Annotated in this window: 52 protein-coding genes and 3 tRNA genes (1 of these 55 only partly in view); 24 read left to right on the forward strand and 31 right to left on the reverse strand. The window is 49.7% G+C overall.

Features of this window, described 5'->3' with window-relative positions; translation table 11 throughout:
• Positions 1 to 59: 59 nt before the first annotated feature.
• The gene (locus IMCC21906_RS11010) at positions 60 to 1,346 is read right to left on the reverse strand and encodes an MFS transporter (RefSeq protein WP_052763500.1); all 1,287 of its coding nucleotides are present in this window, start codon (positions 1,344 to 1,346) and stop codon (positions 60 to 62) included.
• A gap of 147 nt (positions 1,347 to 1,493) precedes the next feature.
• Between IMCC21906_RS11010 and IMCC21906_RS11015 the strand changes: the two genes are divergently transcribed.
• Positions 1,494 to 3,035 carry an AbgT family transporter gene (locus IMCC21906_RS11015; protein ID WP_047012209.1) on the forward strand — a complete coding sequence of 514 codons (1,542 nt, stop codon included), beginning with the start codon at positions 1,494 to 1,496 and terminating at the stop codon, positions 3,033 to 3,035.
• A 58-nt stretch (positions 3,036 to 3,093) separates the two neighbouring features.
• On the opposite strand, the gene phoU is transcribed toward IMCC21906_RS11015, so the two are convergent.
• The 10 genes from phoU to IMCC21906_RS11065 form a co-directional block, all read right to left on the reverse strand.
• A complete protein-coding gene (gene phoU / locus IMCC21906_RS11020) occupies positions 3,094 to 3,810 on the reverse strand; it encodes a phosphate signaling complex protein PhoU (RefSeq protein WP_047012210.1) in 717 nt (238 codons plus the stop codon).
• 41 nt (positions 3,811 to 3,851) lie between these two features.
• The gene (gene pstB, locus IMCC21906_RS11025; protein WP_197086000.1) at positions 3,852 to 4,652 is read right to left on the reverse strand and encodes a phosphate ABC transporter ATP-binding protein PstB; all 801 of its coding nucleotides are present in this window, start codon (positions 4,650 to 4,652) and stop codon (positions 3,852 to 3,854) included.
• Between the two features lie 65 nt (positions 4,653 to 4,717).
• Positions 4,718 to 6,418 carry a phosphate ABC transporter permease PstA gene (pstA, locus tag IMCC21906_RS11030; RefSeq protein ID WP_047012211.1) on the reverse strand — a complete coding sequence of 567 codons (1,701 nt, stop codon included), beginning with the start codon at positions 6,416 to 6,418 and terminating at the stop codon, positions 4,718 to 4,720.
• A gap of 22 nt (positions 6,419 to 6,440) precedes the next feature.
• Positions 6,441 to 8,675 (reverse strand): ABC transporter permease subunit, encoded by a 2,235-nt coding sequence (locus IMCC21906_RS11035; RefSeq protein WP_047012212.1) that lies wholly within the window; start codon positions 8,673 to 8,675, stop codon positions 6,441 to 6,443.
• 167 nt (positions 8,676 to 8,842) lie between these two features.
• Positions 8,843 to 9,811: a PstS family phosphate ABC transporter substrate-binding protein gene (locus tag IMCC21906_RS11040; RefSeq protein WP_047012213.1), complete on the reverse strand. Its 969-nt coding sequence runs from the start codon at positions 9,809 to 9,811 to the stop codon at positions 8,843 to 8,845.
• 97 nt (positions 9,812 to 9,908) lie between these two features.
• Positions 9,909 to 11,201 carry a phosphate regulon sensor histidine kinase PhoR gene (phoR, locus tag IMCC21906_RS11045; protein ID WP_047013360.1) on the reverse strand — a complete coding sequence of 431 codons (1,293 nt, stop codon included), beginning with the start codon at positions 11,199 to 11,201 and terminating at the stop codon, positions 9,909 to 9,911.
• 7 nt (positions 11,202 to 11,208) lie between these two features.
• A complete protein-coding gene (gene phoB, locus IMCC21906_RS11050; RefSeq protein WP_047012214.1) occupies positions 11,209 to 11,916 on the reverse strand; it encodes a phosphate regulon transcriptional regulator PhoB in 708 nt (235 codons plus the stop codon).
• A 90-nt stretch (positions 11,917 to 12,006) separates the two neighbouring features.
• Positions 12,007 to 12,861, reverse strand: a complete 855-nt coding sequence (purU, locus tag IMCC21906_RS11055; RefSeq protein ID WP_047012215.1) for a formyltetrahydrofolate deformylase — start codon at positions 12,859 to 12,861, stop codon at positions 12,007 to 12,009.
• Between the two features lie 14 nt (positions 12,862 to 12,875).
• Positions 12,876 to 13,724 carry an SPFH domain-containing protein gene (locus IMCC21906_RS11060; RefSeq protein WP_047012216.1) on the reverse strand — a complete coding sequence of 283 codons (849 nt, stop codon included), beginning with the start codon at positions 13,722 to 13,724 and terminating at the stop codon, positions 12,876 to 12,878.
• Positions 13,725 to 13,749: 25 nt separating this feature from the next.
• The gene (locus tag IMCC21906_RS11065) at positions 13,750 to 14,211 is read right to left on the reverse strand and encodes an NfeD family protein (RefSeq protein ID WP_047012217.1); all 462 of its coding nucleotides are present in this window, start codon (positions 14,209 to 14,211) and stop codon (positions 13,750 to 13,752) included.
• Between the two features lie 165 nt (positions 14,212 to 14,376).
• On the opposite strand from IMCC21906_RS11065, the gene IMCC21906_RS11070 reads away from it, so the two are divergent.
• The 3 genes from IMCC21906_RS11070 to IMCC21906_RS11080 all read left to right on the forward strand — a co-directional run bounded on the left by IMCC21906_RS11070 (position 14,377) and on the right by IMCC21906_RS11080 (position 17,759).
• Positions 14,377 to 16,548 (forward strand): YgiQ family radical SAM protein, encoded by a 2,172-nt coding sequence (locus tag IMCC21906_RS11070; protein ID WP_047013361.1) that lies wholly within the window; start codon positions 14,377 to 14,379, stop codon positions 16,546 to 16,548.
• Positions 16,549 to 16,748: 200 nt separating this feature from the next.
• Complete coding sequence (locus IMCC21906_RS11075; RefSeq protein WP_047012218.1) at positions 16,749 to 16,955, forward strand: cold-shock protein; 207 nt, start codon at positions 16,749 to 16,751, stop codon at positions 16,953 to 16,955.
• A gap of 273 nt (positions 16,956 to 17,228) precedes the next feature.
• Entirely contained in the window at positions 17,229 to 17,759 is a 531-nt protein-coding gene (locus tag IMCC21906_RS11080; RefSeq protein WP_052763501.1) for an acyloxyacyl hydrolase, read from the forward strand.
• 121 nt (positions 17,760 to 17,880) lie between these two features.
• Here the strand turns inward: IMCC21906_RS11080 and rlmKL are convergent, their stop codons facing one another.
• On the reverse strand, positions 17,881 to 20,049 hold the full coding sequence (gene rlmKL / locus IMCC21906_RS11085) for a bifunctional 23S rRNA (guanine(2069)-N(7))-methyltransferase RlmK/23S rRNA (guanine(2445)-N(2))-methyltransferase RlmL (RefSeq protein ID WP_047012219.1): 2,169 nt from the start codon (positions 20,047 to 20,049) through the stop codon (positions 17,881 to 17,883).
• A gap of 444 nt (positions 20,050 to 20,493) precedes the next feature.
• On the opposite strand from rlmKL, the gene rmf reads away from it, so the two are divergent.
• On the forward strand, positions 20,494 to 20,697 hold the full coding sequence (rmf, locus tag IMCC21906_RS11090) for a ribosome modulation factor (RefSeq protein ID WP_047012220.1): 204 nt from the start codon (positions 20,494 to 20,496) through the stop codon (positions 20,695 to 20,697).
• Between the two features lie 81 nt (positions 20,698 to 20,778).
• On the opposite strand, the gene rluB is transcribed toward rmf, so the two are convergent.
• The 5 genes from rluB to IMCC21906_RS11115 all read right to left on the reverse strand — a co-directional run bounded on the left by rluB (position 20,779) and on the right by IMCC21906_RS11115 (position 24,840).
• The gene (rluB, locus tag IMCC21906_RS11095; protein ID WP_047012221.1) at positions 20,779 to 21,585 is read right to left on the reverse strand and encodes a 23S rRNA pseudouridine(2605) synthase RluB; all 807 of its coding nucleotides are present in this window, start codon (positions 21,583 to 21,585) and stop codon (positions 20,779 to 20,781) included.
• The gene (scpB, locus tag IMCC21906_RS17190) at positions 21,582 to 22,364 is read right to left on the reverse strand and encodes an SMC-Scp complex subunit ScpB (protein ID WP_082117453.1); all 783 of its coding nucleotides are present in this window, start codon (positions 22,362 to 22,364) and stop codon (positions 21,582 to 21,584) included. The genes rluB and scpB overlap by 4 nt, the downstream gene beginning before the upstream one ends.
• A 2-nt stretch (positions 22,365 to 22,366) precedes the next feature.
• The gene (locus IMCC21906_RS11105; protein WP_231580257.1) at positions 22,367 to 23,287 is read right to left on the reverse strand and encodes a ScpA family protein; all 921 of its coding nucleotides are present in this window, start codon (positions 23,285 to 23,287) and stop codon (positions 22,367 to 22,369) included.
• A gap of 68 nt (positions 23,288 to 23,355) precedes the next feature.
• Positions 23,356 to 23,979, reverse strand: a complete 624-nt coding sequence (locus tag IMCC21906_RS11110; RefSeq protein ID WP_047012223.1) for an L-threonylcarbamoyladenylate synthase — start codon at positions 23,977 to 23,979, stop codon at positions 23,356 to 23,358.
• A gap of 36 nt (positions 23,980 to 24,015) precedes the next feature.
• Entirely contained in the window at positions 24,016 to 24,840 is an 825-nt protein-coding gene (locus tag IMCC21906_RS11115) for a PHP domain-containing protein (RefSeq protein ID WP_047012224.1), read from the reverse strand.
• Positions 24,841 to 24,943: 103 nt separating this feature from the next.
• On the opposite strand from IMCC21906_RS11115, the gene IMCC21906_RS11120 reads away from it, so the two are divergent.
• The 5 genes from IMCC21906_RS11120 to IMCC21906_RS11140 all read left to right on the forward strand — a co-directional run bounded on the left by IMCC21906_RS11120 (position 24,944) and on the right by IMCC21906_RS11140 (position 28,072).
• Positions 24,944 to 25,645: a VC0807 family protein gene (locus tag IMCC21906_RS11120; RefSeq protein WP_047012225.1), complete on the forward strand. Its 702-nt coding sequence runs from the start codon at positions 24,944 to 24,946 to the stop codon at positions 25,643 to 25,645.
• Between the two features lie 19 nt (positions 25,646 to 25,664).
• Entirely contained in the window at positions 25,665 to 25,964 is a 300-nt protein-coding gene (locus IMCC21906_RS11125) for a YciI family protein (RefSeq protein ID WP_047012226.1), read from the forward strand.
• Between the two features lie 85 nt (positions 25,965 to 26,049).
• Positions 26,050 to 26,715 (forward strand): TIGR04211 family SH3 domain-containing protein, encoded by a 666-nt coding sequence (locus tag IMCC21906_RS11130; RefSeq protein WP_052763502.1) that lies wholly within the window; start codon positions 26,050 to 26,052, stop codon positions 26,713 to 26,715.
• Between the two features lie 2 nt (positions 26,716 to 26,717).
• Positions 26,718 to 27,293, forward strand: a complete 576-nt coding sequence (locus IMCC21906_RS11135; RefSeq protein ID WP_082117454.1) for a peptidylprolyl isomerase — start codon at positions 26,718 to 26,720, stop codon at positions 27,291 to 27,293.
• Between the two features lie 17 nt (positions 27,294 to 27,310).
• Complete coding sequence (locus IMCC21906_RS11140; RefSeq protein WP_047012227.1) at positions 27,311 to 28,072, forward strand: pyridoxine 5'-phosphate synthase; 762 nt, start codon at positions 27,311 to 27,313, stop codon at positions 28,070 to 28,072.
• Between the two features lie 187 nt (positions 28,073 to 28,259).
• Here the strand turns inward: IMCC21906_RS11140 and IMCC21906_RS11145 are convergent, their stop codons facing one another.
• The 5 genes from IMCC21906_RS11145 to IMCC21906_RS11165 all read right to left on the reverse strand — a co-directional run bounded on the left by IMCC21906_RS11145 (position 28,260) and on the right by IMCC21906_RS11165 (position 32,562).
• Complete coding sequence (locus tag IMCC21906_RS11145) at positions 28,260 to 29,981, reverse strand: hypothetical protein (RefSeq protein ID WP_047012228.1); 1,722 nt, start codon at positions 29,979 to 29,981, stop codon at positions 28,260 to 28,262.
• A gap of 97 nt (positions 29,982 to 30,078) precedes the next feature.
• Positions 30,079 to 31,908: an OmpA family protein gene (locus IMCC21906_RS17195; RefSeq protein WP_052763503.1), complete on the reverse strand. Its 1,830-nt coding sequence runs from the start codon at positions 31,906 to 31,908 to the stop codon at positions 30,079 to 30,081.
• A gap of 369 nt (positions 31,909 to 32,277) precedes the next feature.
• Positions 32,278 to 32,353 (reverse strand) — tRNA-His (locus tag IMCC21906_RS11155).
• Between the two features lie 28 nt (positions 32,354 to 32,381).
• Positions 32,382 to 32,458 (reverse strand) — tRNA-Arg (locus IMCC21906_RS11160).
• A gap of 27 nt (positions 32,459 to 32,485) precedes the next feature.
• A tRNA-Pro gene (locus IMCC21906_RS11165) sits at positions 32,486 to 32,562 on the reverse strand.
• Positions 32,563 to 32,729: 167 nt separating this feature from the next.
• On the opposite strand from IMCC21906_RS11165, the gene folD reads away from it, so the two are divergent.
• Genes folD through IMCC21906_RS11180 form a run of 3 tightly spaced genes read left to right on the forward strand, consistent with a single transcriptional unit; the run spans position 32,730 to position 34,608 of the window.
• Positions 32,730 to 33,575 carry a bifunctional methylenetetrahydrofolate dehydrogenase/methenyltetrahydrofolate cyclohydrolase FolD gene (gene folD / locus IMCC21906_RS11170; RefSeq protein WP_047012229.1) on the forward strand — a complete coding sequence of 282 codons (846 nt, stop codon included), beginning with the start codon at positions 32,730 to 32,732 and terminating at the stop codon, positions 33,573 to 33,575.
• A 42-nt stretch (positions 33,576 to 33,617) separates the two neighbouring features.
• The gene (locus tag IMCC21906_RS11175; protein ID WP_052763504.1) at positions 33,618 to 34,277 is read left to right on the forward strand and encodes a lysophospholipid acyltransferase family protein; all 660 of its coding nucleotides are present in this window, start codon (positions 33,618 to 33,620) and stop codon (positions 34,275 to 34,277) included.
• Positions 34,267 to 34,608 carry a VanZ family protein gene (locus IMCC21906_RS11180; protein WP_047012230.1) on the forward strand — a complete coding sequence of 114 codons (342 nt, stop codon included), beginning with the start codon at positions 34,267 to 34,269 and terminating at the stop codon, positions 34,606 to 34,608. The genes IMCC21906_RS11175 and IMCC21906_RS11180 overlap by 11 nt, the downstream gene beginning before the upstream one ends.
• Positions 34,609 to 34,702: 94 nt before the next feature.
• Here IMCC21906_RS11180 and cysS read toward each other — a convergent pair whose 3' ends face one another.
• Both cysS and IMCC21906_RS11190 read right to left on the reverse strand, forming a co-directional pair.
• On the reverse strand, positions 34,703 to 36,112 hold the full coding sequence (gene cysS / locus IMCC21906_RS11185) for a cysteine--tRNA ligase (RefSeq protein ID WP_047012231.1): 1,410 nt from the start codon (positions 36,110 to 36,112) through the stop codon (positions 34,703 to 34,705).
• Positions 36,113 to 36,206: 94 nt separating this feature from the next.
• Entirely contained in the window at positions 36,207 to 37,889 is a 1,683-nt protein-coding gene (locus tag IMCC21906_RS11190; RefSeq protein WP_047012232.1) for a glutamine--tRNA ligase/YqeY domain fusion protein, read from the reverse strand.
• Between the two features lie 183 nt (positions 37,890 to 38,072).
• Between IMCC21906_RS11190 and IMCC21906_RS11195 the strand changes: the two genes are divergently transcribed.
• The 7 genes from IMCC21906_RS11195 to IMCC21906_RS11225 all read left to right on the forward strand — a co-directional run bounded on the left by IMCC21906_RS11195 (position 38,073) and on the right by IMCC21906_RS11225 (position 44,870).
• On the forward strand, positions 38,073 to 38,567 hold the full coding sequence (locus IMCC21906_RS11195; RefSeq protein ID WP_047012233.1) for a peptidylprolyl isomerase: 495 nt from the start codon (positions 38,073 to 38,075) through the stop codon (positions 38,565 to 38,567).
• Positions 38,567 to 39,295 (forward strand): UDP-2,3-diacylglucosamine diphosphatase, encoded by a 729-nt coding sequence (locus IMCC21906_RS11200; RefSeq protein ID WP_047012234.1) that lies wholly within the window; start codon positions 38,567 to 38,569, stop codon positions 39,293 to 39,295. Before IMCC21906_RS11195 ends, IMCC21906_RS11200 begins: the two co-directional genes overlap by 1 nt.
• Before the next feature lie 397 nt (positions 39,296 to 39,692).
• On the forward strand, positions 39,693 to 41,057 hold the full coding sequence (locus IMCC21906_RS11205; RefSeq protein WP_047012235.1) for a CmpA/NrtA family ABC transporter substrate-binding protein: 1,365 nt from the start codon (positions 39,693 to 39,695) through the stop codon (positions 41,055 to 41,057).
• Positions 41,058 to 41,099: 42 nt separating this feature from the next.
• Positions 41,100 to 42,119, forward strand: a complete 1,020-nt coding sequence (locus IMCC21906_RS11210; protein WP_047012236.1) for an ABC transporter permease — start codon at positions 41,100 to 41,102, stop codon at positions 42,117 to 42,119.
• 9 nt (positions 42,120 to 42,128) lie between these two features.
• Entirely contained in the window at positions 42,129 to 42,980 is an 852-nt protein-coding gene (locus tag IMCC21906_RS11215; protein ID WP_047012237.1) for an ABC transporter ATP-binding protein, read from the forward strand.
• A gap of 10 nt (positions 42,981 to 42,990) precedes the next feature.
• Positions 42,991 to 44,292, forward strand: coding sequence for a CmpA/NrtA family ABC transporter substrate-binding protein (locus IMCC21906_RS11220; protein WP_047012238.1), 1,302 nt, complete (start codon positions 42,991 to 42,993; stop codon positions 44,290 to 44,292).
• Between the two features lie 14 nt (positions 44,293 to 44,306).
• Positions 44,307 to 44,870, forward strand: coding sequence for an ANTAR domain-containing response regulator (locus IMCC21906_RS11225; RefSeq protein ID WP_156166033.1), 564 nt, complete (start codon positions 44,307 to 44,309; stop codon positions 44,868 to 44,870).
• Positions 44,871 to 44,946: 76 nt separating this feature from the next.
• Here the strand turns inward: IMCC21906_RS11225 and IMCC21906_RS11230 are convergent, their stop codons facing one another.
• The 3 genes from IMCC21906_RS11230 to IMCC21906_RS11240 all read right to left on the reverse strand — a co-directional run bounded on the left by IMCC21906_RS11230 (position 44,947) and on the right by IMCC21906_RS11240 (position 46,735).
• Positions 44,947 to 45,330 (reverse strand): hypothetical protein, encoded by a 384-nt coding sequence (locus tag IMCC21906_RS11230; protein ID WP_047012240.1) that lies wholly within the window; start codon positions 45,328 to 45,330, stop codon positions 44,947 to 44,949.
• A gap of 262 nt (positions 45,331 to 45,592) precedes the next feature.
• Entirely contained in the window at positions 45,593 to 46,204 is a 612-nt protein-coding gene (locus IMCC21906_RS11235) for a tRNA-(ms[2]io[6]A)-hydroxylase (RefSeq protein WP_047012241.1), read from the reverse strand.
• 63 nt (positions 46,205 to 46,267) lie between these two features.
• Positions 46,268 to 46,735, reverse strand: a complete 468-nt coding sequence (locus IMCC21906_RS11240) for a DUF1289 domain-containing protein (RefSeq protein ID WP_082117457.1) — start codon at positions 46,733 to 46,735, stop codon at positions 46,268 to 46,270.
• Positions 46,736 to 46,988: 253 nt separating this feature from the next.
• Here IMCC21906_RS11240 and acnB point away from each other — a divergent pair, with 253 nt between their 5' ends.
• Complete coding sequence (gene acnB / locus IMCC21906_RS11245; protein WP_047012242.1) at positions 46,989 to 49,616, forward strand: bifunctional aconitate hydratase 2/2-methylisocitrate dehydratase; 2,628 nt, start codon at positions 46,989 to 46,991, stop codon at positions 49,614 to 49,616.
• Positions 49,617 to 49,734: 118 nt separating this feature from the next.
• Here acnB and IMCC21906_RS11250 read toward each other — a convergent pair whose 3' ends face one another.
• The gene (locus IMCC21906_RS11250) at positions 49,735 to 50,091 is read right to left on the reverse strand and encodes a YibL family ribosome-associated protein (RefSeq protein ID WP_047012243.1); all 357 of its coding nucleotides are present in this window, start codon (positions 50,089 to 50,091) and stop codon (positions 49,735 to 49,737) included.
• Positions 50,092 to 50,376: 285 nt separating this feature from the next.
• Here IMCC21906_RS11250 and IMCC21906_RS11255 point away from each other — a divergent pair, with 285 nt between their 5' ends.
• Together IMCC21906_RS11255 and IMCC21906_RS11260 are read left to right on the forward strand one after the other, a co-directional pair.
• On the forward strand, positions 50,377 to 50,658 hold the full coding sequence (locus tag IMCC21906_RS11255; RefSeq protein WP_047012244.1) for a YebG family protein: 282 nt from the start codon (positions 50,377 to 50,379) through the stop codon (positions 50,656 to 50,658).
• A 321-nt stretch (positions 50,659 to 50,979) separates the two neighbouring features.
• Positions 50,980 to 52,020 (forward strand): IS110 family transposase, encoded by a 1,041-nt coding sequence (locus IMCC21906_RS11260; RefSeq protein WP_047012245.1) that lies wholly within the window; start codon positions 50,980 to 50,982, stop codon positions 52,018 to 52,020.
• A 363-nt stretch (positions 52,021 to 52,383) separates the two neighbouring features.
• Here the strand turns inward: IMCC21906_RS11260 and IMCC21906_RS11265 are convergent, their stop codons facing one another.
• The 3 genes from IMCC21906_RS11265 to IMCC21906_RS11275 form a co-directional block, all read right to left on the reverse strand.
• Complete coding sequence (locus IMCC21906_RS11265; RefSeq protein ID WP_156166034.1) at positions 52,384 to 52,725, reverse strand: hypothetical protein; 342 nt, start codon at positions 52,723 to 52,725, stop codon at positions 52,384 to 52,386.
• Between the two features lie 374 nt (positions 52,726 to 53,099).
• Positions 53,100 to 56,186 carry an efflux RND transporter permease subunit gene (locus IMCC21906_RS11270; protein ID WP_047012247.1) on the reverse strand — a complete coding sequence of 1,029 codons (3,087 nt, stop codon included), beginning with the start codon at positions 56,184 to 56,186 and terminating at the stop codon, positions 53,100 to 53,102.
• On the reverse strand, positions 56,167 to 57,360 hold the full coding sequence (locus tag IMCC21906_RS11275) for an efflux RND transporter periplasmic adaptor subunit (RefSeq protein ID WP_047012248.1): 1,194 nt from the start codon (positions 57,358 to 57,360) through the stop codon (positions 56,167 to 56,169). Before IMCC21906_RS11275 ends, IMCC21906_RS11270 begins: the two co-directional genes overlap by 20 nt.
• Before the next feature lie 110 nt (positions 57,361 to 57,470).
• Here IMCC21906_RS11275 and IMCC21906_RS11280 point away from each other — a divergent pair, with 110 nt between their 5' ends.
• Positions 57,471 to 57,671: the 5' end (the start) of a TetR/AcrR family transcriptional regulator gene (locus IMCC21906_RS11280; protein WP_047012249.1), read on the forward strand. It continues 429 nt past the right edge of the window; the window shows 201 of its 630 coding nt (coding positions 1–201); the start codon lies at positions 57,471 to 57,473; its stop codon lies beyond the right edge, outside the window.

The raw sequence follows: 57,671 nt of genomic DNA on the forward strand, positions 1-57,671 counted from the left end.
TGGATAAAACTGTTACAACTTGCCGAGAGTCGCTGGCCTCGGTCGGTAAGCATTTCTGCTTATTTTTTAATCACCGCTGATGGCACAAGACTTGGGTGCCCCGCCCGCCAATGCATAAATAGCGTCGCCATCATCACCACGATAAGCAATGCCGCCGCCCAATAAGGATAACTTGGCGAAATGCTGTAGAGCGCGCCACCTAACAAGGGGCCAAAAACAAAGCCCAAGCCAATAATAGAACCCAACATTCCCGCTAGCTCTCCCTGCTCCTCAGCCCTTACAACCAAGGTAGCACAAGCTGTAAAAGAAGGTCCGGTCAGCCCCATACCAAAACCGAACAAGGCCATTCCACCCAGTAACATTACGAGGTTATCGGCGTTGGCCAGCACAAGATACGACAACAAGCTAAAAGGCATTCCGGCAAACAGCAGTGTTACCGGTGCCCCGCCAAAGCGTTGAACAACACCGAGCTGGGCAAAAATCATCATGGCGGAAGAGACAACCATCGCAACAGAAAACAACTGGGCAGAACGAACACCATCGACCGAGAGAGTATCCTGAAAATAAAATCCCAGCGTTTGTTGAATCATCGCAATTAAGCTAAACAACACAAAGCCAACAAAAATAAATAAGCGATAGCGAGCGTCAAAATAGGACATTCGCCGGGGACGAGTGTCGGCAGCAGGCTGAGGAGGAATAGAAGGTAGCCACAACCATACTAAAATCGCAGCAGCAGTCGCCAGTACAGCTTGAATAAACAAGGGGGCAAGAAAGCTCACACTGACAAACCAAGCCAACACCGGCCCAAACATTACCCCAAGTTGATTAGCCGCCTGCAGCTTGCCCATGCCTTGAGTTCGCCCAGATACCGTTGTGATATCCACCATATACGCCGCGGCGCCCGGATGGGTGCCCGACATTACCATGGCGTGAAAGCCGCGACTGATCACCAGTAGAAAATACAGTGCGACGCCACTCAAGATCCCAGCCAGACCAAGATACGAGGCAAAATTGAATACCATAGAGCCCAGTGCATAGCCAAGCAGCCCGGTAATAATGATGGGCTTTCTGCCTACCCGATCACTTAAACGCCCCCAAAACGGGGCCGCAAAGAAAAAAACCACTGCCGCCAACGCCGACAAGGAGGTGATGGTTAATTCTTTGGGGGCCAAGGTGATATCAAGGATCGGTAACTGAAAAACCAGCTTATCCAGCGCCAGCTCACGGCCCAACATGGGGATGATGGCAAACACCACCGTTTGTCCCATCCCCACCGCCATCATTGCCAGGTACAAGGCAAAAAACACTTTTGCTGGGGGCTTATCTTTTGTGTGGGAAATGCTCACCGGAATACTCTAATTAATAGTGGGAGGTGCGAAGTTGCAATATATTTGGGGCTTGTAACTTAAGGCACCAGCTCCCCTCCAGGGCAACGCTGCCCAGGCTGGGATTGAAGCGGTATGATACAGGATTGCGACAATTGGAGCCGAGTGATGAATGAAGCCGGAAAAACCAAGCCCATCAGTCAACGGTGGCTGGACAATATCGAGCGGCTGGGAAACCGACTGCCCAACCCGGTACTTTTATTTATTATTTTCTGTGCTGTAGTCATCCTTGCCTCATCGCTGGTAAGTGGTGCGGGTATCAATGCCAGTCATCCTCTAACAGGGGAAACTCTCGCGGCTCGATCATTACTCAGTGCGGACGGGCTGCGCTGGATGCTGACTAACGCGGTGAGTAATTTCACCCAATTCGCCCCGGTCGGCCCCGTTATTGTTGCCATTATGGGTATCGCCATCGCCGAACACTCTGGCTTGTTAGCTAAAGTATTACATGCTTTAACATTGCGGGCTCATCCACGCCTGCTCAGTGCCGTAGTGGTCTTTGCCGGGGTACTATCCAGCATTGGTTTTGACGCGGGTTACGTGGTGTTGGTGCCCTTGGCTGCGCTGATTTTTAAAGCGGCGGGACGATCTCCGTTGGCAGGTATAGCGGCGGCTTTTGCCGGGGTATCTGGTGGTTACAGTGCGAATTTATTACTTGGACCCGTGGACGCGGTACTGGCAGGCATATCCAGCGAAGCCATTGCGCTGTTGTCACCCGAGCATGAAGTGCTGACCAGCAGCAACTACTACTTTATTATTGTCTCTACTCTGTTTGTTACCGTCATTGGTGCGCTGGTCAATGACTATCTTGTTGAACCTAGACTTCCGCGCCCCACGCCTCAATCTGACGCTGACGTCGATATTAACAAGACAGGCGAATTGCCAACAGGAGCTGACGAACAACAATCTCAGCGACGCCCCTTGTTCTGGGTAAGTGTTTATAGTGTGGTGTTTGCACTGCTGATGCTGTGGACGGTATTACCCGCACAGGGTTTACTCCGCAACCCCGACCCCAATGGCCTTGTCGCGCTACCGTTATTAAAAACCTTAGTGGTATGGATAGCCCTCTATGCCGGTGGTGCCGGCATTGTATTTGGTTATAGCAGCGGTAAATATCGCAGCAGCAACGACTGGGTAGCGGGTATGGAAAGCGGTATTGCTACCCTGACCGGCTATTTAGTCTTAATGTTTTTTGCCGCGCAATTTGTTAATTATTTTTCTTGGTCGGGCTTGGGCGCATTGGCCGCCATATCCGGTGCAGACTGGTTAAGCAGCTTGGCACTGTCCAAAACCAGCTTACTACTGTTGTTTATTCTCACCAGCGCAGCCATCAATTTATTAATTGGCAGCGCCTCCGCAAAATGGGCAGTGATGGCACCAGTATTTGTGCCCATGCTTGCCCTACTTGGACTGACGCCCGAAGCAACGCAAATGGCCTACCGGATTGGCGATTCGAGTACCAATATCATTACCCCATTAATGCCTTACTTCGGGGTTATAGTCGCGTTCATGCAAAGCCATGACAAAGAAGCGGGAATGGGCACCTTAATGTCGATGATGCTGCCTTATTCCATCTGCTTTCTATTTGCCTGGAGTGGACTGTTATTATTTTGGCTGGGGGTTGGCTTGCCTTTGGGACCGGGAGGTTGACCAGCGCTCGTGCTGGGTGTCAGCACGCTGCCTGACACCCTGAACCGGAACCAAAAAGTTATTCCTGAACAGTCGCTGTCATTTCATCAATATCGGCATGGCGAACATTTTCACCCTTCACCAGATAAATGACATGCTCGGCAATATTTCTTGCGTGATCGCCGATGCGCTCCAAAGACCGCAATGCCCACATGACTTGTAAGACCGAGGAAATAGTGCGGGGATCTTCCATCATATAGGTCACCAAGCTACGCATGGCGGTGCCATATTCTAAATCGACGGCATTATCTTCTTCGGCGACTTGCAGGGCCAGTTCACTGTCAAAGCGGGCAAAGGCATCCAGCGCACTGTGCACCATACCAGCAACGTGGTCACCAATATGACGAATTTCCAATACGCTGCGGGGTAGACCACCCAACTCACTGAGCTTGATTGAGCTTTCTGCCACTTTCTTGGCTTCATCGCCCATTCGCTCTAAGTCGCTTAAAATTTTGCTGATGGACAAGACCAATCGCAAATCACTGGCGGCGGGCTGCCGGCGCGCCAATATAATGGTGCACTCTTCGTCTATAGAAACTTCTAATGCGTTGACCAGTCTGTCGCCTTTGCTGACTTCATCAGCCAAACCCGAATCTTGGTTCATAAAAGCGGTGGTGGCGTCGGCGACTTGTTTCTCAACCAAACCGCCCATTTCCAGCATACGGGTTTTTACTTCGTCCAGCTCGGCATTAAACTGCTGAGAGATATGATGCGCATGTAAATCTTTTTCTTTCATTGTCGGCTACCCCTTATATCTGCCCTTGATGCCTGTTCGAATTAACCGTAGCGACCAGTAATATAGTCTTCAGTTTGTTTATTATCGGGGTTGGTAAACAGCGTTTCTGTGTTATCAAACTCAATAAGCTTGCCCATGTACATAAAAGCAGTGTAGTCAGAAACCCGAGCTGCCTGCTGCATATTATGCGTGACAATAACAATGGTGTATTTGTCTTTTAATTCGTAAATTAGTTCTTCTATTTTCAGCGTTGAAATAGGATCAAGTGCCGAAGCGGGCTCATCCAACAACAGCACTTCTGGCTCAACAGCAATGGTTCTGGCAATAACCAAACGCTGTTGCTGACCACCAGACATACCCAGTGCATTGTCGTTAAGACGATCTTTTACTTCATCCCACAGCGCCGCACCACGTAAGGAGCGCTCGACGACTTCGTCAAGCACCCGCTTTTTGTTGATGCCCTGAATACGCAGACCGTAGGCCACATTCTCATAAATAGATTTGGGAAAGGGGTTCGGTTTTTGAAACACCATGCCCACATGCCGACGCAGCGTTGACACATCGACACCTTTCTCATAAATATTACTGCCATCCAGTCGAATAGCCCCCTCAATTCGGCAGCCATCCACCAGATCATTCATACGGTTAAAGCTGCGCAACAAGGTCGATTTACCACAACCGCTGGGACCGATAAATGCGGTCACTTTTTTTCGGGGAATCAGCATATTAACGTCGAAGAGGGCTTGCTTCTCGCCGTAATAGAGGTCGAGATTTTCTACCGTCAACGCAATATCTTCTTGCTGAATATTATTTTCGTTACGAGTTCGCCCCAGCGACTCCATGTCTATGGCGTGGGATTTAGTCATAGTCTTGTCCGTTGTCATATTTGCAGCCATCATCAACCGCCTTACATTTCCAGCGACTTGTATTTTTCACGCAAGCGATTGCGCAACCCAACGGCACTCAAATTTAACAAGGCGATAATAATCACCAATAACAGTGCTGTCGCATATACCAGCGGCCGTGCCGCTTCTACATTCGGGCTTTGAAAGCCCACATCATAAATATGAAAACCCAAATGCATAAACTTTTGATCTAAATGCACAAAGGGAAAGTTACCATCTACCGGCAACGACGGTGCCAACTTCACCACCCCCACCAGCATCAACGGCGCCACTTCCCCCGCGGCTCTCGCCACCGCAAGAATCAAGCCTGTCATCATTGCCGGGCTGGCCATTGGCAAGACCACTCGCCACAAGGTTTCTGCCTTGGTCGCGCCTAATGCCAAACTGCCTTCTCGCAAATTAAGCGGAATACGAGACAAGCCCTCTTCTGTGGCCACAATCACCACCGGCAAGGTTAACAACGCCAATGTCACCGACGCCCATAGCAGCCCTGGCGTACCAAACGTTGGCGCAGGGAGTGCTTCCGGGAAAAAGGCTTTGTCCATTTCTGCACCTAAAAAGTAGATGAAGAACCCGAGACCAAACACCCCATAAACAATAGACGGGACCCCCGCCAAATTGTTAACCGCAATTCGAACGATCCGGGTCATTAACCCCTGTTTAGCGTATTCACGCAAATAAACCGCCGCAATAACACCAAAGGGAGTCACCAGCACCGACATAATCAGCACCATAATAACCGTGCCAAAAATAGCCGGGAAAATTCCCCCTTCGGTATTGGCTTCTCGAGGCTCTTCGCTGAGAAACGCCCAAAACTGTTGGCAATACACCACCAGCTTTTCTAGCAAACCCATGCTGTTCGGTTTATGGGCTTTAACTACCGTCGAGAAATTCATGACCACTTGTTTGCCGTCACTGGTCTCGGCAGTAAAACTGTCTCGCCGCCACTGCTGATATAAGTCTTGCAGCTGGTTTTGCAAAACGCTGTACTCAGCATCCAGCTCAGCTCGACTGGCCGCGATATCGGCCATTTCTCGTTGCCTGTCGACGGCTGACAGTGAGGTATCTAAGGCCAAGCCCCGCTCTTTCAGGCGCAGACGTTCAATTGCAAAATTGATGGAGCCGATCTCTTTCTTTTCAATCGTTTCTATTTGCTCATGAAGCTCGCTAGCCCGCTCTGCCCGCTCTTGAAACAACTGCCATAACGCCTCGGGAGAATGGGCCTCAAGATTCTGGCCGCTCTCTTTTACATTGCGCAAATAACCATAAAAGTTACCCCACTCCCGACGCTCGATAACAACAACATCGACAGGGTATGTCACCTCTTCTAAATAGTCACTGAGCACCCATTTAAAGTCGACCCCGGTGACATCCCGGTTGCCTTGTTTTAACAGTGCACGATCAATAAAGGCATTGTCATCTGGCAACGAGTAACCCGCGCTGAGGAGCTGTTCAATAGGTACCGACTCTGTTTCAACATGCTCGGCAATGATGGCAGACGCGGTTTCACCCGGCGGCGCGTAGCTAGCTTCCATCACCTGCGAGGGCCAAAAGTGGCCAAAGCCTCTCACGGTTAATAAAAATAACAGACCAATAACTGCCAATGTGCTCACGGTGACGGCGGCGGCATTGACCCAGATCATCGGCTCGCCGCCTTTGCACCAGTCAATAAAACCGTCTTTTTTCTGACCCTGAAGTTCCATGCTGCTTTATCCCCAAAGCCTGTTAAAGATTACCGTAGCGCATGCGTAGTCGCTGGCGCACAATTTCGGCAAAGGTATTCACAACAAACGTGAACATAAACAGCACAAATGCAGCCAAAAACAACACTCTAAAATGCGTACTGTCTACTTCTGTCTCGCCGATTTCTACCGCAATATTTGCCGCAAGAGTACGCATACCTTCAAAGATGTTGGCATCCATAATCGGCGTATTACCGGTGGCCATTAACACAATCATGGTTTCACCCACAGCCCGGCCCATGCCTATCATTAAACCGGAGAAAATACCCGGACTGGCCGTAGGCAACACGACGCCAACCATACTTTGCCAAGGCGTTGCCCCCAGCGCTAACGAACCATAGCTAAGGTGTTTGGGTACGGAAAAAATTGCATCTTCCGCAATAGAAAAAATAGTAGGAATAACCGCAAAGCCCATGGCGATACCCACGACCAAGGCATTGCGTTGATCAAAAGAAATACCAATATCATTGGTAAGCCAGCGACGCATATCGCCATCAAAAAAGGCGCGTTCCATGGGCGCACTCATTTGCACACAGACGATAACCAGCAAAATAATAACCGGGACTAATAACACGGGGTGCCAGCCGTCCGGGACATTTTTACGGAAGTCGTTAGGTAATTTCGACCACAGCCACGCAAAAGCTAAAATCCCTATCGGCATCATTAACAAAATAGCAAAGACGCCAGGCATATTTTTTTCGATAAATGGCGCCAACCACAGCCCAGCCAAAAAGCCCAAAATAACGGTGGGCAAGGCCTCCATTAATTCAATTACCGGTTTTACCTTGCGGCGCAAAGCAGGTGCCATGAAATACGCCGTGTAAATCGCCCCGCAAATCGCCAAGGGCGCAGCAATTAACATGGCATAAAATGCGGCCTTCAAGGTGCCAAAAGCCAACGGTGCAAAGCTGTATTTCGGTTCAAAATCATTACTGGCTGAAGACGACTGCCACACATAATCGGGTTCTGGATAGCTTTCGTACCAGACCTTTTCCCACAGAGCTGCCCAAGATAATTCAGGGTGCTCGTTGTGAAGCAGATAGTTATAAAGCTGTCCCGAGTCGGACTCTATTAACAAACGGTTTGCCCTGGGCGAAATCGCCATGGCGGTAATCTGTGAAATTTCCAGTTGCTTATCTAACAAGCGGCGATGTGCCGTGGAATGAAAAATGTCTAGATCGCCGTTTTCACCAACCGTCAGAAACCCCTTGCGACGATGTTCGGCCACAATGGCCGCAACACCTTTTTGAGCGCTGCGCTCAAAGCCTCTAATTTTCTGTAGCCGATAGCCACTGTTCGACTCATCACTACGAGTGACAAACCACTGAGACAACTCACCGTCATCCCCGGCCACTAATAATGAAATACCCCCCAACAAAAAGCGGACTTCGCTTAAATTACCACGCTCAAAAAGATGGCCCTTGTCAGCAATGATCAGCTTGCGCAGATCAATCAAATTGTACTCACCGCTGTCGCTAAACACATAAAGCCAGTGTTGGTTAGGGCCAATCAACAAGCTTGTTGCCAACATATTTAATGCGGGAAGTTCTACACGCTCTTCAACCAGCGTCACTTCTTCTGTTAAAAAATCTTCTTCTTTAGTCCAACGTTTAGCAAGAAGTTTGCCATCGGCAATACCGGCGACCATTAAAGCATCGTCTGCATCACGCAAAGCCAGTGCGGTTAATGGAGCGCCATCCGTAATTTGCCGAGCTTGCTCACCATAGGGAAACCGCAATACAGGAGTGATGAGTCGCTCATTATTAGGATAGCTCACACGGTAATCATGCTTGGCGATCACCGCCTCACCACTACTAAGCCCCAGCGCAAAGACCCGGCTCTCGTCTGACTCCAAAGCAAAGCTGCTTACAGAAGCATCGTTTAATGGTAGTTGCTGAGATTGGAGGTCGTCACCTGTGGCAACGTCGAAAAATTCGGCCAAGCCCTGATTATCGACTCTAAGCCCGACCTCAGCCTGCTCTTCCATCGCTAAAAATAGCGGTGCAGCAGACGAACTCAATGAATAGTCCCCTACTTTTTCGATAGAAGCCGACTTAAATAGTGGCAGAATTTCGTAAAGCAGATAGAAAAATATCAGCAAAATTGCGAACAACACGGCCACGCCACCACCGGTGATAGTTGCCGTTGCTGCGCGGTCTTTAAATTGTCGCCAGCGACGGAAAGTCGAGGCTGTTTGTCTCACTTCTGCTGAACTCATGGGAAGTCGCCCTGATACAAAACGTAGCGGTAATTAGATAGCAATAGTGTCTAACTGGTGGGTTGCATTAACGTGACAGGGTAAATCCACCGCTAAGACAACTAAATTGTTTAATACGCAAAAGCCGCTACGATAATAGGGTCGCAGCGGCCTTTAATTAAACTATCTTACATTTCTAGTAGTTTATAAATGCGCTCTACTACTTTAGCTGGCAGAGGCACGTAGCCATCTTTTACCACCACTTCTTGCCCTTGTTTGGAAAGAACCAGTTTAAAAAACTCGCGCTCCAACGGCGCCAGTGGTTTATTCGGTGCCTTGTTTACATAAACATAAAGGAAGCGAGATAAGGGATAAGTGCCGTTAGTGGCATTTTCGGAACTTGCCTCAACAAAACCGCTTTTGTCGTCTTTTGCCAGCGGGACAGGACGAACGCTCGGCGTTTGATAACCTACACCCGAATAGCCCACGCCATTAATAGAGGTAGAAACCGATTGAACAACTGAGGCCGAGCCCGGCTGTTCGTTAACGCCATTTTTAAAATCGCCTTTACACAGCGCTTCTTTTTTAAAGTAGCCATACGTCCCAGACACAGAGTTACGACCAAAGATCTGAATATCGCGGCCCTGCCATGGTCCCGTCATACCCACTTGTCCCCACGCTTTAACATCGTCGGGCGCACCACATTTACGAGTGCTGGAGAAAATCGCGTCTATTTGCGCAATGGTTAAACCTTCAATGGGGTTATCTTTGTGGACAAATACCGCCAGCGCATCAATCGCCACCGGCACCGCAGTGGGTTTATAGCCGTATTTTGATTCGAAGGACTCAAGTTCTTTATCCTTCATTTTACGGCTCATGGGCCCCAGGTTTGAGGTGCCTTCAGTCAGTGCTGGTGGTGCCGTAGAGGAGCCCGCTGCTTGAATTTGGACATTAACGTTGGGGTAAGCGCGCTTAAAATCTTCGGCCCACAAGGTCATCAGGTTAGCGAGGGTATCCGAACCAACACTAGAAAGATTACCGGATACGCCAGAAGCTTTTTCGTAAACGTGTAGATCTTTATCTACCTCCGCACCCGCAGAGGCGATACTTGCGCCGATGGCTAGGACTGCTGCTACCAAACTTTGCTTGATTTTCACGTACGACTCCTCAGTGCAGTTAGGGTTTACAGCTGGCACTCTATAGAGGCAATGTGACAGTAATGTTACAAAATGATGAACCACAGAAAAATGATTATTATTCTTTTACCAACAAGGACTTAGGAAATACACAAGTAAAGCGGCTACCTACGGATATGACACTATGAATACGCAATTCGGCACGGTGGCGTATCAAAACATGTTTTACAATCGCCAGACCAAGGCCGGTGCCACCGGTATCAATCGAGCGACTTTCTTCCACTCTATAAAACCGTTCTGTTAACCGGGGAATGTATTGGGGCTCTATGCCAATCCCCGAGTCTTCCACCTCAAAAAAGCCGTTTTGCGCGTCCTGGTACCAACGGAGAGTAATGCGATCGCCATCTTCAGTATAGCGAGCTGCATTCACGGCCAGATTAGAAAACGCACTGCGCAGTTCTGCATAGCTGCCTTTTAAATGCACCGCTTCATCGCACTCAATCGTCACAATGCGATCACCTTTTGCCGCCGCCGCCAGTTCTTCGGCAATCATTTCCATCAATGAACGCAGCTTTATGGTTTCTTGCTCTGCAGCAGCGGGCAAGGTTTCGAGACGAGAAAGCAGCATCAAATCCTGAATCAGATTATGCATACGCTTAGACTGCTGAAGCATTTGCTTAATCGCCCTGTCCCAGCGAGGATTCTCACCGCCATGCTCGGCAAAGGTTTCCAGGTAGCCATTAATGACGGTTAACGGCGTGCGTAACTCATGGGAGACATTGGCAACAAAGTCTTTACGCATTTTTTCAAGACGATGAGTGCGGGTAACATCTCTGGCAAAAAGCAGGCGGTTACCTTGACCAAAATAACTCACACTCACGCTGAGATGGATATGACCGTTTACCGGGGAATACATTTCCAACGGGGCTTTAAAGTCATTCGCCTCAAAGTAGCGTAAGAAGACCGGGGTACGAAGAAGATTTACCAATTGCCGGCCGATATCCTCCTCTTGTCGTAATCCCAGCAAATCCAAAGCAGCGAGATTACACCACTCAATATTACCAGCGGCATCCAGCATCACTACCGCATCAGACATCGAGGCAAAGGACGAACGCAAATAATCGATCATTGCTATCAAACGGCTATTGTCTTGCCGCGACTGCTTGTGCAGATCGTAAATATTATCTAAAACTTGGCCCCACATCCCTATCGCCTCCGGCGGCTCACTATCAACACTGGTTTGCAGCCAATCGCTAAGCTTTTGCAACTGTCGAAGCAGCCAACCACAGGTAATTATTGTTGCAATAAAAAGCGGCCAAATGCCGACATCTAAGAATGCGCTCAGCAGAGCAACAGCTGCCAAAGGCAAGCAGACTTTAAGAAGCTCAGTCTTCCAGCTGTAGTTCTGCATTAACACGTTATGCGCTTATACCCGTTGCAGAAAATCGATAGCCTGTACCCCGCACCGTCTGTATTAGCTGACCAAAATCACGGGTATCGGTGAACAACGCTTTGCGTAGACGACGAATATGGACGTCAACCGTGCGCTCCTCCACATAAACATTGGTACCCCACACCTGGTCCAAAAGTTGACCACGGCTGTAGGCCCGTTCTTGGTGGGTCATAAAAAACTTAAGCAGCTTAAATTCAGTAGGTCCCATGTCGAGGGGCGACTGATTGGCAAATACGCGATGACTGGCCGGATCGAGTTTCAAGCCTTTGATTTCAATGCTCTCTTCATCGTTTTGGCCACCACTGCGGCGTAGCACAGCTTTGATACGAGCCATCAATTCTCGGGACGAAAAAGGCTTGGTGATGTAGTCATCTGCACCCACGTCCAAACCTTGAACGCGATTATCTTCATCGTCTTTAGCCGTGAGCATAATCACCAATAAGTTTTTGGTTAACTCTTCTCGGCGCAGACGTCGTAACAATTCCAAACCACTGGTTACCGGCATCATCCAATCCAGCAGTACCAGATCAGGACGCTGATCAACAATGATCCCGTGGGCATCTTGGGCATTACCGGCTTCTAAGCAGTCATAACCCGCCAATTCCAACCCGACTCGAATCATTTCTCGGATAGCGGCTTCGTCGTCGACGATTAATATTGTTTTCTCACTCATCAGTTAAACCCTTGCTGACGATTTCGATGACTGCATTAAAACGATTAATGATGACATTTTTGTTACGGCGCCTTGTATTTACAGGGCTTCTCAATCAAAAACGACGGTTTTATTTCCATGAACCACAACACGGCTCTCTAAATGGTTTCGCAACGCTCTGGCCAGCACCGCTTTTTCGACATCTTTACCCAATCGCACCATATCATCTTTGCTATGGCGGTGATTCACACGAATGACATCTTGCTCAATGATGGGACCTTCATCGAGGGTTTCTGTCACATAATGGCTGGTCGCGCCAATAAGCTTCACCCCCCGATCAAATGCCTTTTGATAGGGATTGGCACCAATAAATGAAGGAAGAAAACTATGATGGATATTAATCATGTTACCGGGGAAAGCCGCACAAAACTCCGGTGGGATAATCTGCATATATCGGGCGAGCACCACACAATCGGCCTTGGCGTCCAAGGTCAGCTGCATAATCTGCCGATGGGCTTCAGCCTTAGTTTCTGGGCTAATGGGCACGTACTTAAAAGGAATACCATGCCACTCCACCATGCTGCGCAAATTTTCATGATTGCTGATGACACAGGGAATATCGCACTCTAACTCACCGCTATGCCAGCGATGTAAAATATCGGCAATACAATGGGAGGCATGACTGGCCAAAATCACCACTCGGCGCCTCACCTTAGAATCTACCAATTGCCATTGCATATCATAAGAATCAGCAATTTTTTTAAAGCCGTCGCAAAATGCCTCCACGCCAGAGGTTAACGACGCGGCACGAATCTCGTTGCGCATAAAAAACCAATTACTTTCAGCATCCGCATGGTAATTGGCTTCGGTTAGCCAGCCACCCTGGTCCGCCACATACTGGCTAACCCGGGCGACAATACCGACCCGGTCAGGGCAACTGATGACCAGTCTTAAGGTGTGTTCCATAACAAATTTTGATCCTAGGTCTTATTCAACATGCCTCGCAGCGCTTGCGGCAAATCTGCGGGCAACACTAAGGTTTTGGTATTGTTTGAGCTAGCTAACTCAATAAGCGCATCGGCATATTTTTCACCCAGCAAATAGAGCGCGGGAAGCTCTTCACCTTTTACCGCCTGTGACACGACCTCAATGGCCGCACCGCTGGCTTTAGCTAACACAACTTGTGCTTGGGCATCGCGACGGGAGGCCTCGAGCCGACCTTCGGCTTCTAAAATGGCAGCTTGTTTTTCGCCCTCGGCCTTGGTGACTGCCGCCCGACGCTGGCGCTCAGCGGCGGCTTGTTCTTCCATAGCTCGCTGCATGGTATCAGAGGGGCTGATGTCCTGAATTTCCACTGTTTTAAGGGTAATCCCCCAGTCGGAAATATCGTCCGAAATCGCCGCTTTAAGTTTAGCTTTTATCTGATCTCGGGAGGATAAGGCGGAATCCAACGACATTTCACCCACAATCGAACGCAAGGTGGTCTGCACCAAATTCTGAATAGCAATAATATAATCTTCAACCCCGTATACCGCCTTCTCTGGGGACACAATATTGATATACGCCACCGCATTAGCAATGATGACGGCATTGTCTTCGGTAATAACTTCCTGAGAGGGAATATCCAACACAATGTCTTTGGTAGTTATTTTGTAAGCGACCTTATCGATATAAGGAATAATAAAATTCAGGCCCGGTGTTAATGTGCTGTGATACTTACCCAAACGCTGCACAATGTGTTTACTGCCTTGAGGAACGGTGCAAACCCCCATTGCCACGGTGACAATAATCATCACCACCAAGGCACCCGTTATTGCCAGACCTTCCATATCTTAAGTCTCTAAATGAATGAACTTACTCAGCGTGTTTAACAATCAGCTTATTACCCGACAAGTCCTCTACTAGTAGCTTATCACCTACCTCAATGGGGTCATTGCAAATAAAGGCCCATTCTTCGCTGCCCAACATCGGCACAGAAAACCGCATAATGCCATGACCAAACTTGCTACCTTTATTAATCACCATACCCTGTTGACCCACCACCTGCTCTCGGGCCATACCAGCGAGGCTTTTATTCTTCATTTTGGGATGCACATATTTAAACCAAATAAACAGATCCAACGCTGATAACAGCCCCCAGAGTAGCAACTGCCAAACAAAATCCAACGGCACCACCGCGATAACCAAACCAACAGCAACCGCACTGGCGCCAAACCACAACATCACAAAACTGGGCACAAAGATTTCGCTAGAGACCAAAAGCAGCCCTAGTACCATCCAGTGCCAATACGCGATATGCGCGTTTAACCAAGCCATCTAACACTCCCGCAGTACATCTGCCGCAAAAGAATAGCTTATGCCGCCACGGAGTGCACCCACGGCAAATACGCAGAACCAATAAATACCCACGAGGACTCTGCAGTAGGACGGGGGATGCTGTACAATACGCAATTGCCATTTCGCACTCTCCATCAGGTCGCCATGTCTACCAACCCGTCTGCTAATTCGTCCCCCACCCCGCTTTATAGCTATCGTCGCTATTGGGCAGAATGCTTCGGTGAGGCAAAATTTCTTCCCACCAGTAGAGAAGAAATGGACGCATTGGGCTGGGATAGCTGCGATGTTATTGTTGTGACTGGCGACGCCTATGTTGACCACCCCAGCTTTGGCATGGCGGTGATTGGTCGCGTACTGGAGGCCCAGGGCTTTCGAGTTGGCATTATCGCCCAACCGGACTGGCAGTCCGCTGACCCGTTTAAAATCCTCGGTAAACCGAATCTGTTTTTTGGCGTTGCCGCTGGCAACATGGATTCGATGATCAATCGCTACACCGCAGATCGCCGACTCAGGCACGACGATGCTTACTCACCGGACAACCAAGGTGGCCAACGGCCAGACCGGGCTGTAATTGTTTACTCCCAACGCTGCCGCGAAGCCTATAAAGATGTACCCATTGTGATTGGCTCCATTGAAGCCAGTCTCAGACGCATTGCTCACTACGATTACTGGAGCGACAAAGTCCGCCGTTCTATTTTATTAGACGCCCGCGCGGACATTCTTTTATACGGCAATGCCGAACGAGCTATTGTCGATGTTGCTCACCGCCTGTCACGGGGCGAGCAAGTTGCTGATATTCAAGATTTACGGGGCACGGCTTTTGTTCGCAAAGCCCCACCAGCAGGCTGGACAGTGATCAACTCCAGCACCGTGGATACGCCTGGACCGGTAGAACCGATAACCAGTCCCTATGTCGATACCACCGCTACGCCAGAATGTGACAAATCCCAGCAAGAGGCCGCCGCAGAAACAGACGTCCAAACAGTTCGCATTCTTGACCCGCGAAATGCTCGCAAACATAACAGCCCACCAGAAACCACCGTCATTCGCCTGCCCGACTACGAGACAGTTAAATCTGACCCGGTGAGCTACGCCCATGCGGCCCGGGTGCTGCATTTGGAAACCAACCCCGGCAATGCCCGAGCACTTATCCAACGTCACGGCGATCAAGAGGTCTGGCTAAATCCACCACCGATCCCGCTTACCACTGACGAATTGGACTGGGTGTTTGAACTGCCCTACCAGCGTAAGCCCCATCCTCGTTATGGCCAGGCCAAAATCCCCGCCTACGATATGATTCGCTTCTCGGTGAACATCATGCGCGGCTGTTTTGGCGGCTGTAGCTTTTGCTCAATTACCGAGCATGAAGGCCGTATTATCCAAAGCCGCTCAGAAGAGTCCATCGTTAAAGAAGTAGAAAAAATCCGCGATCAAACCCCGGCGTTTACTGGTGTGATCTCAGACCTGGGTGGCCCCACCGCCAATATGTGGCGACTGACCTGCAAGAGCAAAGAGATTGAGGAAAACTGTCGACGCTTATCCTGTGTATATCCCGGCATCTGTAAGAACCTCGACACCGACCAAAGCCCCTTAATCGGTTTATACCGAAAAGTCAGAGAGCTGGACGGCGTTAAAAAAGTTTTGATAGCCTCAGGACTGCGATACGACTTAGCGGTAGAAACCCCTGAATATGTCAAAGAGCTGGTGACTCACCATGTGGGAGGCTATTTAAAAATTGCCCCCGAGCACTCAGAAAATAGCCCGCTATCTAAAATGATGAAACCCGGCATGGGCAGCTATGACCGCTTTAAAGCCATGTTCGAAAAATTCTCCAAGCAGGCTGGCAAAGAGCAATACCTGATCCCCTATTTTATCGCTGCCCATCCCGGCACTCGCGATGAAGACATGATGAACCTGGCCTTATGGCTAAAGCAAAATGGCTTTAGAGCCGATCAAGTACAGGCTTTTTATCCCTCGCCAATGGCCAACGCCACTGCGATGTATTACTCGGGGAAAAACCCACTCCGTAAAGTCACCCGCAATAGCGAAGACGTCTTTAGCGCCAAAGGGCTAAAACAACGGCGTCTACATAAAGCCTACCTGCGCTACCACGACCCTGAAGGCTGGCCATCACTACGGGAATCCCTATTAAAAATGGGTCGTAGAGACCTTATCGGCTATGGCAAAAAGCATTTAGTGCCACCAAAACAACCGGTCAACTGGACACCCAAAAAGGGCGCACCCAAAAACAAACCCGGCAATGGTCGTCGTCTGTTAACCCAGCACACAGGTCTACCACCTCGCAAAACGCAATAAAAAGTTCATATTTTAGCGAGGAAAAGGCTTTATATGCCGCTGGCGAGTGTGTATATAATTAAGCCGCTGGCAAATAGATGCAGCTTGGTTTTATGTAAAAGCACCACGAAGTCGTTTTAAGTACCTCGTTCTGTTTCATAAGTACCCTGCCTATCTCTGCTCATGCAATTCAAGGTATAAACCATAACGAGGTTATCAACATGGCTAAAAGCACTGGCAAAGTTAAGTGGTTCAACGAGACAAAAGGATTCGGTTTTATTGAGCAGGATTCTGGTCCAGACGTGTTTGTTCATTTCAGCGCCATCAGCGGCAGTGGTTTTAAAACACTGGCAGAAGGCCAAGCTGTAGAATTTGAAGTACAAACAGGACAAAAAGGCCCACAAGCCGCCGACGTCACCGTTCTGTAACCTGTAAGCACCCCGTCCAACTCTGGGAGTCACGCGATTTGTCGACTCCCATATTTTTCATTACGTCAAAGCAAACGCGCTCACCCTTCTAGCTCGTCTACTGCCTTTTTATTTATCTGCGCCAACTGTCCTTCTTTTTCTTCTCCCTATAAATTTGCCTCCGCTGCAAATCGCAATGGCACAACACTTCCAGACAAATAGGCAAAACTTTTTCGAGACTGATAAGAAAATTGCATTATCATAACGCCTATCTTTATTTCATAGACCCTTTATATGAATCGGCTATTGCTCGTCACACTCCTCTCGTTACTGTGTAGCTTGGCCCACTCGGCAGAGTACAACAAACATGAATGGCGACTAGGGCTACTAGCGCATAATAAAGGACCCATTGCCAGCGAGACTGAAGACGGCCCTGATATCAATATTGCGTATCATTACTTAATGAAAGCATATTCATGGGGTGGCGCCTTCGCGCATGGCGGTGCAGTTATTAACCTTGCCGACGGCACCAGCTACGTTTACACCGGCTTAAATACCCAGATTCCCTTCGGCGAGTCACCATTTTTCTTTGAAGTAGGCGGCGGCTTTGCAATACATGATGGTGACTTAGAAAAGAAATCCAAAGAACGAAGAGAAATGGGCTCGCGGGTACTGTTTCATTTCGAAAGCAGTTTTGGCTATAACTTTAACAATGGTATGTCGCTAAGCTTCTTCTTTGACCATATTTCTAATGGCAGCATTTTAAATGACGACGACAATAAAGGCTTAGATACTTACGGCTTAAGACTGGGCTATAGCTACTAAGATCTATAGCTACTAAGATCTATAGCTACTAAGATTGATAGCGACCAAGATCCAAGCAATCAAGCTAAATGAATAGGGCCTGGGTTATTACCAGCTAGTTAACAGGCCCTAAATACATTCATTACGCTTTATGGCGTATAAACCAGCAAAAGTGAATCGCTTTGCTGCGCCCTTTAAAGTCTTCATCTAAAGACCAGCGACAACGGTCTTCAATATCAAATTGTTCGTTCAAGTCAGCATCTAAAACGAAGTCGCGTTTATTGGTGGAAAATATCAATACGCCTTCTTTATCCAGACGCGCCATACTCGCCGCAATTAAATCCGCGTGATCACGTTGGGTATCTAACACCCCTTCCATTCGTTTTGAATTAGAGAATGTTGGCGGGTCCAGCAAAATCAGATCGTACTGTTCTTTGCAGTTGGCCAACCACTGCACACAATCGCCCTGCTCTGTGCGATGCCTGGCATCACTCAAACCATTCAAGGCCAAATTATTTTTGGCCCACTGTAAATACGTGTGGGACATATCTACAGAGGTTGTGTGTTTTGCGCCCCCGACACCGGCTTGAACACTGGCCACGGCGGTATAGCAAAATAAGTTTAAGAAGCGCTTTCCCTTTGCCATTTTGGCAATTTCCAAACGCACAGGCCGATGGTCCAAAAATAACCCGGTATCTAAAAAGTCCTTTAAATTGATCAATACCGTCGCCGCGCCTTCTTTTACCTCTAGATACTGATTCTCTTGTTCACGGCGTTGATATTGTTTTGTGCCCTTTTGCCGCCGCCGTTCTTTAATCGCGATTTGTCGTTCATCACAGTCAAATACTTCGGCGCAAGCCTGTACCACATCCCGCAACCGGCGCTGGGTATCTTCTTCCGGTATTGACGCCGGTGCTGCGTATTCAGAGATATGAATATTGCCCTGGTAGTCATCAATAGCCACTGCGTATTCCGGCATATCGGCGTCATAAACCCGGTAGCAATGCACCTCATTTTTGCGTTTCCACTTCGCCATGCGCTTAATATTTTTTCGCAGCCGATTGGCAAACATTTGACCACCGGGGCTCAATGCCGGTCTTGCTCGGCTTATCTCACCCGGCGCTGAATGTTGATCAACAAAGGAATCCGATTGAATATCAAACAACAATAGCTTGGAGGCAATTTCACCATTTAAAAATTGATACTGACGGCCACTTTTAATACCCATGCGCTTGCCCAACTCTGGGTTGCCGGTAAAAACGGCGCCCCGCCAACCGACAAAATCTCGCTTCATAGCGCTGCCCAAGCTGCGATAAAGGTGGCTTAACTCCGCCTCATCACCCAAGCGTTCGCCATAGGGCGGATTACAAATAAGCAGTCCCTCAGGGGCATCGGTATTCGGCAGGCTTAAGCTTGCCAACTCCTGCCGAACAACCGTGGCATATGAATTCAAACCCGCCCTGGCAATATTCTGCCGAGCAATCGCCGCCGTTTTGCCGTTGGCATCAAAACCCAAAATCGGTGGAAACTGCCGTGTTAACGCCAGGTCTCGTTCTACGCATGCTTGCTCTATAAGCGCGAGCCACTGGGAGGCATCGTGCTTTAACCACCCTTCAAACCCCCAGTATTTTCGGTCTAGACCTGGCGCTATCCCCATTGCCATCATCGCCCCCTCAATCAAGAAGGTACCGGAGCCGCACATAGGGTCTAATAGCGCACCGCCACGACTGGCAATACCCGGCCAATCGGCGCGAAGCAATAACGCGGCGGCAAGATTCTCCTTTAGCGGTGCCATGCCACCGTCAAGACGGTAACCCCGTCGATGTAAGCTATCGCCACTGAGATCGATAGCGACAGTAACTTCACCTTTTCTCAGCCGGATATTTAACTTCAGGTCCGGGGATTGTTTAACAATAGAAGGGCGATCCAGGCCCGCTTCCAGAAAACGGTCAACGACAGCGTCCTTACAGCGCAGAGCACCAAAATGACTATTGCGTATCGCGCCGCTGCGGCCACTGAAATCCACCAGTAGGCTTGCGCCTGCTGCCAGGTGCTCAGTCCAGTTCACCGCTTTTACGCCTTCATACAAGGTATTATCATCAGGAGCCGTGAAACGCGACAACACCAGCAACAGTCGATTGGCTAAGCGAGACCACAGACAAAACCGATACGCATTTTCCAAACTGCCCTGCAATATCACTGCACCCACAGTTTCTTTTTCAAACTGCATCCCCAGCTGACGGGCTTCTTCTTGTAACAAGCCTTCCAGGCCTTTTGGGCATGTCGCTTGAAACGTAAATACTTCTTTCATGAATTCTCAATACCTTGGGCAATGCGCCGCGATGCTACAAATCGATCACTAAGTTACAAACTGAGCGCGTTGCCGCGCGTTCAAAAAGACTGTTTTGTATCATAAGCAATTATTTGAAAATGACCTTTAAACAGGGTCCGTAAAAAATACCTATACACTAAAGAAAAATTCTTTTACTTACAGAACCTTAACGCTATATATAAAAGCCATCTAAAGGGGCGGCGTTTTATAAGAATTTGGTCCTCGACGACCATTGTTAAAATTTGATTACATAAGGATTCGTTTCTCTGGCAACCCCTGCTGGCGAAACTGATAAGGCCCAAGGAGCAGTAATACAAGGAGCCATGGTACAAGAAGCAATTGCTTAAACAGTAACTCCAGAAAACAATGGTACGAGCTTTTCGAAAGCAACACGTTGAAAAAAATACCGGAGGCATTTGCCCTATGAAAAGACAGAAACGCGATATGACCGAGCGCGCTTACCAACGTGGTTACACCGCAGGCATATCTGGCAGAACCAAAGAATGTTGCCCCCACAATCAGGATCAACTCAAACAAGAGTGGATAACTGGCTGGCGCGAAGGTCGCAACGATCATTGGGATGGACTCAGTACTGCTGCTGCATTGCAAAAACAAGCGTTTCACTAGCCCCATCGTACACTAGGAGAAAGACCCCTAAATGGGGTCTTTTTTTTGCTTGTTTTTTGGCTATCTTTTACGGCAAATGCATTAGCGCTTTCTACTGTCGTGACGACGTGTTTTAGTCGCCACAGGCGTTTCCAAAACAGGCATCTCCATATTGGCCATGCCATAAATATCGCTAATTTCCTGGGTATTTAGCTCAGTCCACTGACCAACCTTGACCTTGGACGGAATAAACACCGAACCGTAACGCACCCGTTTGAGGCGATTCACCTGCAAGCCCTGAGACTCCCAAAGCCTGCGTACCTCACGGTTACGACCTTCCATAATCACCACGTAATACCAGTGATTGATGCCCTCACCACCGCCATCGACAACGTCGGTGAACTTTGCCACACCATCGTCCAGCTGCACACCATCGACCAAGCTCTGAAGATTTTCTTCTGTGGCATTCCCCATCACCCGACAGAGATACTCACGCTCAATCACGGTAGAAGGATGCATAAGCTTATTTGCCAACTCACCGTCGGTCGTAAACAACAGCAAGCCTGTAGTATTAAAATCTAAACGGCCCACACAGACCCAGCGCTCACCTTGCAGCGCGGGTAGACGATCAAACACTGAGCGGCGACCTTCCGGGTCTTTGCGGCTACAAATCTCGCCTTCTGGCTTGTTGTATAACAACACTCTGGGCATAGCCGATTTAGCAGCTGCAGCTTTCACCGGTTTGCCATCTACCTTAATCTTGGCTTCGCTGGTCACTCTATCGCCTAAGGTGGCGGTTTTACCGTTGACGCTAACCCGGCCATCGGAGATAACACGCTCCATTTCTCTTCGTGATCCTAGCCCGGCCCGCGCAAGAACTTTTTGAAGTTTTTCATCCGCGAGACTCATGAACGCTCCTGATCGACGGGGAAAGAAGTAATTTCTGTATCTGTATCTGTATCTGTATCTGTATCTGTATCTGTATCTAGTTCGGCTTCGGCTTCGGCTTCGGCTTCGGCTTCGGCTTCGGCTTCGGCTTCGGCTTCGGCTTCGGCTTGATAATTGTCATCATCTACATCGGCACTGTCTTCAACAATAGACACGCCTTCTGTCTTCAGCTGATCTCCACCGCCGCCCAGTTCAAGCTCGCCATTAAGGGAGTCTAAATCTGCCAACTCGGCCAAGCTGGGTAACTCGTCCAGATTGCGAAGATCAAAATAATCGAGAAACTGTCGGGTGGTCGCGTACATTGCCGGTCTGCCGGGTACATCTTTATGGCCGACGACTCTTACCCACTCCCGCTCCAACATCGTTTTAATGATATGGGAGCTGACAGCCACGCCGCGAATATCTTCAATATCACCGCGAGTAATGGGCTGGCGATAGGCAATCAAGGCCAAGGTTTCTAGCATCGCTCGTGAATAGCGCTGCGGACGCTCGTCCCAAAGCCTGCCCACCCAAGGCGCCAAGTCTTTGGCCACCTGAAAACGGTAACCACTGGCCACCAAACTCAAATTATAACCACGGCCTTCACAGGCTTGCTCTATCTCAGTCAGTGCGTCACGAATTTCCGTGGCAGCGGGACGCGTCTCTTCGTCAAATAGAGCTGCCAACTGGGCAATGGTCAGCGGTTTACCCGCAGCCATTAAGGCCCCTTCTATCACGCGTTTTAGTAAATCTGCTTCCATGTTTATGTTGCCTTGGCCTTTACATGAATCGGGGCAAAAGGTTCGGACTGAACGATCTCAATAAGAGATTCTTTAATCAGCTCCATGACAGCGAGAAAGGTCACCACCACACCCAAACGTCCCTCTTCAGCTCGAAATAACATAACAAATGGGGTAAAGCTGTCGCTGCGCAATCGCGCTAACACTTCCGACATTCGCTCCCGGGTAGACAATTTTTCTCGTTCGACCTGATGGTGAATGTAAAGATCGGCACGATTAAGCACCTCACTCAGGGCATACAACAATTCTTTTAAATCGACATCTGGCTCAGTACGTGCCTTTTCCATTTCTGGCGGCGCCACTTCGGCAAGATGAATTTCCCGGCCCACCCGGGGTAATTGGTCTATATTCTCGGCTGCCTGTTTAAAGCGCTCGTACTCTTGCAGGCGTCGAATCAGTAGCGCCCGCGGATCTTCTTCTTCGTCCAAGTCATCTGAGGACCGGGGCAGCAGCATACGAGATTTAATTTCCGCCAACATGGCGGCCATCAACAAGTATTCTGATGCCAATTCAAACTGCATCGCGCTCATCATATTCACGTATTGCATGTACTGCTCAGTAATCGCAGACACGTCAATTTCAAGAATATCGAGGTTCTGCCGCTTGATTAAATACAGCAGCAGGTCCAACGGCCCTTCAAAAGCCTCCAAAAAGACTTCCAAAGCCTCGGGGGGAATATACAAATCTTTGGGGATTTCAGTAACTGGCTTGCCCTGCACCACCGCAAAAGGCATTTCGCTCTGGCTAGGCTGCTGACGAAGCGCTTGCAGCCGGACAATTTCGATACCCGCCTCAGGCACAGCCACAGGCTGCAGCGGTGCCGCCACCGATAGCATCGGTTCCTCTGCTAGCTGGTCTTGTTGACTGTGTTCTTCGTCTTGCACGTTTATCTTGATTCCCGCTGGGTGTCACAAAGCGGCAATTATACGGCTATCCGTGCCAGTGGTTACAGTCATTCTGCAAATTCACTGAAGTCACCCAAACCCTGACGGGTAACAACGGGGACCTCATCCACCAAATCCACTACCGTTGTAGCTTCTAAGCCGCAATAACCGCCATCAATCACCAGGTCCAACTGGTGACCTATGGTATCGCGGATATCGTAGGGATCAGTCATTGGCAACTCGTCACCGGGCAAAATCAGCGTCACACTCATTAATGGCTCACCCAGCTCTGCCAGTAAATCCAGGCAAATTTGATTATTGGGCACCCGCAAACCCACGCTTTTACGCTTGGGGTGATGCAATCGTTTAGGCACTTCTGGGGTGGCTTTAAGAATAAAGGTAAACGGTCCAGGCAGACAGGTTTTCAGAATTCGAAAAGCCGAATTATCCACCCGAGCATAGCTCCCCAACTCAGAAAGATCGCTGCACATCAGCGTAAAGTTGTGCTTGTCGTCCAGTTTACGAATACTGCGAATACGCTCCAGTGCCCGCTTGTCGCCCAAATGACAACCAAGGGCATAGGCTGAATCCGTCGGATACGCCACCACACCACCATTTCGAATAATATCAGCAGCTTGCTTAATTAAGCGCGGCTGAGGGTTTTCTGGGTGAATTTGGAAGAATTGACTCAAAATCGTTCCTCAATAAACAGATTACGTAGCAACATGTCAATTTGACCAGCGCTGCCATACAGGCTGACAGTCACCTAAATTGCTCATATTACAGCCCACATCTAACCATGTGGTGGGGTTGTGAAAATCGCTGCCCATAGAGGCTTCAAAACCATATTCTTTGCACAGCTGGCGCAAATACCGCAACTCCACCAAAGGTGGCTTGCCATTGCTGATTTCCAGGCCTTGACCACCAGCCGCTTTAAATGCGTCCAGCATGCGTCGCAGCTTGGCATTCGTCATTTTGTATTGGGTGGGGTGAGCCACCACCGCAACACCACCCGCCTCAGTAATCCAGGCAACGACCTCGCTCATTTCCGGCCAGACCGCTTTGACATCACCCACCTTCCCGGAGCCAAGGTATTTATCGAAAGCCGCATTCATCGAGCTCACATACCCTGCCTCGACCATGTATTTAGCAAAGTCAGGACGTCCAATAGCCCGCCCTTTAGCCAAGCGGCTAGCGCCCTCAAACACGCCTTTAATCCCCAACTTTTCCAGCTTTTGCGCAATCACTTCGGCCCGCTGTCCGCGACGAAGACGCTGGGTTTCTAATTCTTTAATCAAATTTGCCTGGGAGAGGTCAATGCCTAAACCCAGCACATGGATATTTACCCCAGACCAGGTACAAGACAGCTCGATCCCCGGCACAATGGCAATGCCGTCCGTGGCCTCAACGGGTAAATCCGCGTAGGCACCCACCGTGTCGTGATCCGTGATGGAGAGTAATTCAACGCCCCGAGCCTTCGCCCGCGCAATTAAATCTACCGGCGACAAGCCACCATCGGAGGCGGTGGTATGGGTATGTAAATCAACGACCATCGCCAAGCCCTCCTGAGGCTAGTGATAAAAATTCAAAATGGGTATAGTGGGCCACATTCAAGCAACGCCCCACTGCATCTCGATAAACTATTAAGGGACAAACATGCCGGAACAGGCACCCAAGGAACAACGCCACAGCGTTGTCACCAATCTGTTGTTCAATATTGTCATTCCAACACTAATACTGACAAAGCTCAGCAGTGCACAATATTTAGGCCCCCACTATAGTATCGTGATTGCACTGGCATTCCCAATTGCCTTCGGTATTTATGACTTTGCCAAAATGGGCAAAGCCAACCTATTTTCTATTCTTGGCTTTGTTAGTATTTTGCTTACAGGCGGCATCAGCCTGCTAGAGCTAGACGCTAAATACATCGCCATTAAAGAAGCCGCTATACCCGGGTTAATTGGTATTGCGGTATTGGTCTCTCAATACACCCGCTTCCCGTTAATACGCAAATTGATGCTTAACGAAGAGTTTATCGATTTAGAACGGGTAAATACGGCCCTGGCCCTGCGCCAGACCCAATCAGAATTTGACCAAGCTCTTGTCAAATCGACCTACCTTGTTGCGATGTCGTTCTTTCTGTCTTCAGCACTCAATTACGGGCTGGCAAAATATATACTGATTAGCCCGCCCGGCACCGAGGCCTATAGCGCCGAGCTTGGCAAAATGACGGGGCTGAGTTTTCCTGTCATCGCCCTGCCCTGCACCCTGTTTATGATGGGCGCGCTGCTTTACCTCGTTAATCGAATCAAAAAACTGACCGGGCTAGAAATGGACGAAGTTTTCCGCGTCAAATAGCACTTACTCAGGAGCGATTATGCTTTACGCCATTATTAGCGAAGACGTCAAAAACAGCTTGGAAAAACGCTTGGCCGCGCGAGATGCTCATATCGCGAGATTAAAAGACCTGGCAGCTGATGGCCGCTTGGTCTTGGCTGGCCCCCACCCTGCAATTGACAGCGAAGATCCGGGTGAAGCAGGCTTTACCGGCAGCTTAGTGGTCGCCGAGTTTGCCAGCCTGGAAGACGCCCAAAAATGGGCCGACGCCGACCCCTATATTGCCGCCGGGGTTTACCAACAAGTGAAAGTAAAACCCTATAAACGGGTTCTGCCCTGATTACCGCAAAATTGAACTGTTATCACAACTGCTTTATTCTTTATGTTTTAACAACTTAGCCATACAAATTAACGTGGATATTCCAGTGAAAAAACAACTGCTCGCCTGCCTGCTGCTAATGATATCAGCCACTTACGCCATTGCTGAGACTCGTTATATTAGCGACAAAGTGTACGTTCCCCTACGCTCCGGCGACAGCTCAAAACACCGCATAGTCCACCGAGGGCTGCCCAGTGGCGAAAGCGTAGAGTTATTGGGGTCCAATAGTGACAGCGGCTACTCCCATGTTCGCACCGGTGGCGGCATAGAAGGCTGGCTCCCCTCCCACTACCTTGTCCGCACACCTGTTGCACGCACCTTGCTAGAACGCGCCAACGCCAAAGTAGAAGAACTGAATGCCGCGAATCAGGCGCTAAAAGCCAAGCTGCAAAACACCGGCGAACAAAGCTCTGAGGTTAAATCCGAACTGGAAACTGTCGCCAATGAAAACAGCGCTTTATCAGAAGAGCTTGAAGAATTAAAACGCGTTTCTGCCAATGCCATCAAACTGGATGAAGACAACCGCCAACTTTTAAAATCCAATCAGGCATTAAGCAGTGAGGTAGACGTTTTAAAAACAGATAACGCCAGACTACGAGAAAATGAAGAAAACGAGTTTTTTCTCAATGGTGCCTTCGCTGTACTGATTGGCGTTATGATCACCCTTATTATTCCGCGAATGATGCCTAAAAAGCGTTCAGAATGGGTATAACTATGAAAATGATCCCCCGTCTAATTTCAGCGTTTCTTATCTGTTTTTCGATCTCGGCGTGGGCGCAAGCCGCAGAGAACAGTGTTGTGGTGCTACATACCAGCGAAGGCGACATCACTATTAAGCTCTATGACAAAAAATCTCCCATTACCGTCGCTAACTTTTTAAAATACGCCAACAGCGGTTTTTATGAAGGCACTATTTTTCATCGCGTCATCAAACGCTTTGCCATTCAAGGTGGCGGCTTTGACAAAGACCTTCAAGAAAAACCCAACGGCGAATCCATTGTTAACGAAGCCAAAGAGTCGGGCATTCGCAACAACCGCTGGACCGTGGCCATGGCCCGCACCGACGATCCCAATAGCGCCCGCAGCCAATTCTTTATCAACATGCGCATGAACCTGGATTTAGATGCCCGGGCTGGCAAGGATGGTTACGCGGTATTTGGTGAAGTAACAGACGGGCAGCATATCGCCAGAAAAATTGCCAATACCAAGACCCACTCTTATGGCGGTTTCGACGACTTGCCCATTGAGCCTATTTTTATTAATTCAGTTACCGTTACCCCCGCTAAATAGCTTAAGGAATTTCATCGGTGACTGCGCTCAGCATTAATCTCAATAAAATCGCATTAATCCGCAACTCCAGGGATACGGAATACCCCAGCGTGCCGCTGCACGCCGCAAAATGTATTGCTGCTGGCGTCCACGGCATCACCGTACATCCCAGGCCAGACCAGCGTCATATTCGTGCCGACGACTGTTATGAGTTAGCGGCCATGCTAGGTGATACAGAATTCAATATTGAGGGCAATCCTTTTGCTGCGCCGATGAAAAGTAATCGTCAAAGCGTGAGTGATTATCCAGGCTTTATGGAGATTATTCGTCAAACTCGGCCCGCCCAATGCACGCTGGTGCCCGACAGCAATCAACAACTGACCTCAGATCACGGCTTTGATTTACGTAAGGACGGCGATCGATTACTGCCCATCATTGAAGAACTGAGAGCCATGCGGGTTCGGGTCAGCTTGTTTATGGACCCCGATCCAGAGCAAATTTGTTTAGCCAAAGACATCGGTGCCGACCGAATTGAGCTTTACACTGGCCCCTATGCCGAAGCTTTCGGAAAGGGAGACCAGGACCACGTACTGGAACAATTTAAAACAGCCAGCGACTGTGCTGCCGAGATCAATTTGGGATTAAACGCGGGTCACGACCTTAACCTGCATAACCTTCACTTGTTTAAACGCACTATGACATCATTGTTAGAAGTGTCTATTGGCCATGCCTTTACCGTTGATGCAATCGAATTAGGCTTGAACAAGGCCATAAACGCTTACCTGGACTGCCTCAAATAAGCATTCACCCCTTTTTCACCCTTTTCTCTCTGCCCCCCGTTTTCCCGAATACTTCTTTTTCAACCCCCTTTTCTCAAGCTCAAAAAAAAACGCTGTAGAGAGTTATCTCCACAGCGTTTTTGACACAATATTTCTAAAAATGGCTTGAATGTCTATTGGTTAAATAAACCAGCCCTAACAACAAACCTTAAAAGACTTTCTTCAACGTAATATAGAAATCTGCTTCAAGACGATCCAGGTCATCACTATCATTAAAGCCGTCGTCAGCAATCTTGCGGGCGGCGACAGCATCCAAGGTAAAGTCGTAGTCGAACTCTGCTCGCATCCGCACACCAGCATCAGCAATGCTGCGCTCATCGCCCAGGTCACCCGATACATTCTCGTACCAAGCAGCACCGTATTCAGCAAAGGCTGAGGTTGTGATTTTTGCAAAGTTCAACGGAAAACTGTACTCATAATTGACTAAGCCGTGATAACCACTGTCACCCACAAGTACACCAGGTAAATAAGCGCTAATAGAGCTCATACCACCCAATACCCATTGCTGTTGCTGTGGCACTTGTTCGTCAGCAAATTGCGCCGAAAAGTTGGCATTGATAGAACTAGACGCTGTTAATGGCAGCTTCATTGCCAGCTTCGGTTTAAGCAAAATAAATTCTGCCGTGCGAGCTGCAGGCGCCACTTCCGGCACCGGGGTTGTCGTACTGTTGGCGACAAACTCATCGTAGGTCCCTAACGTACCACTATCGCCAGTTACACCGGCTTTAACAGAAAACTGACCAGACCAGCGCAAAAGACTCTCATTGAGCGCCTTAGCGCCAAAGTATTTTACGCCCACTTCAACTACGCCGTATTTTTCATCTTGAATCGGATCAAGCGTATCCACTTCAATTTGCGAGTCGATATATTCAATGCTCTGAAAGAGATTAAATCGGTAATCTAAGTCCCCCGCGAGAACTTGCTCACCTGATAAAACAATGGCGTTAATATCTGCCTCAAGATCAACCTGTTGAATAGCTGCGCCACCGCCGCCTCCACCAAGAAGACTGGACAACAAACCACCCAGCACCTCGTCAAGTTCTCCCAGCACAGGAACATTAGTTAGCCCGCCACCACTGCCCCCAGTAGCAAGCGCAAACGATCCTAGATCCTGAGAATACTCCACATGGCTGGCAGAAATGCCGTACAAGCCCGAGGCAAACGGACGATCCATGCTAAGTTGAACCCGGTGGTAATCTTCACCGCCTCTAGACTCACCCAAATCGGTAAACGCTGTTTGGTAAGCAACCGCAGCATTAGTGCCATTTTTAAAGTTGTGACTGAGTGCGGCATCGCCAAAATAGCGCCCCACAAAACGGCTGCCCTCATTGCCCAGCTTTAAAATCACATCAGTGGCATCGTGGTCTTCAACTGGCTCAGGATCAAATATCAACGCCACATTCGCAGGGTTTTCTGGATCAACGTCAAAACGCGCAGAGTAATTAACACCCGCGCGCTCACTTCGTACATTCGCCATTACCCGCGCGCGTTCATAATCTGCGCGGGTAAGATCGTCATCACCCTCCAGGCCGGTAAAATATTCGGCAATACCTTCCCCTTGCACATTGGTAACGCTGCCTTGAATCGCATGAACATGCACTACATTCACATCGGGGGCATATTGCATCGATACCAACAAATGACCTTTACGAATAGTCATCGCATTCATCAGAATAATGGCTTGGGAGGGTGTTTTGGCAGCAGCAAAAATCTTCGCCAACTCCTCATCATTTAAATGATGATCACCGCTTACACGAACTTCGTAGCCGTTCACAATCCCAACATAAGGCGAAGAACCAGCAACATACTGTTCAATTCTATTTAACTGCGTTAGCTGAGGCGGTATCGCTGGAGGTAAATCAATAGCCATAAAATAGTCCTTTAATAAATAGATTCCACAGAGACGGGGATCGGGGCCAGCTCTTACTGACCCTCACTCTCATAACAATGGGACACAAGCCTTTAAGCTATCGGCCAGCCTCGTTAACTTCCTTAACATCCATAAAATCATCAGCTTTCAAAATATTAAGCTCAACCCGACGGTTTTCGGCACGCCCTTCCGGGTTGTCACTACCATCGCTATTCTCATTAGGCGCTACAGGCACATTTTCACCAAAGCCACGAAACACCAGTCGCTCACTTTTAATACCCGCAGCAATCAGGTAATCGTAGACCGTGCCCGCCCTGCGGTACGAGAGTTTGTCATTGTATTCAAAGCTGCCTTTAGCATCGGTGTGTCCATCCACAGCAACCAAGGCCGAAGGCTGGGCATTCAATACTTTTACCGCATGCTCAAGAATGGGAATAGATTCTGGCGTCAGATCCGCTTTATCAAATTCAAAATTAACACCGCGCAATACCAGTGGCGCATCCTCAGTGAGATGACAGCCCGTTAAAAATACTGGCGCACCTGCCGGGGTATCTTTGCATTCGTCGTCTTCGTCGCAGATACCATCGCCATCGCCGTCTTTACACGTTTCCATCGTCGCCAAAGGCTCGTGATCATCACAGCCAACACCACCGGTAGTCGCGCAAGAATTCGCCGCATCATCACCGCCATTACCATTAGCTTCGTTTAATGCCGCAACCGTAATCACGCCACCGGCACCGGAGTTGCTACCATTCAGTGCGCCCACTGAAGCAAAATCACTATTACCTGAATCGGCACCATTTATGGCGGCCACCGAAAGAGTGCCAGAGTTACCCGAATTATCACCGTTAATTGCCGCAACCGTGGCAAAATCAGAATTGCCTGAGCTGCTGCCATTCAAGCCAGCAAGAGAAATTGTTTCAGAGTTGCCAGAATTGTTGCCATTAAGCACAGCTGCAGCAACAGAACCATTACCACTGTTGTCACCGTTAAGTACCCCAGCAGCAATCGAATCGCCGTTACCACTGTTAGCGCCATTCAATACACCGACACCAACGAGATCACCATTGCCGCTGTTGTCACCGTTTAAAACAGCCACGCCACCAATTGTGCCGCCATTGCCACTGTTATTACCGTTAAGAACGCCAACCCCTAGATCGCCACCATTACCTGCGTTGTCGCCGCCTAATACACTGGCACCAATGTTGTCGCCATTGCCACTATTGCTGCCGCTTAAAATCGCCAATCCAATCGCACTACCATTACCAGAGTTATCACCCGACAAAACAGACACGCCAATTAAACCGCCGTTACCTGAAGAACCCGGCGTCAGCAGTGATAAACCCAACAGGCCGTCGGAAGAAGCATTACCCGAGTTAGCCGCTCCCAAAATAGCCAAACCCAGCGGCTGGTCATTTAAACCGGGTAAGCCGACCCCGCCATTAGGCAAAGCAAAGCCCTCCAAACCCAAAAGGTCGGTACTGAGTAAGGAAGAAACATCACCCAAGGTGCCCACCAAAGCGGAAGTAATCATTCCATCTTGAGCAAGCAAGCCCCGAAGTTGGCCGGCAAAACCGGCTTCATAGGTAAGCCCTAAAGCCCCTAGCAAATCACCCAGGCCTAGAAAATCTAAAGGAAGAGCGGTGTCCGATCCGGTTTTATTACCGAAGCCTAAAAGCTCTCCAGAAAGCAGCGTTAGGCCTAAATCATTTTCTGGATTAAGTGCATCGGCACCCAAAAAGTCGTTATCACCCGTCCCATTAGGATCAAGCACAGAGGCACCAATAGTCCCCACTATCGGAGCATCCCGAAGTAAAGACTGAATACCCAGCGCCTCTAATAAATCTGAGATAGGGTCCGCCGTGGCGCTTTGCGCCAAAACCAAGGACAAGAAAAGACTGGAAACCAGCCGAGAAAACAACGCCATGGGAACTCTCCATCGTTTGGTGGAACTCACCTGAACATCACTGTTCAATGTACTACTTAACAGTTGTGGTAAAGGGTGAAATTAAAGCATGGAAACCGAAACGCCTTAAGCAATTTATCCACCACAGAACCATTATGCGTAATAGAGTAGCTTTTATAGGCATGTTACCAAAGCACACAACATGAATTTAGTGAAGAGCATCTCAGTTCTATCGTGCAATAGTGTGATTTTGACGATTTTAACGGGAGGAACAAAACTTGTTTGGCACAGTAGCGCGCACGAAAAAAATCTGCAGCACAGCAAATAGCCAACCTGTGCAAAAGCGAAACTTACGGTATCAAATTTTTTACGAAAGGAAAGCGGGAGAAATGGGGTGGCCGACGGGGCTTGAACCCGCGACAACAGGAATCACAATCCTGGACTCTACCGACTGAGCTACGGCCACCACTGAGGGGTCTAACTATTCCTATAAATGGCGCGCCCGACAGGATTCGAACCTGTGACCGACGGCTTAGAAGGCCGTTGCTCTATCCAGCTGAGCTACGGGCGCAAAAAAACCGCTTTTGACCTACGAAAATGGTCGGGGTAGAGAGATTCGAACTCCCGACATCCTGCTCCCAAAGCAGGCGCGCTACCAGACTGCGCTATACCCCGTTTTTCGTATATCAGTTGCCCCGTTACAGGAGCTGCGCATGATACTCAGGGAGTCCTGGATCGTCAACGATTTTGACAAAAATTATTACAGGAGTTTGTGGCCTGAGTTTTTTCACCATGCGACAATAACGCCTTCATTTCAATCATCTTTTATAGGGCAGACAGGAATGGCAGCACAGCGACTGGACGGTAAAGCACTAGCGGCAAGCTGGGAAGAACAATTAGCAAAACGCGTCGCCGTAATGAAAGAACGCTCCGGTGGAAAAACGCCCATCCTGGCTACCATTTTAGTCGGCGCGGACCCCGCCTCTGCCACCTATGTAAAAATGAAAGGCAATGCCTGTAAGCGTATCGGCATGGACTCCTTGGCCGTGGAAATGCCCGACACCACAAGCACAGAAGAACTGCTTAATAAAATTGATGAGTTAAACAACAACCCCGACGTTCATGGAATTTTATTACAGCACCCAGTGCCCAGCCAGATTGATGAGCGCGCCTGCTTCGACGCCATTGCCTTAAGCAAAGATGTCGATGGCGTGACTTGCCTCGGTTTTGGCCGCATGGCCATGGGTGAAGATGCCTACGGCTGCGCCACTCCGAAAGGCATTATGCGCATTCTTGAGCACTACAATATTCCACTCGAAGGTAAGCATGCGGTAGTGGTGGGCAGAAGCCCCATTCTAGGTAAACCCATGGCAATGATGATGCTAGAAGCCAACGCTACCGTTACTATCTGTCATTCTCGCACCCAAAACCTGATCGAGCTGATTCAGCAAGCAGACATCGTGGTGGGCGCTGTCGGCAAGCCAGAGTTTATTAAAGCTGAGTGGATAAAAGATGGCGCCGTCGTTGTCGACGCGGGTTACCACCCCGGCGGCGTTGGCGATATAGAGCTAGCACCACTTGTAAACCGAGTGGCGGCCTACACCCCGGTTCCTGGCGGCGTAGGCCCCATGACCATTAACACCCTCATCTTTCAAAGCGTTGCTTCTGGCGAAAAAGCCCTTGGATAAAAAAGCATTAGGCTAAAACCCAATTAAAGGAAGCAAACAACGATGGGGCGCGTTAAAAAGCCAAAAGTCATAGGCCCAGGGCAAAAAATCGCCCGAGGTATCTTAGTTATTATTATGGATATGCTGTTCGGAGTGTGTAAAACCCTGCGCAGCAGCAACGACCCAAAGATGGAAACCCCTTGCATCATTGCACTGTTTCACGATGAGCTGATCCCTCTTTGTAGCCACTACCGCCATCGCGACTTTACCACCATCGCCTCCCAAAACCATTTTGGCTACGGCATTGCCCGATCACTGGAAAAAATCGGCTTTGAAGTTGCCCTGGGTTCACCCAGCCGTGGCGGCCAAGATGCCTTTTTTCAATTGCTGCGCGCCGCACGTAAAGGTCGAACCGTTGCTTTCACTGTTGACGGGTCCAGAGGCCCTCGCCACGAAATGAAAGCTGGTGCCTTAACCCTGGCCCGCAAAGCCAAGGTCCCCCTATATTTAATGCGCGGCGAATATAAAGGCTGGCGAATTGAAAACACTTGGGACAAAAGCAAACTCCCCCGCCCCTTTAGCGACCTGAAAATTCACGTCGAACGCTTTCACTGGGAAGACTACCCAGAAGATACCGAATTTGAAGTGATTAATCAGGATGCCCAACGACGCTTATTGGCCCTACTTCCAGACGACTACAGGCCTGCGCACAATGCTAATTAACAGTTGGCGCAATATCGCGCTCCTCGTTTACGCAATGCTGATCACTCTGCTCTCCTTATTACCGGGCGGCAGTGATCTGCAATTTAACGTTTGGGATAAGCTCCAACATTGTGGTGCGTATTTTCTGTTAATGCTATTGAGTGGTGGCAATAACTATTCTCAACTGCTGACTCGCGGCATCATAGTTATTGGTTTTAGCGCCCTGCTAGAATTCATACAGGGCTTCTCACCCGGTAGAGTCCCCTCTATTGCCGACATGCTTGCCAACAGCTCAGGCGTGCTTTTCGCAATTGGCTTTCTGTCAGCACTACGCTTTTGGAAGAAAGCCTAATCCTTCTCTTACCACAACCATCTGTGCAGACAAGCCAAGCTCGTCAGACAAACTGAGCGAACGATAGAGAACAAGCTTATCTACGTCGCGTAAGCTAGTCTGCAGATTCTCGACGCCAAGTGGTGCCCTGACGACTGTCTTCCAGCACCACGCCCTGGTCTAGCAAAGATTGGCGAATTTCATCCGCCCGGGCAAAATCTTTGTCTTTTTTCGCTTGGGCGCGCTCGGCGATCAAACCTTCTACAGCGTCCCCGCTAATGGCGTCGTCGCTGCCTGCCTGCAAAAACTGCGTTGCAGGCATTTGCAAAACCCCCAAAACGCCACCCAAGGATTTAAGTATCACCGCATGCTCATTCAATGCAGCCTGATCGCCAGTGCCGCGTAGCGTATTCATCTTCCGCACCAGCTCATACATAACAGCCAACGCCTCAGGCACATTAAAATCATCTGCCATCGCCTTATCGAATCGCGACACAAACTCATTGTCAGCATCGAGGCTGGGATAGTCACTAGCGGCAACGTCCAAGCCTTTTAGAGCGTGGTAGAAACGCTCAAGGTTTTGCTGGGCAATCCGCAAATTATCTTCAGAATAATTAATCGCACTGCGATAGTGGCTGCCCACCAAAAAATAACGCACGACTTCGGGGTGATATTTGTCGAGAATTTCTCGGATAGTGAAGAAATTGCCCAGCGATTTGGACATTTTTTCATTATCCACCCGCACCGCACCCGCATGCATCCAGGTGTTGGCGTAAGACTTACCAGTGGCGGCTTCAGACTGCGCTATTTCGTTCTCGTGATGAGGAAACACCAAATCCGGCCCGCCGCCGTGAATATCAAAGCTCTCACCCAAACAGCAGGTAGACATCGCCGAGCACTCAATATGCCAGCCCGGGCGCCCCTTTCCCCAGGGTGAATCCCAATGTACTTCCTCAGCCGCAGCAGCCTTCCATAAGGCAAAATCTCGGGGATCTTCCTTTGCCTCATCGACAGCAATTCGCGCACCGGCTAATAATTCGTCTGTTTTTTTACCCGACAAGGCACCGTATTTTTCAAAACGACTTACCCGATAATAGACATCACCATTACTGGCCTGATAAGCAAAACCGCTATCCATCAATCGCTGAATCATTGCCAGGATATCGCCAATATGCGCAGTGGCACGGGGTTCGCTATTGGGGGCTTGAATGCCGAGCCGATCGGCATCTTCATTCATTGCCTCAATAAAACGAGCCGTTAAATCTTCGAAAGCCTCGCCGTTTTCTTCAGCCCGACGCAAAATTTTATCGTCGATATCGGTGATATTACGAACGTAGCTAACCTCGTAGCCCTTGGCACGAAGAAAGCGGGTAATCACATCAAAAGCCAACAACACCCGGGCATGCCCCAAGTGACAGTAGTCATAAACCGTCATGCCGCAGACATACATGCCAATTTTGCCTTCAACAATCGGGGTTAATGGCTGCTTGCTGCGACTAAGGGTGTTGTAAATTTGTATGCTCATATCACTCTTTAATTATGCTGGTATCAGCTAGGGCTATAGATATGCTGATTGGCCTTGGCCCCCATCATCGTGGGCCGGTAATAACACTAAAAAGCTAGGCGTTTTCAGCCTTTCCCCAAGTGTCACGCAGTGCAATGGTACGATTAAACACCGGTTTATCCCCACGGTGATCCAATCGATCTGCAACAAAATAACCGGTGCGTTCAAACTGAAAACCCTGCTCGGGATTCGCTTCAGCCAAACTCGGTTCTATCCAGCAGTTTTCCAGCACCCGCAAAGAATCCGGGTTGACGTGATCCAGAAACGCTTCACCGCCCCGATCCGGCGCCTCGTGATTAAACAGCCGATCGTATAAACGCACTTCAGCTTGCTTGCCATGACTGGCAGAAACCCAATGGATCACGCCCTTGGGTTTGACACCATCGCTGGGGTCTTCACCTAATGTGTCAGGGTCATAGCTGCAATGCACCTCAACAATATTGCCCGCCTCGTCTTTAATGGCTTCTTCGGCGAATAAGACATAGGCGTTGCGCAGACGCACTTTTTTACCCAGCACCAAGCGCTTGTACTTTTTATTAGCCTCTTCTCTAAAGTCCTCTCGCTCAATGTAGATTTCTTTTGAGAAAGGTAGCTGACGCATGCCAAGATCATCCCGGTTGGGGTGGCCCGGCGCCGACAAAGTTTCGACCTTATCGTCTGGATAATTAGTGATAACCAGCTTCAAGGGCTCCAGTACACACATTGCCCGTGGCGCGTTTTTATCCAGATCATCCCGAATAGCGTGCTCCAACATGGCCACATCCACCACCCCCTCACTACGGGCGACACCGACCATTTCACAGAAATGCCGCAGCGAGCCCGGGGTAAAACCACGGCGACGCATACCGGCAATAGTCGGCATACGAGGGTCGTCCCAGCCAGCCACAACATGTTCATCCACCAGGTTTTTCAGCTTGCGCTTACTGGTGACGGTGTAATTCAGATTTAGGCGGGCAAACTCATACTGTTTTGGTTGAGCAGGCACCGGCAAATTAGCAATAAACCATTCGTATAGCGGCCGATGGTCTTCAAACTCCAAGGTACAAATAGAATGGGTAATGCCCTCAATGGCATCCGACTGACCGTGGGTAAAATCATAGGTGGGATAAATACACCACTTATCGCCTGTTTGGTGATGGTGCTGTTTGCGAATGCGATAAATAATGGGGTCTCGCAGATTGATATTGCCAGCCGTCATATCGATTTTTGCCCGCAGAACCTTGCTGCCATCGTCAAACTGGCCATCACGCATCGCTCTAAACAACGCAAGATTTTCCTCGGCGCTGCGCTCGCGATAGGGGCTATTGCGACCGGGCTCCGTCAATGTACCGCGATACTCTCGCATTTCCTCGGCGTTCAGTTCGCAGACATAAGCCTTGCCAGATTGGATCAAATGCTCGGCGTACTCATACAAGGTATCAAAGTAGTCGGAAGCAAAACGAACCGGTCCGTTCCACTCAAAACCCAACCACTGAATGTCCTCCTTTATCGCATCAATATAGCGTTGTTCTTCTTTAGCCGGATTGGTGTCATCAAAACGCAAATGACATTGCCCGCCAAACTGTTTGGCTAAACCAAAATTAAGGCAAATTGATTTGGCATGACCAATATGTAAGTACCCGTTGGGTTCGGGAGGAAAACGGGTGACCAGCGCCTGCTCTGCCAAACGTCCTTGATTAATGTCCTCCCGGACCAGATGACGTAAAAAATTATTACCCGTTGCTGCTTCTTCGCTCATTAAAAACGTCCAGAACACCCTGCTAGCAGGGAAAAATCGGAGAGACGGCTATCCACTTCAACCTCAAACAACAAGGCTTTTTACTGCCGCCAAAAAACGGAAAATCACATGGATTTCGCCGCGAGATCAAAAACCGCGTATTATACCGGCTTTAAATTCCAGTTATAAGCGAGATCGAAGTAAATGGTTATCTTTAAAACAAATTTTGGCGACATCAAAATCGAGTTGGACTTTGAGAAAGCCCCCAAAACGGCAGCAAACTTCAAGCAATACGTCCAAGAAGGTTTTTATGACGGTGTTATCTTCCACCGCGTAATCAACGGTTTTATGGTGCAAGGCGGTGGTTTTGAGCCCGGCATGAAAGAAAAAACAACCCGTGAGCCCATTGAGAACGAAGCGGACAACGGCCTGAAAAATGAAGAAGGCACCTTGGCAATGGCCCGCACCATGGACCCCCACTCAGCCAGTGCCCAGTTCTTCATTAACGTCAAAGACAACGACTTTTTGAACCACAGCAGCAAGTCTATGCAAGGCTGGGGCTACGCTGTTTTTGCTAAAGTAAGCGACGGCATGGACGTGGTTGAGAAAATAAAAGCTGTGCCCACCACCAGCAAAGCCGGTCATCAAGATGTACCCGCTGAAGACGTGGTTATCGAGAAGGCTATTTGGGAAGACTGATGCACCAACTGTTCATTTCTGACCTGCATCTTGAAGAAGAACGCCCGGATACCCTCCAGGCGTTTTTTCACTTTTTGCAAAATGATGCCCCCAGCGCTGACGAACTTTATATTCTCGGTGATTTTTTTGAATTCTGGATCGGTGACGACGATGATCGCCCCCTTGTAGATGAAATCAGCTCAGCCCTTGAACAGCTATCTCGTTCTGGCACCCACATATTTATCATGCGCGGCAACCGGGACTTTTTGCTCGGCGAAGATTTTTGCCGCCGCGCTGGGGCGACCCTGCTAGAAGATCCAACCGTGATTACGGTTGCCGGCGAGCCCTGCCTGCTTCTGCACGGCGACAGCCTTTGTACCCGAGACGAAAAATACATGGCTTTTCGGGCTCAATCCCGCACCCCCCAGTGGAAGGCAGCCGCCTTGGCCAAGCCACTGGAAGAGCGCCGCATTATTGCCAAGCAAATGCGCATTGCCAGTAACGAAGCAACCAGCAATAACGCCGAAGATATTATGGATGTCACGCCAGATGAGGTGATCGCTGTCTTAGCCCAGCACAATTGCCAGCGCATGATTCACGGTCATACCCACCGGCCACATCGACATTCAATATCCGTAAACGGTCAGCCCGCCGAACGCATCGTACTGGGTGACTGGGATCAACACCTCTGGTATTTAGCCGTCGACGGTCAAGATATCGAACTGCATCATCGCAAGATCACGTCATAATTCGGGCCGCTTAAACGGCGGCCTCACTACATCAGCAAGATATTTTTACCGCCTCTGCAATACCCACCTGCCACCCGATTTACTGACCCCGCCAATCATAAGATGCACTTTATTTGCACCATTAGCATGCATTACCCAAAATTCACCCCCCACCAAGCGACAAGGCCTCGCACAAAGATAGCGCATAAGACTAATCAAACCACTTTAAGATAACTCTATATCTCACTGTTTTATATGACTCCATGTCTTATGGCGCATCAATTGCTACCTCTTCGCTAGAGCGTTCTAACCCGGAAGTTAATCCGGCGAGCCACTCGTCGATAAAAGATTTTTTGGCCTCAACTGTTGGTATTGATCACACCCCAGTTGGGCCAAAACCTATAACGGAGTCAGACAAATGTCTTGGTATCATCGCTTGATCACCTCTGCCCTATGCGCGCTGTCAGTCAGTACTGCCAGCCTTGCCACTGCCGGCACCCCGGAAAAAGCCGAACTGAAATTCGGTTTTATAAAACTGACCGATATGGCCCCCCTGGCCATCGCTTACGAAAAATTCTTTTTTGAAGACGAAGGTCTCTACGTCACCCTGGAAGCTCAAGCAAACTGGAAGGTATTGCTGGACGGCGTCATTGACGGTCAACTCGACGGCGCTCACATGCTGGCAGGTCAGCCCCTGGGCGCCACCATCGGTTTTGGTACCCAGGCGCACATCATCACCGCGTTCAGCATGGACCTGAATGGCAATGGCATTACCGTGTCCAACGACGTTTGGGCTGAAATGAAAAAGAACATCCCCCACGATGACAGCGGCAAGCCCATTCACCCCATCAAGGCAGACTACTTAAAGCCGGTTGTGGAAAGTTACAAAGCCAAGGGCAAGCCGTTCAAAATGGGTATGGTTTTCCCAGTATCGACCCATAACTACGAACTGCGCTACTGGCTGGCTGCTGGCGGCATTCATCCCGGATACTATGCTCCAATGAAAGGGGATATCAGCGGCCAGATTGACGCCGATGCCCTGCTCTCCGTCACCCCACCCCCACAAATGCCCGCAACGATGGAAGCCGGAACCATTTACGGCTACTGCGTAGGCGAGCCCTGGAACCAGCAAGCTGTGTTCAAAGGCATCGGTGTTCCGGTCATTACCGACTATGAAATCTGGAAAAACAACCCAGAAAAAGTCTTTGGGGTAAGCAAAGAATGGGCTGAAAAATATCCCAACACCCATATTGCTGTCGTCAAAGCGCTGATCCGCGCCGCCAAATGGCTGGATGACAACAATAACGCCAACCGCCCCGAAGCGGTCAAAATTCTCAGTCAACCCAACTATGTCGGCGCCGACTACGATGTTATCGCCAACTCCATGACCGGCACCTTTGAATACGAAAAAGGCGACAAGCGCGACGTGCCTGACTTCAACGTATTCTTTCGATACAACGCCACTTTTCCCTACTACTCCGACGCGGTTTGGTACCTGACCCAGATGCGCCGCTGGGGTCAAATTGCCGAACATAAGCCCGACAGCTGGTATATGGATATCGCCAAAAAAGTTTACCGTCCTGACATCTATGCCGAAGCCGCCAAGCAGCTGATTGCCGAAGGCAAAATGGCCGCCAGCGACTTCCCGGATTTTGCCACTGAAACCGGTTTTAAACCGCCACAAACCGAGTTTATCGACGAGATAAGCTACGACGGCAGCAAACCGAATGAATACCTGAGCAAATTCAAAATTGGTCTCAAACCCAAAGACGCACTGAAGTAAGTACCACGAGGCCCGGCGTCCGGGGCCACCATGGAGACAGGCATGTTTAAACAAAACACAATGCACTACCTGAATCTGGCGGGTTTAAGCTGGATGATCCCCGTATTCAAGTTGGCCACGGGTGACAACCCTAAAGAACAAGGTCAAGAAATTCTGCGTCAAATCGGTTTGCCCATTATGGCAGTGCTGGTATTTCTGGCGGTATGGTCAACCCTGGCCGCCAAAGTGGACACCAGTTTGGGCACCTTCCCCGGTCCTGCTGCGGTGTACAGTGCCGCGCAGGGATTGCTGGAAGAACATCAAGCCGAACGCGTAAAAGCCGAAGCTTTTTACGAGCGGCAACACAAACGCAACGACGCGCTATTGGCCAAAAATCCCGACGCCGAGATAAAAATTCGAGACTACACCGGCAAAGCCACCTTTATCGATCAGATTTTTACCAGCTTAGTCACCGTGTTCACCGGCTTTATTGTCGCCTCGTTTATCGCCATTCCCATCGGCGTGGCCTGCGGCCTGAGCCCACTGCTGAACATGGCCATCGCCCCACTTATCCAGATTTTTAAGCCCGTTTCGCCCCTGGCCTGGCTACCCTTGGTCACTATGGTCGTCAGTGCAGTCTATGTCAGCAATGACCCGATGTTTTCCAAATCCTTTGTTAATTCAGCCATTACCGTCACCCTCTGTTGCATGTGGCCCACGCTGATCAACACCGCCGTGGGCGTTGCCAATATTGACAAAGATCTGATTAACGTCGGCCGGGTCATTCAGCTGGGTTGGGTCACTCGGGTGCAGAAAATCGCCATACCCGCATCACTGCCCATGATTTTTACTGGCCTGCGTATCTCCCTCGGCATTGGCTGGATGGTATTAATTGCCGCCGAGATGCTCGCCCAAAACCCGGGGCTGGGTAAATTCGTTTGGGATGAATTTCAAAATGGCAGCTCTGAGTCCCTCTCCCGAATCATGGTTGCCGTCGTCACCATTGGTTTCATTGGTTTTATTCTCGACTTCCTGATGCAAACCCTTCACAAGCTTATCGCCCGCGGCGAAGCCCAAAGCTAAGGAACAATCATGTCGAATTATCTTGATATCTCCCAGGTCAGCATTGATTTCCCCACCAAAAGCGGCCCCTTTCGGGCCCTGGATGGCATAGACCTGAAGATTAACAAAGGCGAATTTATCTCCTTAATCGGTCACTCTGGCTGCGGTAAATCCACCGTTCTAAATATTGTTGCGGGCCTTTACCAAGCAACAGAAGGTGCCGTTATATTGGAATCCAAAGAAGTTAACTCACCTGGCCCAGATCGTGCAGTGGTTTTTCAAAATCACTCGCTGTTCCCGTGGTTAACGGTATATGAAAACGTTGAACTTGCCGTCAAGCAGGTATTTAAAGGGCATAAAAGCAAGGCTGAAATGAGAGAATGGATAGAACATAATCTTGAATTAGTGCATATGACTCACGCCAGTCACAAGCTACCCGCCGAAATATCCGGTGGTATGAAGCAGCGAGTAGGCATAGCCAGAGCGCTGGCCATGGAACCGAAAGTCCTGCTGATGGATGAACCCTTTGGCGCACTGGACGCCTTAACACGCGCGCATTTGCAAGATTCATTGATGGAAATTCAAGCAGAGCTAAATAACACCGTTATTCTTATCACTCACGATGTCGATGAAGCCGTATTATTATCAGATCGCATTGTAATGATGAGCAACGGCCCTGCGGCAAAGGTAGGTGAAGTACTGAACATTGATCTACCCCGCCCCCGGGATAGACTCAGCTTGGCAGACAACAAAAATTACAATCACTACCGCGCCGAGGTGCTGACCTTCTTGCACCGAAAACAAGCAAAACCAGATGTGCCCGCAAAAAAACGAGACAACAAAACGCCCCCTCAAAAATTAAAACGCGTGGTGGGCGGATGAAGGAGTAAATATGAGTAGCAAACAAAATAATAAGCTGGGCGAGTTGGAGAAATCAGATATCACCTTGGGATTTATCCCCCTGACTGACTGCGCCCCCTTAGTGATTGCCCAAGAAAAAGGCTATTTTGCGGCAGAAGGCCTGAACGTCAGGCTGTCACGGGAAGCGTCCTGGGCAGGTATTCGCGACAAAGTTGGCTTGGGAATTTTAGACGGCGCACAAATGATCGCCTCCATGCCGGTTGCCTCACGGCTGGGCATTTCCAGCCCCAAGCTGGATTTTGTCTGCGCTCTGGTGCTCGACCTGAATGGCAATGCCATTACCATCAACAACGAACTCTACGATCAGCTTTACCAAATCGACCCCCGTTGCGAATTCAGCCCCTTAATTGCGGCTCAAGCCTTGCAATGCGTGATAGAAGAACGCAAACGTGCAAAAAGCCCCAAACTGAAATTTGGCATTGTCTACCCCTGCTCAACCCAAAGCTTTGAACTGCGCTACTGGCTGGCCAGCTCCGGCATCGACCCCGACAACGACGTCGATATTGTGGTGATTCCACCGCCGCGTATGGTTACCGCGATGAACGACGGCGAGATCCAAGGCTTCAGCGTCGGCGAACCCTGGAATACCCTGGCCGTGCAGCAGCAGCTGGGGCACGTTGTTGCCACCAAGTACCAGCTTTGGAACAACAGCCCCGAAAAAGTCTTTGCCGTTACCGAAAGCTGGGCTGAAGACCACCCCGTTACCCACCAAGCCATTTTGCGGGCGTTGTTAAAAGCCTGCATCTGGGTCGATAAAAAAGAAAACCGCAAAGCCGCCGCTCGCATCCTGAGTCAAGCCGCATATATCGCGCTCCCCGTTGACACCATCTCTATGTCACTCAACGGTTTATCATTAAAACACTTTGGCAAAGAACCCGAGAAAGTCCCCGACTTTCACGTTTTTCACCGCTACTCTGCCAACTTCCCCTGGCTTAATCACCCGGAATGGTTTATCTCGCAAATGTATCGTTGGGGGCAGCTCACCACCCCCATCGACATCGACCAAACCGTGCGCCAAGTTTACAAACCCACCGAATACCGCATTGCCGCTACGGCTATCGGCCTGGACAGCCCCCATATTGACCGAAAAACCGAAGGCAATTTGCATGAAAAAATGGTGCTGCCCAAATCTCAACATCTCGGTGCCAACCGCTTTCTGGACGGTCAGGTCATATCCGTTGGCGGTATACTCCGCTACCTTGAACAGCAAAACTTTTCTCAAGCAGACATTCCAGCCTTAAAGCTGGTGAACCGCAAAAAAAATGAGGTGTAAATAATAAGGTGCGAGTGCTACTGATAGACATTGACGATAATCGAGCCAATAAACTCGAACCCATTGTGACGTGGGCTGGCATGGAAATGCTCAACCACCGAGAGAGTGAAGAAGATATCTACGGTGTTATGGAAAAACTTCACCCAGAAATTATTTTAATAGACACCAACTCTACTAAACGCGATGCATTAGAGCACTTAGCCCAGCGCAATTTGCAAGGCCCCCACACCGTTATCACCCTAGGCAAAAAAAAATCCGAAGGCATTAACCGCCTGGCCACCGAAGCGGGCATCAGTCTTTACGCAATAGATATTGTTCCTCACAGCCTGCTGCAAGCACTCATCGACATCACCATCAGCTACTTTCACAGCATTGATTGCCTACGCGCAGAAGTCTCTGCCCTGCAACCCATGGTCCAAGATCGGGAATACCTGAACAAAGCCCGGCAATTTATTATGAGTAATTACGGTTTAGCAGAAGAGCAAGCCCAAGACCTGCTGATGAAAAACGCCAACCAACAAAAGCGTAATATCGCTGAACTGGCCAAGCAACTTATCGAGACAGGGTCTTTCGCTTAACGCGGCAATTTCCGGTTCAACCTGCCTGGGGCTACATCAATACCAACAAACTCAGCTGGACCATTAACGGTATTAACTAGCTGTTTATTTGAGACCGCTGTAAAGCACGGTAACCAGCGAAGGCTAAAAATGTCGCAACAAGCCACGCACCCTCAACTACCAGCATCACAGCCAGGGCGAGCAAGCCTGCGCCAAACAAAAACAGCCAACATCGTAAGCCAATAGTCGTCAACAAACGGCCACCCGACCGGGGCAAGCCACACAAAAGCCTGCCCCCAACAACCGCCAACCAAAACGCGGCTAACACAACAACAATAACTCTGATGAATGCCAAAGCGGCAAAGCCTTCATGCCATAACAGCACGGCCGACAGCAGAAACAGCATGACTGATGATAAGGCAGCTATCCCGCCAACAAAGATTTCGAGGGGCTTGCCAACGGCTTGATGATAGGTAGTCATGTAACGTCCTTGTTTTACTAACAGCCAGTTTTACTAATAGCCAAAAAATGCTCCACAAAATCAGTAGCGTATGGGCTATACCCAGTGGCTTGCTGAATATCGACCCAAGCCAGATATGACGATGGCGCTGCACATCTAGCCACGCAAACTCAATCCCTTGAGTCATCCCGGGCGGGGCTAGCAGCGAGCCGGGATCCAGCGACTAGGCGCAATGCTTTCACTAAGCGCAGTGTTTTCACAGTGCCGGTTCACCGCACTGTTGTTAAGCCGCCAATGGCCCACTGTGAAAGCGGCAGACATCATCGGGTGACAAAATCAGTTCCTGTTCCCGGGCTTTAAACGCGGCTATGCGGTCATCAATAGGCTCATCTGAATAGCGTTGCGCCAATGCCAGATAATCTTTGAAATGGCGGCTCTCTGATTTGAGCAGCGATTCGTAAAAGCGCCGTAACTCATCGTCCAGCTCGGGGGCAATACGCGAAAAGCGCTCGCAACTTCTGGCTTCAATCAGTGCGCCACACACCAGAATATCGACCAGTTTACCGGGCTCACTATGACGGGCAACTTCCCGCAAGCCATTGGCATAACGGGCGGATGAAACATGGCGGTAGGCAATGCCGCGTTTTTTCATAATGGCCAACACTTGCTCAAAATGTCGCAGCTCTTCTCTGGCTAGCTTGGACATTTTATTGAGCAGCTCTAGCTTGTCCACGTAGCGAAACATCAGGTTAAGCGCAGTGCCAGCAGCTTTTTTCTCGCAATTGGCATGATCGATCAGAATTTCTTCAGGGTGCGCCAAGGCGGCTTCTACCCAGGCATCCGGGGTGGCACAAGGCAAAAACTCGAGTATTTCACTGATATCAACCGCTGACATAACTGGCTACCTGACCGACTGGCTTTAAAGAGAAAGGCGCGAATTATAGCAAAGCTAAGGAATTTATCCTTCGCCCTGCATATAGCGATTAAAGTAGCGATCATAGTAAGCATGAGACAACTCAAAAAACTCTTTATCAATGGCCTCTCGTAGTTCTAACAAGCTCTGGTCCCGCCAAGCGGTATCCACAACAAAGCCATATTTCCGAGGCTCGCTGATTTGCCCGGCCCCAGCTCGCAGCAGTTGAAACAACCAGATATAAGGGTCTTTGTGTTGGGGAAAGCGCACGCTCTGCACATTTAACTGCCAGGCCAGCAGTTCAGCATTGACGATATGCAGCTTGGTCGTCATAACCTGAATCAGCAAACGATCCAGACGCTGGTCAATAATCTGCTTTTGCTGAGGGGTGTAGCCGTTCCAGTCGATCACTTCATGGCAAAACCGTTTACAACCCCGGCAGACATTATCGCCAATGCCTGTGGAGCAAACGCCAATGCAGGGAGTGGGAACACGGCGCAGCAGCTCAACCAAAACAATCTCCAGACTCAGTAAACCAAAAAAGAAAGGTTAAGCGAGATCGACCAAGCCTCGCAAGGCCGAGAATGACTATTATCCATGCTGATAATAATGATAATGCACGGACGAAATCGCTAATGTCTTAACCTGAGTAGGGTTTTTCAGTATACTTGCCGACCTTATTTCGCATCGATGATGGGCATCGATAGCCCCGATTACCGGCGATCCCGGTGGTGTCCGGGTACCGAAACAAAAAGAGGAGTTCAAAGTGCTAGAAGCCTACCGCAAGCATGTCGAAGAGCGCGCCGCTCAGGGCATCGTCCCCAAACCCCTAAATGCCGAACAAGTTGCCGGCTTGGTGGAATTACTGAAAAACCCACCAGCTGGTGAAGAAGCGACGCTTGTCGACCTCATCGCCAACCGTGTTCCGCCCGGAGTTGATGAAGCGGCCTATGTTAAAGCAGGCTTCCTGGCTGCCATCGTTAAAGGCGAAGCCACTTCACCACTGATCAGCAAAGAAGAAGGCGTTGTACTGCTGGGCAATATGCACGGCGGCTACAACATCGTGACCTTGGTTGACTTGCTGGACGACGCCGACCTGGCCGAGCTTGCTGCCACTGAGCTCAAGCACACCCTGCTGATGTTTGATGCTTTCCACGACGTGGAAGAAAAAGCCAAAGCGGGCAACGAGCACGCCAAAGCCGTCATGCAAAGCTGGGCAGACGCAGAGTGGTTCACTAACCGTGCTGAAGTGCCTGAAAGCATTGTAAAAACGGTTTTCAAAGTGACCGGCGAAACCAACACCGACGACCTCTCTCCTGCCCCAGATGCCTGGTCGCGTCCCGATATTCCGCTGCACGCCCTGGCTATGTACAAAATGGAGCGTGACGGCATTACGCCAGACGAGCAAGGCCAAATCGGTCCGCTCAAGCAGATTGAGGAACTGCAAAAGAAAGGTCACCCCATCGCCATGGTTGGCGACGTAGTCGGCACCGGTTCTTCACGTAAATCTGCCACCAACTCTGTATTGTGGTTCTTTGGCGACGATATTCCCGGTGTACCGAACAAGCGTGGCGGCGGTGTCTGCATTGGCGGTAAAGTTGCCCCCATTTTCTACAACACCATGGAAGATGCTGGCGCATTGGTTTTTGAAGCCGACGTCGACAACCTCAACATGGGTGATGTGATCGAAATTCGTCCTTATGACGGTGTGATCAAAAACCACGAAACTGGCGATACCTTAAGCACTTTTGAGCTGAAGTCTCAGGTCCTGTTGGACGAAGTGCGTGCGGGTGGCCGTATCAACCTGATCATTGGTCGCGGCTTGACGACTAAAGCTCGCGAATCTTTGGGACTGCCTCCGTCAGAGCTGTTCCGTCAGCCTTCTCAACCCATTGATACCGGCAAAGGCTTCACGCTGGCGCAAAAAATGGTTGGCCGCGCCTGTGGTCTGCCAGAAGGCCAAGGCGTGCGCGCTGGCACCTACTGCGAACCCCAAATGACCACCGTGGGCAGCCAGGACACCACCGGTCCCATGACCCGTGACGAGCTGAAAGATCTGGCTTGCTTGGGCTTCTCTGCCGACCTGACCATGCAGTCGTTCTGTCACACGGCGGCTTACCCCAAGCCCGTTGATATCGACACTCAGCACAAGCTGCCTGACTTCATCATGACCCGTGGCGGCGTTTCACTGCGTCCCGGCGACGGCATCATCCACAGCTGGCTGAACCGTATGTTGCTGCCTGACACAGTCGGCACCGGCGGTGACTCCCACACCCGCTTCCCCATGGGTATCTCCTTCCCTGCGGGTTCTGGCCTGGTGGCATTCGCCGCTGCCACCGGCGTTATGCCGCTGGATATGCCAGAGTCGGTATTGGTGCGCTTTAAAGGCGAAATGCAGCCCGGCATCACCCTGCGGGACCTGGTTCACGCCATTCCTTATCAAGCCATCAAAGACGGTCACCTGACGGTTGCCAAAAAAGGCAAGAAGAACATCTTCTCTGGCCGCATCCTGGAAATCGAAGGTCTGGAAGGTCTGACTGTAGAGCAAGCCTTTGAACTGTCTGATGCCTCTGCCGAGCGTTCTGCGGCAGGTTGTACTATTAAACAAGGTATTGAGGAAATCTCTGAGTACCTGCGTTCTAACATCACGCTGTTGCGTTGGATGGTTAGCGAAGGCTACGGCGATCCACGTACCCTTGAGCGTCGCGCCAAGAAAATGGAAGAGTGGTTGGCTAAGCCAGAACTGCTGGAAGCTGATACCGATGCTGAATACGCTGCGGTTATCGAGATCGATCTGGACACACTGACAGAACCTGTTGTCTGCTGCCCTAACGACCCAGACGATGCCAGATTGCTGTCTGAAGTGGCTGGCGACAAAGTCGACGAAGTATTTATCGGTAGCTGCATGACCAACATCGGTCACTTCCGCGCTGCAGGTAAATTGCTAGACGCCTACAAAGGCAGCTTGTCTACTCGTTTGTGGTTGTCACCACCAACCAAGATGGACCAGCACACGCTGATGGAAGAAGGTTACTACAACATCTTTGGCGCAGCCGGTGCCCGCATGGAAATGCCCGGTTGTTCATTGTGCATGGGTAACCAGGCACGGGTTGCCGACGGTGCCACCGTACTGTCTACCTCAACCCGTAACTTCCCCAACCGTCTGGGCACAGGCGCCAATGTCTACCTGACCTCTGCCGAACTGGCTGCGGTTGGCGCAATTGTTGGCAAACTGCCTACCCCAGCTGAGTACCTGGAATACTGTAAAGATCTGAAGAGCATGTCCGGTGAAATTTACCGCTACATGAACTTCGATCAAATCGAGTCATTCCAGAAAGGCGCTGAAGAAGGCGCTAAAATTGCGGCGGTAGAAATTACCGAAGTGGCGATGTAAGCAGCTGTTTTGCAGTGAATCTCAAAGCCGCCTTCGGGCGGCTTTTTTGTGTGCATCTAAAATTGAAGCGGACCTTAATTTTGGAGCAATTGATCTAAAACGACGTTAAAAGCAGCGCTTAAAACTCAACCGGCGCGTAACCCGTCACCTCAGTCAGCCCCATCTCTTTACCCAGTGCAGTCAGCGGGTGCACAACAACCAGACCTTTGACCGACTTCTTAAATTTACCCATATCGGCCTGCTCAAGCTTGGTCAGACTACGGCTAAACTTCATCGCTTTTAAGCTAGCACCCTCGTCGGCATTACGCTGAGAGCGCATCCCCTTAATACTACCGATCTGACGCTGCAACTTGCTAATATCCCGGCTGAACTTGCGCATCAAAGGTACATTACCCGTCTGCTCAACATCCGCCAGTTTTCGCCGCAGCAAATCCAACTTATTATTCAAAGTTTGTAACTCTTTGCTCGTACTCATACTGGCTCCCAAAGATAATATTCAGGCGAGCAGATTCTATGCAGCCTGCACGCGCAATTGCCGCGCAGTATACCAAGCCCTCCCGCCTAGCACCGGACTCAATTGTATTTACTAATGCGACATTTCATTCACCGCCAACATTAAAACCCCAAAGACATTTCTGCAGGGGCTAGTCATTGAGCGTTATAGACGCTAAAGTATGTATATTCATCCAGTAGTTTTGTTAAATCGCTACTGACTGAAAACGCGATATACCCAAATTCATTGCCGCAAAGAGGTGAATCTATGGCCGTGGTAGCCAAGTGGATGTGTGACAGGGACAACAGCATGTTTGACAGTAAAAAAGACGCCGACGCCTACGACAAAATGCTGGAACTGGGCGAGCAATTCAGCGAATTGCTACATCGTCATATTCCCGGTGTAGACGAAGCTAAAGCCGAAGAATTCGGTATTTTTCTGGCCCGCAATAAAGACCTGCTCGCCCAAGCCTGCAAAGGCAAACCCGAAGTGCTAAACGAACTGATCAGCGATGATGACAAAGTTCATCAGCTCGCGAAAGAAGCGTAAGTCACTCGCCGCAGATAGATCAGTATGCCGGTAAGCGCCCTCGTTTACCGGCATACTCTCTTCCACTTCCACATAAGCTCCCCCCGTTTTCCAAAACAGTTATTCGTAGAACCTAAACTGCCTTGAGGGAACGCCGCCAATCGCTGTACCGAGCCGCGTGAAAGCCATTAGGGTTAGGTCTTAACTCTTTCCTCCACGTTTTAAATGTTATAGCAAAGGAAAAAGGCAAGACCTAATGGAATGGTCCGCCCCACTCCAAATACGGCTTCGAATGAGCCATGATGTGCGTGCGAACATACATCAAATAGAGCGGAGCAGACCATGAGTAATCATAACCTAAAAAATGACGTCGCAGTGCTAGGTATCGATTTGGCCAAGCAAAGTTTTCAACTTCACGGTGTCAATTGTCACGGCGTCACCGTACTAAAAAAGAAGCTGGCTAGAAAGAATCTTGCCAGCTTTATAGTCCAACTCCCAGTTTGTATTATTGGCATTGAAGCCTGTAGTGGCGCAAATTATTGGGTGCGCGTATTGGAGAAGCTTGGCCATACCGTTCGTATGATTGCCCCTCAATTTGTAAAGCCTTTTGTCAAATCCAACAAAAATGACGCCGCTGATGCCGAGGCGATATGCGAAGCTGTTCAGCGCCCCTCAATGCGCTTTGTTCCTGCAAAAAGTATTGAGCAGCAAGACATTCAAAGCCTGCATCGAATTCGAAGTCAGGTGGTTGCCAGAAGAACTGCACAAGCCAACCAAATTCGGGGCTTGCTAATGGAGTACGGCCTGACCATTCCACAAGGGATTTCATACATTAGAAAATCGATACCCCTGATATTGGAAGATGCCGGTAACGAATTAACGGCAATGTTTCGAGAGCTATTAACCGATCTTTACGATGAAATGGTTCATCTGGATCGGCGTATTAAAACACTGGAAACCAAGCTTGAATCGCTTTGTACACAAAAGGAAGATTGTCAGCGCCTGCTGAGCATTCCTGGCGTAGGACTACTGAGCGCAACGGCAATGGTAGCTGCCATTGGCGACATTAGCGCCTTTAAAAATGGGCGTGAATTGGCGGCATGGCTAGGATTAGTTCCCCGACAACATTCCACCGGAGGTAAGCCTACCTTGCTAGGAATTAGTAAACGCGGCGATACCTATTTGCGAACACTGCTCATCCACGGCGGGCGTACGGTGGCGAGAGTGGCGAACAAGCATCAAGACAAGCGCAGTGCATGGGTGATGCAGTTAGAAGAGCGGCGAGGGAAAAATATCTCGGCCGTTGCGGTCGCCAATAAAAATGCACGAGTGGCCTGGGCATTGCTCAGCAATAAATCGACCTACCAAGCCAGCGCGGCATAATGTAAGGAATTTAACAGCAAACTGTTATCAACGAGTTGCGTAGATAAAGTTTAAGTGATGGCAAAAAAGGTAACACCTGCATATCAGTAAGTCTGCTGGGGTCTCGGGCTCATTAGAAGCCGAAGACTTGATGAGACAGATATGCGCGAATTCCATCAGGGCCAGAGGTTTTAATGACCTCACCCCAAAGGCCGGATATATGGAAGCAACCTTTTACCATAACGAGAAAATTATCTTGCAATACGGGGCGGACCATATATGACTCCGATCACGATCTTCCGATAGAGCTTTAACGCCGCAGTTTGGGGTGCCGGAGCGCCAGCGGAACGGAGGCTGTAGCCGCAGGCGACAACACCACATTGATTATGTGTTTTTGGCACTAACTTTAATTCCGTTGAAACGCCAAACCCAATAAACATGGGGGCTTAGCATGAGAACTACCAAAAATCCTGAATAGGTGAAAAACGCCAACACACCCAACGCAACGGCATAGATTACGGCCTTAAAGCGAAATACTGCCCATATTTCTAGAAGTACTGTCAAATAACATATGCCAATCGGGATCATTGCTGCAATCACTGCTACCTTTAGCGAGATGCTACTTTGTACTTCAGCCGCATAGGTATTGAGCGGGTATGCCAGCATCAGCTGTAAGATTAAAACCGCAGTAATAAGCCAATAATATTGCACTCCGCTTATTCTCAATGCTTTCCCCCTAAAACACATAACATTTGTATATGATGCACTCCCGGTTTGCCCGGTGACGATCACCACAGAAACTAACACAACGTATTGAATGTATATTGAAATAATGGGAATTGGTACTGAGCTACGTTTCGACAAAGCGTGCAGGCACGCATGTATTGTTGGCGGGGTTTCATATGTCTTGCCTCACGTTCCTTGGCTGATCTTAAAATCCTGGGCTGGAAAAACGAACACGCGACTCCCACAAACCGAGCATAAATCCTGGCAAGGAGAAAATATACCGTTATCCGCCACAAACTAGGTTGCTGTGTCGCGGCTGGGTATATCGGCTAATTAAGACTATCCACCCAGCTTTTGGATGGAGAAGTCAACAACTACTGCTTTGCGGTCATCGCCGCTGAGTTTCGTCGATGTTCTTGCATTAATTGCAGTACATAGGGGCGTCGTAACACTAAAAACGCTGCGGGTACAAAATACAGCGACAGTAAGGTGGTTAATACGGTGCCCCCTGCTAACACAATGGCAAAGGGTGGCCAAAAGCCCCCCACTGAAAAAATCAGCGGAATTAACCCCGCCACTGTGGTTAAGGTTGTGGAGCCAATATGCCGAGTTAAGGCACTCACGGTATCAATAATATTCTGTTTGTCTCCCGCCATGGCCAGACTGGAATGCCGCAACTCGGTTAAAATGACGATGGCCGCATTCACCGCCAAACCAATCAGGCCCATCAAGCCAACAACAGCCGTAAAACCAGAGGGATAACCACTGGTCCACAAGCTAAACAAGCCTAAGCCCGCCGCCTGAAATGCCACCACAAATACCAGTGCCGACAAACGAAATGAATTAAAAGACATCAACACTGTGACCAGCATCAGTACCCCGATAATGCCAAGGCTGCCAACGAGTTTGCCGACGGCTTCATTGCGGGCTTCCGAGTCGCCACCAATCTCCAGTTCATAAGCAACCGGCAAGTGGAAGGCGCCATTTTCTAATTTTGTTTTTAGCCGCTCTAATACCAAGGCGGGCAAAACCCCGTCGCGAACATGCACATCAATGGTATTGACCCGGCGACCGTCACGACGGCTGATCACCGCCTGAGCGGGTTTTATTTCCATTTCTGCCAGTGCTGACAATGGTCTGGGGCCGGTTTCCAGCGCCAAGGGCATCGACATCAGTAAATCGACACTGGCGTCTTTCAGGCCCTTGCCCGACACCCGTACCGGCAATTGTTCGGAGCCTTCCAACAGACTCCCGCTATACACCCCGTCAATGCTCGCCGACAGAATGCCTGACAAATCCTTGAGTTTAAGACCGCTGCGCTGGGACGCGGCCTCATCAATTTTGAGCCATACCTTAGGGACCGACTCTCCCATTGAGGTGCGCACATGCAGCACATCTTCGGTGTTCAACGCCAGCAAGCGGATTTCATTACCCAAATGTTTAAGCTGGGCTAAATTGCTGCCGTATAAACGCAGCTCCACCGGCGCATTGACCGGCGGCCCCTGCTCCAAGCGCCGAACCAATATTTGATAGCCAGGAAATTGCTGATTTAAATCTTGTTGAAGATAGCCAACCAGTTTATTCGCCGCTTTAAAATCACGGGCGGTGATCATTGCTTGGGCGTATTGGGGAGAACCGTCTTTGTTATCTCTGAGGTTGTAATAAAATGGCGGCGCATTGCGGCCAACAAACCAGTTCAGGGCCACAATATCGTCAAGCTGGCGGATATGATCACTGATGTCTCGGGTTGCCGCCAAGGTATTGTGAATACTGCTACCGGCAGGCAAATAGACTTCTAAATTAATCATGTCTCGATCAGCGGGCGGAAAAAACTGCTCCTTCAAGGTTGAGCTTAAAAAGAAGCCGCTTATCGGTAACAGAAAAATAATAACCATGCTGCGGCGAGGCCATTGCAACACCCAAGCAAGACTGCGACGAAATAGCGCATCCCCTTTGGGAAAGGCTAAACCGTTATTTTGTTCTTTAGACAACCAACGTCCGGCAATAGGTGCCACCAGAAACAGCGAGATTAACCACGATCCGGCCAATGAAAAAATCACCGCCAGGGCAATCGGGCCAATAAACTCACCCGATGGCCCTGGCATTAAAGCCAAGGGCATAAAGGTCAGCACGGTGGTAAGAGTAGAACCAAGCAGGGGCACCCAAAGATGCTTGAGTGTTCTTCCCGCCGCCGCACTGGCAGAAAACCCCTCCAACCGATAGCGGCGAACGGTATCAGCGACCACAATGGCGTTATCTACCATAATGCCCAAGGCGACAATCAAACCGGTCACCGACATCTGGTGAATAGGTAGCGCCACAAACCGCATTACCGCCAAAGCAAACAACATCGTTAGTGGTAACGACAACGCCACCACCACTGCCGAGCGCCAACCTAAAGTAAATAGCAAGATGACAAAAATCAGGCAAAAGCCCAAGGCGATATTGCCCAGCAACTCTCTTAAGCGAATATCGGTATAGCGCTCTTGAACAAACAATTCCTCAAGAACGATTTCTTCTGGCAAAGCGGCAGAGAGCTCTGCCGCCACCGTACGCACATCCGCCGTCCATTTGTCTCCCCGAAAATCTGGCAGCATTCGGGCAGCAATGGCAACACCTCTATCGCCATCAAAAAAAGCCAACTCTGAGGGGCTATCGGGCTCACCTCGGTACACATCGGCAATATCCTGCAACTGTAGCGAGCCCCCCTCCTGTAAACTCAACAAGGGCACCTGCCGCACGCGCTCCACTTGGTCAAAACCGCCAATAAGCTCTATCGATTGGCGGCGAGTACTGCCACTTAATTCACCTGCCGACACCTTGGCATCGCTGCCACCAATCAACGCTGCGACTCTCGGTACATCTAAATTGACTGCTGCCGCCTTAACCGTATCGACTTTAACTTGTATCTCTTCTTCGGCCTCACCCCACAGTTTGACCAGATCGGTTCCCGATACATTGCGCAGGCGGTTTGCCAACTCTTCGCTGTAACGGCTTAATCGTAATGGATCGGTATGAGTAGGATCTTTCCAGCGCAGTGCGGCTATCCAGGTAAAGGCGTAGTTGCGGTCGCTGTCGACTTGCGGCTGCCCCGCCCCCGCAGGTAGCACGCTTTCAACCTGAGCCACTTTATCCCGCAGCTCTGCCCAGAGTTGATCGGTATGAGCCGCATCTACACTGTCTTTCAGTTCGACCACAATGGCCGAAACTCCGGGCCGGGCATTGGAGGTAATGTGTTTCACCTCAGGCATTTGTCTGATGGCCGTTTCCAAGGGTTCGGCCACCAGTGCCTCAATACGCTCGGCACTGGCACCGGGAAACGGCACAATGACAATGGCTGCGCGGTTGGCAAAATGCGGGTCTTCCAATCGTGGCAAATGACTTAGCGCCGAAAACCCGGCAACGACAATAAGCGCAATGGCCAGCGCAATATAACGAGGGTTACTCAGCGCGCGAGGCATCACCACCTCCAGCGGCATTTATTGCAGAAGCATTTACTTCAGAAGCATTTACTTCAGGGACATTTACTTCAGAAGCATTGCCTACAGCGGGCTTGCCTTTTACATCATCAGCATTGGCCTGCCCGGCCAGCACCACGGCTTGTCCCGGCGCCAAACGGTGAACACCTTCGGTCACTACCAAGCTTCCGTCTGCCAACTCGCCACTCAGATAGACACGGCCACGGTGATGATATAGCGCCTCCACCGAATGTTTTTGTACTTGATAACCCTCGGCATTTTTCTGTAAGCCATAGACCGCCCACGTTCCCCGCACGTCTTCCAGCAAGGCTTGGGCCGGCATCCAAAACCCTGTTGCCTCACGGTGCTGAGGGAGATGGATATAAGCTGTATTACCGTCTACTGCGGAGGTGTTTTCTGGCAAGGCCACCCGAATGGTCCGGGTCTGGCTGCGCCAATCCAAGTTGCTGGCCACCGCAATCAGATTGGTGTCAATGTCGCCAAAATCACCAGACACTTGCATGGACTGGCCCATAACCAAATCTCGGCCCAATCGATCTGAAATCCCAAAAACCGCCTCTGATTCGCCGGTTTCAACCAGTTGCATCACCACCTGGCCTTGGCCAACCACTACCCCTTCTTCAACCTGCACCTTGGCAACCTCACCATTAAAAGGGGCTTTTAATTCGGTTTTTTCCAATTGCAAATTTATCGCCTTCAGCTGGGCATCTATCTGAGCTGACTGAGCCTGACTGGCGGTCACCTGGGTTTCTAACTCCTCCAACTGACCTTCGGAAACATAGGACTTTTCCCGCAAGGCTTTATAACGCACCACATCCCGCTGTAACTGCGACAACCGTGCATTGAGTTCTTGCTGTCGTGCCTTTAATTGATCTCGTTCAATATTGAGACTGCGCCGATCTAATTTGGCCAGCAGCTCTCCGGCCTTTACTGCCTGGCCATCGTCCACCAGCACCTGTTGCACAACCCCAGCCTGCTCAAACCCAATATCCGCCCGCTGGCTACCCAGCACCCTGCCCGCAAACACCCGAAACACCTCATAGCCATCTTGACGATGAACGGGCTCAGTAATCACCGGCTGCAGAGGATTTGCCACCGTGTAAAAGCTGATGAAGGTAGCAATAAACGACAATAGATAAATAGGGATACGGTTCATAGCGCAAAGCTTCTTAGACTAGTCAGTCCAGAATATAGTTAAAACAAACTGGACTGTCTAGTCTACTTTTGATTAAACTTTGTTGAGTATTTAAACCACAGGCGATATCCGTGACCATTCAAGAAGACCCCAGCAAAAGCAAAAAAGGTCGCAGTAAAAGCGAAGAAAAGCGCTTTCAAATTATGGCTGCTGCATCTGAGCTTTTTTTAGAACAAGGCTATGAAAACTGCAGTATGGAAGCGATTGCCAAACTGGCCGGGGTGTCCAAGCAAACGCTTTACAGCCACTTTGGCGGCAAAGAGCAGCTGTTT

The sequence above is a fragment of the Spongiibacter sp. IMCC21906 genome, from assembly GCF_001010805.1.
Lineage (GTDB): Bacteria > Pseudomonadota > Gammaproteobacteria > Pseudomonadales > Spongiibacteraceae > Spongiibacter.

What these genes read in the sequence shown, in the direction of transcription:
- folD (WP_047012229.1), top strand. Translation starts at nt 32,730, where the DNA reads ATGGCAGCACAGCGACTGGACGGTAAAGCACTAGCGGCAAGCTGGGAA.
- IMCC21906_RS11060 (WP_047012216.1), bottom strand. Translation starts at nt 13,724, where the DNA reads ATGGAAGGTCTGGCAATAACGGGTGCCTTGGTGGTGATGATTATTGTC.
- IMCC21906_RS11250 (WP_047012243.1), bottom strand. Translation starts at nt 50,091, where the DNA reads ATGAGTACGAGCAAAGAGTTACAAACTTTGAATAATAAGTTGGATTTG.
- pstB (WP_197086000.1), bottom strand. Translation starts at nt 4,652, where the DNA reads ATGGAGTCGCTGGGGCGAACTCGTAACGAAAATAATATTCAGCAAGAA.
- rluB (WP_047012221.1), bottom strand. Translation starts at nt 21,585, where the DNA reads ATGAGTCTCGCGGATGAAAAACTTCAAAAAGTTCTTGCGCGGGCCGGG.
- IMCC21906_RS11120 (WP_047012225.1), top strand. Translation starts at nt 24,944, where the DNA reads ATGCCGGAACAGGCACCCAAGGAACAACGCCACAGCGTTGTCACCAAT.
- IMCC21906_RS11195 (WP_047012233.1), top strand. Translation starts at nt 38,073, where the DNA reads ATGGTTATCTTTAAAACAAATTTTGGCGACATCAAAATCGAGTTGGAC.
- IMCC21906_RS17195 (WP_052763503.1), bottom strand. Translation starts at nt 31,908, where the DNA reads ATGGCGTTGTTTTCTCGGCTGGTTTCCAGTCTTTTCTTGTCCTTGGTT.
- IMCC21906_RS11145 (WP_047012228.1), bottom strand. Translation starts at nt 29,981, where the DNA reads ATGGCTATTGATTTACCTCCAGCGATACCGCCTCAGCTAACGCAGTTA.
- IMCC21906_RS11260 (WP_047012245.1), top strand. Translation starts at nt 50,980, where the DNA reads ATGAGTAATCATAACCTAAAAAATGACGTCGCAGTGCTAGGTATCGAT.
- cysS (WP_047012231.1), bottom strand. Translation starts at nt 36,112, where the DNA reads ATGAGCATACAAATTTACAACACCCTTAGTCGCAGCAAGCAGCCATTA.
- IMCC21906_RS11065 (WP_047012217.1), bottom strand. Translation starts at nt 14,211, where the DNA reads ATGGCTTGGTTAAACGCGCATATCGCGTATTGGCACTGGATGGTACTA.
- IMCC21906_RS11015 (WP_047012209.1), top strand. Translation starts at nt 1,494, where the DNA reads ATGAATGAAGCCGGAAAAACCAAGCCCATCAGTCAACGGTGGCTGGAC.
- IMCC21906_RS11080 (WP_052763501.1), top strand. Translation starts at nt 17,229, where the DNA reads ATGAATCGGCTATTGCTCGTCACACTCCTCTCGTTACTGTGTAGCTTG.
- IMCC21906_RS11235 (WP_047012241.1), bottom strand. Translation starts at nt 46,204, where the DNA reads ATGTCAGCGGTTGATATCAGTGAAATACTCGAGTTTTTGCCTTGTGCC.
- IMCC21906_RS11135 (WP_082117454.1), top strand. Translation starts at nt 26,718, where the DNA reads ATGAAAATGATCCCCCGTCTAATTTCAGCGTTTCTTATCTGTTTTTCG.
- IMCC21906_RS11200 (WP_047012234.1), top strand. Translation starts at nt 38,567, where the DNA reads ATGCACCAACTGTTCATTTCTGACCTGCATCTTGAAGAAGAACGCCCG.
- IMCC21906_RS11115 (WP_047012224.1), bottom strand. Translation starts at nt 24,840, where the DNA reads ATGGTCGTTGATTTACATACCCATACCACCGCCTCCGATGGTGGCTTG.
- rlmKL (WP_047012219.1), bottom strand. Translation starts at nt 20,049, where the DNA reads ATGAAAGAAGTATTTACGTTTCAAGCGACATGCCCAAAAGGCCTGGAA.
- IMCC21906_RS11210 (WP_047012236.1), top strand. Translation starts at nt 41,100, where the DNA reads ATGTTTAAACAAAACACAATGCACTACCTGAATCTGGCGGGTTTAAGC.
- IMCC21906_RS11035 (WP_047012212.1), bottom strand. Translation starts at nt 8,675, where the DNA reads ATGAGTTCAGCAGAAGTGAGACAAACAGCCTCGACTTTCCGTCGCTGG.
- IMCC21906_RS11075 (WP_047012218.1), top strand. Translation starts at nt 16,749, where the DNA reads ATGGCTAAAAGCACTGGCAAAGTTAAGTGGTTCAACGAGACAAAAGGA.
- scpB (WP_082117453.1), bottom strand. Translation starts at nt 22,364, where the DNA reads ATGGAAGCAGATTTACTAAAACGCGTGATAGAAGGGGCCTTAATGGCT.
- IMCC21906_RS11175 (WP_052763504.1), top strand. Translation starts at nt 33,618, where the DNA reads ATGGGGCGCGTTAAAAAGCCAAAAGTCATAGGCCCAGGGCAAAAAATC.
- IMCC21906_RS11180 (WP_047012230.1), top strand. Translation starts at nt 34,267, where the DNA reads ATGCTAATTAACAGTTGGCGCAATATCGCGCTCCTCGTTTACGCAATG.
- IMCC21906_RS11270 (WP_047012247.1), bottom strand. Translation starts at nt 56,186, where the DNA reads ATGCCTCGCGCGCTGAGTAACCCTCGTTATATTGCGCTGGCCATTGCG.
- IMCC21906_RS11205 (WP_047012235.1), top strand. Translation starts at nt 39,693, where the DNA reads ATGTCTTGGTATCATCGCTTGATCACCTCTGCCCTATGCGCGCTGTCA.
- pstA (WP_047012211.1), bottom strand. Translation starts at nt 6,418, where the DNA reads ATGGAACTTCAGGGTCAGAAAAAAGACGGTTTTATTGACTGGTGCAAA.
- phoB (WP_047012214.1), bottom strand. Translation starts at nt 11,916, where the DNA reads ATGAGTGAGAAAACAATATTAATCGTCGACGACGAAGCCGCTATCCGA.
- purU (WP_047012215.1), bottom strand. Translation starts at nt 12,861, where the DNA reads ATGGAACACACCTTAAGACTGGTCATCAGTTGCCCTGACCGGGTCGGT.
- IMCC21906_RS11275 (WP_047012248.1), bottom strand. Translation starts at nt 57,360, where the DNA reads ATGAACCGTATCCCTATTTATCTATTGTCGTTTATTGCTACCTTCATC.
- IMCC21906_RS11230 (WP_047012240.1), bottom strand. Translation starts at nt 45,330, where the DNA reads ATGACTACCTATCATCAAGCCGTTGGCAAGCCCCTCGAAATCTTTGTT.
- IMCC21906_RS11190 (WP_047012232.1), bottom strand. Translation starts at nt 37,889, where the DNA reads ATGAGCGAAGAAGCAGCAACGGGTAATAATTTTTTACGTCATCTGGTC.
- IMCC21906_RS11215 (WP_047012237.1), top strand. Translation starts at nt 42,129, where the DNA reads ATGTCGAATTATCTTGATATCTCCCAGGTCAGCATTGATTTCCCCACC.
- phoU (WP_047012210.1), bottom strand. Translation starts at nt 3,810, where the DNA reads ATGAAAGAAAAAGATTTACATGCGCATCATATCTCTCAGCAGTTTAAT.
- IMCC21906_RS11070 (WP_047013361.1), top strand. Translation starts at nt 14,377, where the DNA reads ATGTCTACCAACCCGTCTGCTAATTCGTCCCCCACCCCGCTTTATAGC.
- IMCC21906_RS11255 (WP_047012244.1), top strand. Translation starts at nt 50,377, where the DNA reads ATGGCCGTGGTAGCCAAGTGGATGTGTGACAGGGACAACAGCATGTTT.
- IMCC21906_RS11220 (WP_047012238.1), top strand. Translation starts at nt 42,991, where the DNA reads ATGAGTAGCAAACAAAATAATAAGCTGGGCGAGTTGGAGAAATCAGAT.
- phoR (WP_047013360.1), bottom strand. Translation starts at nt 11,201, where the DNA reads ATGCAGAACTACAGCTGGAAGACTGAGCTTCTTAAAGTCTGCTTGCCT.
- rmf (WP_047012220.1), top strand. Translation starts at nt 20,494, where the DNA reads ATGAAAAGACAGAAACGCGATATGACCGAGCGCGCTTACCAACGTGGT.
- IMCC21906_RS11125 (WP_047012226.1), top strand. Translation starts at nt 25,665, where the DNA reads ATGCTTTACGCCATTATTAGCGAAGACGTCAAAAACAGCTTGGAAAAA.